51 protein-coding genes (2 of these 51 cut by a window edge) are annotated in these 57,671 nt (G+C 49.6%); 28 read left to right on the forward strand and 23 right to left on the reverse strand.

The window, feature by feature from the left end:
* On the reverse strand, positions 1-376 hold the start of the coding sequence (gene hemA / locus THEAE_RS0110895) for a glutamyl-tRNA reductase (protein WP_005581741.1). 995 nt of this gene lie to the left of the window's left edge; 376 of the gene's 1,371 nt are visible here — the first part of the coding sequence; it begins with the start codon at positions 374-376; its stop codon lies beyond the left edge, outside the window.
* 65 nt (positions 377-441) lie between these two features.
* Positions 442-1,050: a helix-turn-helix domain-containing protein gene (locus THEAE_RS22070; protein WP_005581742.1), complete on the reverse strand. Its 609-nt coding sequence runs from the start codon at positions 1,048-1,050 to the stop codon at positions 442-444.
* 137 nt (positions 1,051-1,187) lie between these two features.
* On the opposite strand from THEAE_RS22070, the gene THEAE_RS0110905 reads away from it, so the two are divergent.
* Together THEAE_RS0110905 and THEAE_RS0110910 are read left to right on the forward strand one after the other, a co-directional pair.
* Positions 1,188-2,123, forward strand: a complete 936-nt coding sequence (locus THEAE_RS0110905) for a DMT family transporter (RefSeq protein WP_005581744.1) — start codon at positions 1,188-1,190, stop codon at positions 2,121-2,123.
* Entirely contained in the window at positions 2,120-2,599 is a 480-nt protein-coding gene (locus tag THEAE_RS0110910) for a hypothetical protein (protein ID WP_005581746.1), read from the forward strand. Before THEAE_RS0110905 ends, THEAE_RS0110910 begins: the two co-directional genes overlap by 4 nt.
* On the opposite strand, the gene yihA is transcribed toward THEAE_RS0110910, so the two are convergent.
* The 6 genes from yihA to tig form a co-directional block, all read right to left on the reverse strand.
* A complete protein-coding gene (gene yihA, locus THEAE_RS22625) occupies positions 2,519-3,166 on the reverse strand; it encodes a ribosome biogenesis GTP-binding protein YihA/YsxC (RefSeq protein ID WP_005581748.1) in 648 nt (215 codons plus the stop codon). The two genes, THEAE_RS0110910 and yihA, sit on opposite strands and share 81 nt — an antisense overlap.
* A complete protein-coding gene (lon, locus tag THEAE_RS0110920) occupies positions 3,163-5,475 on the reverse strand; it encodes an endopeptidase La (protein WP_028987492.1) in 2,313 nt (770 codons plus the stop codon). Before lon ends, yihA begins: the two co-directional genes overlap by 4 nt.
* Before the next feature lie 60 nt (positions 5,476-5,535).
* Positions 5,536-7,203, reverse strand: a complete 1,668-nt coding sequence (gene lonB / locus THEAE_RS0110925; RefSeq protein ID WP_028987493.1) for an ATP-dependent protease LonB — start codon at positions 7,201-7,203, stop codon at positions 5,536-5,538.
* Positions 7,204-7,360: 157 nt separating this feature from the next.
* Complete coding sequence (gene clpX / locus THEAE_RS0110935; RefSeq protein ID WP_005581751.1) at positions 7,361-8,626, reverse strand: ATP-dependent protease ATP-binding subunit ClpX; 1,266 nt, start codon at positions 8,624-8,626, stop codon at positions 7,361-7,363.
* A 4-nt stretch (positions 8,627-8,630) separates the two neighbouring features.
* On the reverse strand, positions 8,631-9,224 hold the full coding sequence (gene clpP, locus THEAE_RS0110940) for an ATP-dependent Clp endopeptidase proteolytic subunit ClpP (RefSeq protein WP_005581752.1): 594 nt from the start codon (positions 9,222-9,224) through the stop codon (positions 8,631-8,633).
* A 124-nt stretch (positions 9,225-9,348) separates the two neighbouring features.
* Complete coding sequence (tig, locus tag THEAE_RS0110950; protein ID WP_028987494.1) at positions 9,349-10,707, reverse strand: trigger factor; 1,359 nt, start codon at positions 10,705-10,707, stop codon at positions 9,349-9,351.
* 251 nt (positions 10,708-10,958) lie between these two features.
* Between tig and THEAE_RS0110955 the strand changes: the two genes are divergently transcribed.
* From THEAE_RS0110955 to THEAE_RS0110970, 4 genes are all read left to right on the forward strand, one after another.
* On the forward strand, positions 10,959-11,948 hold the full coding sequence (locus THEAE_RS0110955; protein WP_028987495.1) for an S-layer homology domain-containing protein: 990 nt from the start codon (positions 10,959-10,961) through the stop codon (positions 11,946-11,948).
* A 126-nt stretch (positions 11,949-12,074) separates the two neighbouring features.
* Positions 12,075-12,707 (forward strand): GNAT family N-acetyltransferase, encoded by a 633-nt coding sequence (locus tag THEAE_RS0110960; protein WP_028987496.1) that lies wholly within the window; start codon positions 12,075-12,077, stop codon positions 12,705-12,707.
* 90 nt (positions 12,708-12,797) lie between these two features.
* Positions 12,798-13,448, forward strand: coding sequence for a CBS and ACT domain-containing protein (locus THEAE_RS0110965; RefSeq protein WP_028987497.1), 651 nt, complete (start codon positions 12,798-12,800; stop codon positions 13,446-13,448).
* Complete coding sequence (locus tag THEAE_RS0110970) at positions 13,441-14,577, forward strand: acetoin utilization protein AcuC (protein WP_028987498.1); 1,137 nt, start codon at positions 13,441-13,443, stop codon at positions 14,575-14,577. The genes THEAE_RS0110965 and THEAE_RS0110970 overlap by 8 nt, the downstream gene beginning before the upstream one ends.
* Before the next feature lie 71 nt (positions 14,578-14,648).
* On the opposite strand, the gene THEAE_RS0110975 is transcribed toward THEAE_RS0110970, so the two are convergent.
* Together THEAE_RS0110975 and ccpA are read right to left on the reverse strand one after the other, a co-directional pair.
* The gene (locus THEAE_RS0110975; RefSeq protein ID WP_028987499.1) at positions 14,649-15,344 is read right to left on the reverse strand and encodes a 5'-methylthioadenosine/adenosylhomocysteine nucleosidase; all 696 of its coding nucleotides are present in this window, start codon (positions 15,342-15,344) and stop codon (positions 14,649-14,651) included.
* 140 nt (positions 15,345-15,484) lie between these two features.
* Complete coding sequence (gene ccpA, locus THEAE_RS0110980) at positions 15,485-16,492, reverse strand: catabolite control protein A (protein WP_028987500.1); 1,008 nt, start codon at positions 16,490-16,492, stop codon at positions 15,485-15,487.
* Between the two features lie 206 nt (positions 16,493-16,698).
* Between ccpA and THEAE_RS22075 the strand changes: the two genes are divergently transcribed.
* A complete protein-coding gene (locus THEAE_RS22075) occupies positions 16,699-17,073 on the forward strand; it encodes a thioredoxin family protein (protein ID WP_052329928.1) in 375 nt (124 codons plus the stop codon).
* Between the two features lie 29 nt (positions 17,074-17,102).
* Here the strand turns inward: THEAE_RS22075 and THEAE_RS0110990 are convergent, their stop codons facing one another.
* The 5 genes from THEAE_RS0110990 to THEAE_RS0111010 form a co-directional block, all read right to left on the reverse strand.
* Complete coding sequence (locus THEAE_RS0110990) at positions 17,103-18,068, reverse strand: P1 family peptidase (RefSeq protein WP_028987501.1); 966 nt, start codon at positions 18,066-18,068, stop codon at positions 17,103-17,105.
* A gap of 79 nt (positions 18,069-18,147) precedes the next feature.
* Positions 18,148-18,693: an ECF transporter S component gene (locus THEAE_RS0110995; RefSeq protein WP_028987502.1), complete on the reverse strand. Its 546-nt coding sequence runs from the start codon at positions 18,691-18,693 to the stop codon at positions 18,148-18,150.
* Between the two features lie 149 nt (positions 18,694-18,842).
* The gene (locus tag THEAE_RS0111000; RefSeq protein WP_005581766.1) at positions 18,843-19,685 is read right to left on the reverse strand and encodes an energy-coupling factor transporter transmembrane component T family protein; all 843 of its coding nucleotides are present in this window, start codon (positions 19,683-19,685) and stop codon (positions 18,843-18,845) included.
* A 195-nt stretch (positions 19,686-19,880) separates the two neighbouring features.
* Positions 19,881-20,753, reverse strand: coding sequence for an energy-coupling factor transporter ATPase (locus THEAE_RS0111005; protein ID WP_028987503.1), 873 nt, complete (start codon positions 20,751-20,753; stop codon positions 19,881-19,883).
* A gap of 63 nt (positions 20,754-20,816) precedes the next feature.
* Positions 20,817-21,674: an energy-coupling factor transporter ATPase gene (locus THEAE_RS0111010; RefSeq protein ID WP_028987504.1), complete on the reverse strand. Its 858-nt coding sequence runs from the start codon at positions 21,672-21,674 to the stop codon at positions 20,817-20,819.
* Positions 21,675-22,075: 401 nt separating this feature from the next.
* Here THEAE_RS0111010 and THEAE_RS0111015 point away from each other — a divergent pair, with 401 nt between their 5' ends.
* From THEAE_RS0111015 to THEAE_RS0111035, 5 genes are all read left to right on the forward strand, one after another.
* Positions 22,076-22,546 carry a helix-hairpin-helix domain-containing protein gene (locus tag THEAE_RS0111015; protein ID WP_028987505.1) on the forward strand — a complete coding sequence of 157 codons (471 nt, stop codon included), beginning with the start codon at positions 22,076-22,078 and terminating at the stop codon, positions 22,544-22,546.
* A gap of 51 nt (positions 22,547-22,597) precedes the next feature.
* Positions 22,598-22,777, forward strand: coding sequence for a hypothetical protein (locus THEAE_RS23555; protein WP_028987506.1), 180 nt, complete (start codon positions 22,598-22,600; stop codon positions 22,775-22,777).
* A gap of 136 nt (positions 22,778-22,913) precedes the next feature.
* Positions 22,914-23,516: a TetR/AcrR family transcriptional regulator gene (locus tag THEAE_RS0111025; protein WP_028987507.1), complete on the forward strand. Its 603-nt coding sequence runs from the start codon at positions 22,914-22,916 to the stop codon at positions 23,514-23,516.
* Positions 23,517-23,521: 5 nt separating this feature from the next.
* A complete protein-coding gene (locus tag THEAE_RS0111030) occupies positions 23,522-23,926 on the forward strand; it encodes a DUF5367 family protein (RefSeq protein WP_028987508.1) in 405 nt (134 codons plus the stop codon).
* Between the two features lie 91 nt (positions 23,927-24,017).
* The gene (locus THEAE_RS0111035; protein ID WP_005581774.1) at positions 24,018-25,019 is read left to right on the forward strand and encodes an Rpn family recombination-promoting nuclease/putative transposase; all 1,002 of its coding nucleotides are present in this window, start codon (positions 24,018-24,020) and stop codon (positions 25,017-25,019) included.
* Positions 25,020-25,189: 170 nt separating this feature from the next.
* Here THEAE_RS0111035 and THEAE_RS0111040 read toward each other — a convergent pair whose 3' ends face one another.
* Positions 25,190-26,266 carry a bifunctional 3-deoxy-7-phosphoheptulonate synthase/chorismate mutase gene (locus THEAE_RS0111040; RefSeq protein WP_005581775.1) on the reverse strand — a complete coding sequence of 359 codons (1,077 nt, stop codon included), beginning with the start codon at positions 26,264-26,266 and terminating at the stop codon, positions 25,190-25,192.
* A 253-nt stretch (positions 26,267-26,519) separates the two neighbouring features.
* Between THEAE_RS0111040 and THEAE_RS0111045 the strand changes: the two genes are divergently transcribed.
* On the forward strand, positions 26,520-28,736 hold the full coding sequence (locus THEAE_RS0111045) for a cell division FtsA domain-containing protein (protein ID WP_028987509.1): 2,217 nt from the start codon (positions 26,520-26,522) through the stop codon (positions 28,734-28,736).
* A 141-nt stretch (positions 28,737-28,877) separates the two neighbouring features.
* Here THEAE_RS0111045 and ytxJ read toward each other — a convergent pair whose 3' ends face one another.
* Positions 28,878-29,201 (reverse strand): bacillithiol system redox-active protein YtxJ, encoded by a 324-nt coding sequence (gene ytxJ, locus THEAE_RS0111050; protein ID WP_052329932.1) that lies wholly within the window; start codon positions 29,199-29,201, stop codon positions 28,878-28,880.
* A 354-nt stretch (positions 29,202-29,555) separates the two neighbouring features.
* On the opposite strand from ytxJ, the gene THEAE_RS0111060 reads away from it, so the two are divergent.
* The gene (locus THEAE_RS0111060; RefSeq protein WP_028987511.1) at positions 29,556-31,301 is read left to right on the forward strand and encodes an ABC transporter ATP-binding protein; all 1,746 of its coding nucleotides are present in this window, start codon (positions 29,556-29,558) and stop codon (positions 31,299-31,301) included.
* A 35-nt stretch (positions 31,302-31,336) separates the two neighbouring features.
* Positions 31,337-33,442 carry an ABC transporter ATP-binding protein gene (locus tag THEAE_RS0111065; RefSeq protein ID WP_028987512.1) on the forward strand — a complete coding sequence of 702 codons (2,106 nt, stop codon included), beginning with the start codon at positions 31,337-31,339 and terminating at the stop codon, positions 33,440-33,442.
* Positions 33,443-33,493: 51 nt separating this feature from the next.
* Here THEAE_RS0111065 and THEAE_RS20725 read toward each other — a convergent pair whose 3' ends face one another.
* A complete protein-coding gene (locus THEAE_RS20725) occupies positions 33,494-34,594 on the reverse strand; it encodes an MGDG synthase family glycosyltransferase (protein ID WP_052329934.1) in 1,101 nt (366 codons plus the stop codon).
* 134 nt (positions 34,595-34,728) lie between these two features.
* Between THEAE_RS20725 and THEAE_RS0111080 the strand changes: the two genes are divergently transcribed.
* Positions 34,729-35,106: a YugN family protein gene (locus THEAE_RS0111080; protein ID WP_005581784.1), complete on the forward strand. Its 378-nt coding sequence runs from the start codon at positions 34,729-34,731 to the stop codon at positions 35,104-35,106.
* Positions 35,107-35,235: 129 nt separating this feature from the next.
* The gene (locus THEAE_RS0111085) at positions 35,236-35,979 is read left to right on the forward strand and encodes an IclR family transcriptional regulator (protein WP_005581785.1); all 744 of its coding nucleotides are present in this window, start codon (positions 35,236-35,238) and stop codon (positions 35,977-35,979) included.
* 13 nt (positions 35,980-35,992) lie between these two features.
* On the opposite strand, the gene THEAE_RS0111090 is transcribed toward THEAE_RS0111085, so the two are convergent.
* The 3 genes from THEAE_RS0111090 to THEAE_RS0111105 all read right to left on the reverse strand — a co-directional run bounded on the left by THEAE_RS0111090 (position 35,993) and on the right by THEAE_RS0111105 (position 38,474).
* A complete protein-coding gene (locus tag THEAE_RS0111090; protein ID WP_028987514.1) occupies positions 35,993-36,715 on the reverse strand; it encodes an amino acid ABC transporter ATP-binding protein in 723 nt (240 codons plus the stop codon).
* Between the two features lie 22 nt (positions 36,716-36,737).
* Entirely contained in the window at positions 36,738-37,409 is a 672-nt protein-coding gene (locus THEAE_RS0111095) for an amino acid ABC transporter permease (RefSeq protein ID WP_028987515.1), read from the reverse strand.
* Between the two features lie 228 nt (positions 37,410-37,637).
* Positions 37,638-38,474, reverse strand: a complete 837-nt coding sequence (locus tag THEAE_RS0111105; RefSeq protein WP_005581788.1) for a basic amino acid ABC transporter substrate-binding protein — start codon at positions 38,472-38,474, stop codon at positions 37,638-37,640.
* Positions 38,475-38,766: 292 nt separating this feature from the next.
* Between THEAE_RS0111105 and glgB the strand changes: the two genes are divergently transcribed.
* The 4 genes from glgB (at position 38,767) to THEAE_RS0111125 (ending at position 46,695) form a co-directional block, all read left to right on the forward strand.
* The gene (glgB, locus tag THEAE_RS0111110; protein WP_028987516.1) at positions 38,767-40,731 is read left to right on the forward strand and encodes a 1,4-alpha-glucan branching protein GlgB; all 1,965 of its coding nucleotides are present in this window, start codon (positions 38,767-38,769) and stop codon (positions 40,729-40,731) included.
* A 78-nt stretch (positions 40,732-40,809) separates the two neighbouring features.
* Positions 40,810-42,258 (forward strand): glycogen synthase GlgA, encoded by a 1,449-nt coding sequence (glgA, locus tag THEAE_RS0111115; protein ID WP_028987517.1) that lies wholly within the window; start codon positions 40,810-40,812, stop codon positions 42,256-42,258.
* Complete coding sequence (locus THEAE_RS0111120) at positions 42,258-44,720, forward strand: glycogen/starch/alpha-glucan phosphorylase (protein WP_028987518.1); 2,463 nt, start codon at positions 42,258-42,260, stop codon at positions 44,718-44,720. The genes glgA and THEAE_RS0111120 overlap by 1 nt, the downstream gene beginning before the upstream one ends.
* The gene (locus THEAE_RS0111125) at positions 44,692-46,695 is read left to right on the forward strand and encodes a glycoside hydrolase family 13 protein (protein ID WP_052329936.1); all 2,004 of its coding nucleotides are present in this window, start codon (positions 44,692-44,694) and stop codon (positions 46,693-46,695) included. The genes THEAE_RS0111120 and THEAE_RS0111125 overlap by 29 nt, the downstream gene beginning before the upstream one ends.
* 51 nt (positions 46,696-46,746) lie before the next feature.
* Here the strand turns inward: THEAE_RS0111125 and THEAE_RS0111130 are convergent, their stop codons facing one another.
* Positions 46,747-47,946, reverse strand: a complete 1,200-nt coding sequence (locus THEAE_RS0111130; protein WP_028987520.1) for an MFS transporter — start codon at positions 47,944-47,946, stop codon at positions 46,747-46,749.
* Positions 47,947-48,276: 330 nt separating this feature from the next.
* Between THEAE_RS0111130 and THEAE_RS0111135 the strand changes: the two genes are divergently transcribed.
* From THEAE_RS0111135 to THEAE_RS0111150, 3 genes are all read left to right on the forward strand, one after another.
* Positions 48,277-49,002: an ABC transporter ATP-binding protein gene (locus tag THEAE_RS0111135; RefSeq protein WP_028987521.1), complete on the forward strand. Its 726-nt coding sequence runs from the start codon at positions 48,277-48,279 to the stop codon at positions 49,000-49,002.
* Entirely contained in the window at positions 48,999-50,072 is a 1,074-nt protein-coding gene (locus tag THEAE_RS0111140) for an ABC transporter permease (protein WP_028987522.1), read from the forward strand. Before THEAE_RS0111135 ends, THEAE_RS0111140 begins: the two co-directional genes overlap by 4 nt.
* A 149-nt stretch (positions 50,073-50,221) precedes the next feature.
* Positions 50,222-50,890, forward strand: coding sequence for a TetR/AcrR family transcriptional regulator (locus tag THEAE_RS0111150; RefSeq protein WP_028987523.1), 669 nt, complete (start codon positions 50,222-50,224; stop codon positions 50,888-50,890).
* Between the two features lie 189 nt (positions 50,891-51,079).
* On the opposite strand, the gene THEAE_RS0111155 is transcribed toward THEAE_RS0111150, so the two are convergent.
* Positions 51,080-52,822, reverse strand: a complete 1,743-nt coding sequence (locus THEAE_RS0111155) for an SgrR family transcriptional regulator (protein ID WP_028987524.1) — start codon at positions 52,820-52,822, stop codon at positions 51,080-51,082.
* A gap of 95 nt (positions 52,823-52,917) precedes the next feature.
* Here THEAE_RS0111155 and THEAE_RS20730 point away from each other — a divergent pair, with 95 nt between their 5' ends.
* The 4 genes from THEAE_RS20730 to THEAE_RS0111185 all read left to right on the forward strand — a co-directional run.
* Complete coding sequence (locus THEAE_RS20730) at positions 52,918-54,189, forward strand: MDR family MFS transporter (protein WP_039944436.1); 1,272 nt, start codon at positions 52,918-52,920, stop codon at positions 54,187-54,189.
* A gap of 313 nt (positions 54,190-54,502) precedes the next feature.
* Positions 54,503-56,305, forward strand: a complete 1,803-nt coding sequence (locus tag THEAE_RS0111170) for a M28 family peptidase (protein WP_028987525.1) — start codon at positions 54,503-54,505, stop codon at positions 56,303-56,305.
* Between the two features lie 508 nt (positions 56,306-56,813).
* On the forward strand, positions 56,814-56,984 hold the full coding sequence (locus THEAE_RS23015) for a hypothetical protein (RefSeq protein WP_156920604.1): 171 nt from the start codon (positions 56,814-56,816) through the stop codon (positions 56,982-56,984).
* A gap of 54 nt (positions 56,985-57,038) precedes the next feature.
* Positions 57,039-57,671 carry the 5' portion of a zinc-dependent alcohol dehydrogenase gene (locus THEAE_RS0111185; RefSeq protein WP_028987526.1) on the forward strand. It continues 597 nt past the right edge of the window, so 633 of the gene's 1,230 nt are visible here — the first part of the coding sequence; it begins with the start codon at positions 57,039-57,041; the stop codon falls past the right edge of the window.

Consider the following 57,671-nt stretch of genomic DNA (forward strand, 5'->3'; position numbering starts at 1 on the left):
CGGCGGCTTCCCGGACTTGCCCCAGGATTTGGGTCTCCCCCAACACCATCGAATCAAGGCCCGCAGCGACGGAAAAGAGGTGACGGATCGCCTCGGAACCGGTATAAACATAAAGATGGGATTGAAAATCGGTAAGCGGGATCCTAAACCACTCGGAGAGGAAACGCTCGGTGGTCTCCTTGCCTGCTCTAAGATTGTCAACAACCGCATAGATTTCCGTGCGGTTGCAGGTAGAGAGGATTACGTTTTCCAGTATGCACTTCTTTTGTTTGAGGCTCTCCACGGCCTTCAACGTCTCTTCATCCCGGAAGGCGATGCACTCCCGAATTTCTACAGGTGCAGTTTTAAAATTGAGTCCAACGACAAGGATCTGCATCATGCATCACCCCGCTAGGTTAGATAGATGGTTTATCATTATTATAACAGAAAAAAAACCGATCCTCATGTCGATCCTGTGACATTTCTCAAATAGCAGGTAAGTTCGGCGCCGATCGCCTTCGAGGTTCTGCTCCGGATGGTCTGGATGAAAACCCGGTCCATCCCGTATTGGGATGCCTCCCCTTCACGAAATGAAATTTCTTCTATGTCCCGATCCTGCCGAAGAAGATTCTCTACCCAATCCTTCAACGGCGCTTGACTCTGAAGCATCTTCCCGAGAAGTCGCTCCCTCGTTTCCCCTAAGAGTCTTTCCCCTCCCCGGTTTACCGCCATGACCAAAAGATGCCGATTCACGATGATGCGCGCGATTTGATCCGGCCCTCCTTTTTCATAAATGGGACGAAGGATGGTAGCCGGATCGATGCGGAAAACCTCCGCCAGTTTCTCCAGTTTTTTGATCGAAATGTTATTCCTTCCGCTTTCAATCCGGGCGATGAAAGGCTGCTTGACTCCCATCGCCTCCGCCAAATCGATTTGTGTAATCTTTCTCTCTTTTCTCATCCGCTTCACATTATAAGCTACCCTTTTTTCGATGGACTGAAGTTCGGTGGGTTCTTGAAAGAGTGGATCTTCTTTTAGGAGATGTTTGATATAGGTGGTTAATTCGTTCAAATACGTTCCCTCCATCGTACAATCCAGGCAAAACTAGTATCCATTATAGCAGAAAGAGAGGAGAAAGAAATAGTATTTTCAACGGAACTCCCTTATAATAGGGGTTGTATTGCTTCGATCATGGAAGGGGAAACGCGATGAACAGACGTTTTTTAGCCGATGCCATTCTTCTTTTAATTGCATTTGTTTGGGGAACGACCTTCGTCTTGGTGCAGAATGCGATTCAAGTGCTTCCTCCTTTTTCCTTCCTGTTCGTCCGCTTCTCCATCGCTTTTCTTCTCCTCCTCCCCGTTCTTTTTATGCAGAGGAGGAAAAAACGGGAGAGGATCGCCCTCGAAACGGGCCGTGCGTGGAAAGGGGGATTGGTGCTTGGTTGGTGGCTTTTCGCAGGATATGCATTGCAGACCGTCGGCCTTCTCTATACCACATCTTCCAAAGCAGGTTTTATTACGGGATTAAGCGTTGTCCTTGTCCCCTTTTTTTCCTTCCTTATTTTAAAAACGGCGCCTCGACTCCCTGCCGTACTGGGATCCATCCTAGCAATGATCGGGTTATATTTCCTCACCCTAGGGGATGCCTTTCAGGTGAATCCGGGAGATTTGCTGGTTTTCCTCTGCGCCATCGCCTTTGCCCTGCAGATCGTCTATACGGGAAAATATGCCCATCATCATGATCCCTTGGAACTTACGACGATTCAACTGGGATTCGTTGGGCTCTTTAATTTTTTGTTCGTTTTGTTCTTTGAGGATGGGGGGATGCTCCTCCACCCTGGAGAGTGGCTTACGCCTCCGGTGGTGCTCGCCCTTATCATCACTTCCCTCTTTGCCACCTCCCTAGCCTTTTTGGCACAGACCGCCCTGCAGCGATATACCACCCCGACCCGGGTCGCCATCATTTTTTCCATGGAGCCGGTCTTCGCCGCCTTAACCGGAATCCTCATTGCCGGAGATCCCGTCACGGTAAAAACGGTGATTGGAAGTCTCCTCATCCTGGTCGGCATGATCCTGGCTGAAATTCCCCATAAATGGGGGGTAAAGGTGAGGAATCATCTGAAGGAGGAAATCGGAAAATGAAATCGAGTACATGGATCGGTTTATTTCTGGTGCTTTTCGGGATTTATACCGTCTTGGAACCTTATAAGATCCCTTACCTCTCTCCTCTTTTTACCTGGGAGAGCCTCTTTGTCCTCATCGGCCTTATATTAGTAGTCGGAAACGTAAGCCGTGGAAAAAAGGGAGGAAGCCTCTTCCCGGGCATCCTCCTCCTCGGCTTCGGGATTCACTTTTTAGCCGTTAAATGGGTTTACGGTTGGCCAAACGGCTGGTTTATGTTCGCCCTGATCTTTGGTCTCGCTTTCTTGGCGGATTACGTGACCAACCGCCTTCAAAACCATCTTTACCTCGCACTGCTTTTCCTCTTTATTGCGGCCTACCATTACTATCCCTTGAAAGAAAAACTTACCTTCCTCTTATCCAAATGGTGGCCTTTTCTCCTTATGGGAATCGGGGGATTTCTCTTGTTCCGAGGGTGGCGAGGGAAGCGACGCTAAAAGGAGATTCCATACCTCCTCCCGGCCCACTTTCGTCTCAGAAGAATAGGGAAAGAGAGGATCCTCCGGAGTTAAGGAAAGGATTTTTTTTATTTCGTTTAGATGTGCCTGCCATCTTCCCCGAGAGATCTTGTCTGCTTTTGTCGCCACCACGAGGGAAGGAATCCCTGAATGAACGATCCATTCCCTCATTTGTCGGTCCTGCCCACTGGGCGGATGCCGAATATCCACCAGCTGGATGAGGAAGAGAAGAGTCTTTCGCCCTTTGATGTAACGTTCAATCATCGCTCCCCATGCTTCCCTTTCCTTTTTGGAGACTTCCGCATAACCATATCCCGGCAAGTCGACGAAGTAAAATCGGCCACCAACGCGGTAAAAGTTGAGGGTTTGGGTTTTTCCCGGTTTGGAGCTGATTCTCGCCAGATTCTTCCGGTTCAGCATGGAGTTGATGAAAGAGGATTTCCCTACATTGGATCGTCCCGCCAGGGCAATCTCCGGTAAACCGTCCTGGGGATATTGGGAAGGGTGTACCGCACTTCCGATAAATTCTGCTTGGGGGAAGATCATGTTCTCACCAAGGCGTGGGCCAACACCTGATCCATATGTTCTACCAGGATGAATTTCAGGTCTTTCCGGACGCTTTCAGGGATCTCCTCCAGATCCTTCTCATTCTCCTTCGGGCAGATGATGGTTTTCAAACCGGCTCGGTGGGCGCTCAACGCTTTTTCTTTTAAACCTCCGATGGGAAGCACCCTTCCCCTTAATGTAATCTCCCCGGTCATGCCCACTTCCCTGGAGACCGGCGTATTGGTCAAGGCGGAAGCGAGTGCGGTGGCGATGGTGATTCCGGCCGATGGGCCGTCTTTTGGAATGGCCCCTTCCGGTACGTGGATGTGAATGTCATACTTCTCATAGAAAGTAGGATCGATCTTAAGCTGTTCTGTCCGGGAACGGATGTAGCTGAAAGCCGCTTGGGCGGATTCCTTCATCACATCGCCCAATTTCCCCGTTAGGGTAAGCTTCCCATTCCCTGGAAGAATGCTTACTTCGATGGTCAGGGTATCCCCTCCCGCCTCGGTCCATGCCAACCCCGTTACCGCCCCGATTTGATCCTCCCGTTCCGCCATACCATAGTGAAAAAGGGGTTTCCCCAGCATTTGTTCAATGGTTTTGGGTGTGATGACTACCCGTTTCTTTTCTCCGCTTACGATTTTTTTCGCTGCCTTGCGAGCGAGGGTCGCAATCTGCCGGTCCAGGTTTCGAACCCCTGCTTCCCGGGTATATTGACGAATCAATTTGAGCAACGCCCCATCCTGAATCTGCATCTTCTCTTTGTTTAACCCGTGCTCTTTTAACTCCCGTGGAACCAGGTATTTCTCGGCAATCTTTAATTTCTCCAATTCGGTATACCCTGATATGGGAATCACTTCCATCCGATCCAACAAAGGTCTCGGGATGGTGTATGTGGTATTGGCGGTACAGATGAATAAGACCCGGGATAAATCGTAGGGCTCCTCGATATAATGATCACTAAAGTTGGCATTCTGTTCCGGATCAAGCACCTCTAACAAGGCAGCCGCCGGGTCGCCCCGGAAATCGGAAGCCATCTTATCTACCTCATCGAGGAGGAAAACGGGATTGACCGTTCCGGCGGTCTTCATTCCCTGGATGATTCTCCCAGGCAGAGCGCCTACATACGTCCTCCGATGCCCCCTGATCTCCGCCTCATCCCGAACTCCCCCCAAAGAGATGCGAACAAAACGGCGTCCCAACGACCGGGCGATGGAACGGGCAAGGGAAGTTTTCCCAACTCCCGGAGGACCCACCAGGCAAAGAATAGGCCCTTTCATCTTCCCCACCATTTTTTGCACGGCCAGGTATTCCAGAATCCGCTCCTTTACCTTTTCCAAACCGTAATGGTCTTCGTTTAATACCTGCTCGGCATGCTGGATGTCCAGATTATCCTCCGTCTGCTTCGCCCAAGGTAAGGAGAGAAGCCATTCGATATAGGTTCGGATCACGCTGCCCTCGACGGCGGCGGAGGGCATTTTCTCCAGGCGCTCGATCTCCTTCTCCACTTTTGCCCGCACATGGTCGGGAAGTTCCGTCTTCTCCATGAGCTCCCGCAGTTCTTGGGCCTCTCCCATGCGCCCCTCTTTTTCCCCCAATTCTTTTTGGATCGCCTTCATCTGCTCCCGGAGATAATATTCCCGCTGGGTCTTTTCCATCTGCTTCTTGACCCGCTGACCGATGCGCCGCTCCAACTCCAGCACTTCCCGTTCATTGTTGAGGAGGCGTAGGAGGGTTTCCAACCGTTCCTGGACATTTGTTTTTTCCAAGATCTCCTGTTTCTCGTGCAAGCGAAAGGGAAGATGGGAGGCGATGATGTCGGCCAACCTCCCCGGATCATCCATATCCATCACGCTGCTAAGCGTTTCAGGTGTAATCTTCTTCGTCAGGCGAATATATTGCTCAAAGTGATTTAAGGCCGTCCGCATCAAGGCTTCGGTTTCCTGTCCTTCCGTACCGGTATCGTGAAGGATTTCCACCTCCGCCTCATAATACTCGTCTCTCTTTGTAAAAGAAAGAATGCGGGCTCGTTCTAACCCCTCGATCAGGATGCGAATCGTTCCATTCGGGAGCTTCAGCATCTGCTTAATCCTGGAGACGGTTCCTACCGCATAGATCTGATCCGGTTCCGGTTCCTCAATATGTACTTCTTTCTGCGTGGCAAGAAGGATCAGATTCTCTTCCACCATGGCCCTCTCTAACGCATGGACCGATTTGGGCCGTCCTACATCCAGGTGAAGAACCATCGCCGGATAGACGAGCAGCCCCCGAAGTGGAAGCAGCGGCAATCTTTTTTTCTCTACCATTTGTCACACCCCCGTCTATATTCTATGCTTGTCACTCGTAAGATGCAAATTGGGAGATCCTCAGAGTGACGCGGTGGTAGAGGATAGCATCGTTCCAGGAAGGAGGGCCACCTTTCCCGGCACGAGGGCATGATCGAATACTTCTTGCAGGTGGCTTACCGGAATCACCTCAATGTCGGCATAGGTATGGAAGAGGGCTTGGTCATTCTCTTTCGGAATCACCACTTTTCGGATCCCCGCTTCCCGGGCAGCTTCTACCTTCGCCACCACACCCCCTACAGGTTTAATCCTCCCATGGATGCTCACCTCCCCGGTCATGGCGGTCAGATGGTCCACGGGAATGGAGCGTATGGCAGAGTAGATGGCCGTCGCCATGGTTACCCCTGCGGAGGGTCCATCCACAGGCATCCCCCCCGGGAAGTTGATATGGAGGTCATAGTCGTAAGGGTTGATGCCGGTCTTTCGCAAAACGGTTAAAACATTTTCCACCGAACCCATGGCCATGCTCTTCCGGCGTAGGGTGCGCGCCCGTTCACCCATCTCCTCTTCTTCAACCACCCCGGTAATATTCACTTTTCCCATATTGGGCTGATGGGCGGTAAGGGCCGTTACCTCGATTTCCATGAGCATCCCCAGGCCAGGTCCGTATACCGCAAGGCCGTTTACCAAGCCGATTTGCGGTTCCGTGGGAAGGTGAGGCGCAGGACGGAGAGAGATCTTGCTGCTGGAGATTACCCATTCCACATCGGCTTGGGTAATCTTTTTCCTTCCTTCTGTTAGGGAAATCCCTGCAGCCAGTTGGATCACGTTCACGGCCTCCCGTCCATTGGTGGCATAGCGCTTCAGAACACCATAGATCTCTTCCTCCGCCTCAAATTGAATCTTTCCAACCGCCTTCCTAGCGATGGTCTCAATCTCGGAGGGAAGTAGGGGGCGAAAATAGATCTCCATGCAACGGGATCGGATGGCGGGAGGGAGCTCATCCGGTGTCCGTGTGGTTGCCCCTACCAGGCGAAAATCAGCCGGAAGGCCGTTTTGGAAGATATCATGGATGTAGCGGGGGATGTTGGGATTCTCTTCGGAATAATAAGCGCTTTCCAGAAATACTTTCCGGTCTTCCAACACTTTGAGGAGCTTGTTCATCTGAATGGGGTGGAGTTCTCCAATCTCGTCGATGAACAGGATCCCGCCATGGGCTTTTGTGACGGCTCCAGGTTTCGGCTGGGGAATTCCTGCGATGCCCATCGCTCCTGCTCCTTGGTAGATGGGATCATGGACGGAACCGATTAAGGGATCGGCGATGCCCCGCTCGTCAAAGCGGGCGGTGGTGGCATCCAACTCTACAAATTTCGCATCCTGCTTAAAGGGAGAAAAAGGGTTTTTCTTCGCCTCTTCTAAGATCACTCTGGCTGCAGCGGTCTTTCCCACTCCAGGAGGCCCGTAAATGATCACATGTTGGGGATTGGGACCTGTCAGAGCGGCCCGCAAAGCTCGGATTCCTTCCGCCTGGCCCACGATGTCACTCATGGTGGCCGGCCGAGTGCGTTCGGCCAGGGGTTCACTCAGGGAGATGGAGCGCATCTTCCTTAATTGTTCCATCTCTTTCCGAGATTCTCGATCCACAGCCACCTTGCTGATTCTCTGATTTTTTAACAGGTTCCAAAAATAGACTCCGATCACGATGCCAAAAAAAATTTGCAGGAACACTAAAATAATCTGAAGTTCCACGTGGACTCCTCCTCCTCAATTCGTCTCATCTCCGTACGGTATCTCTAGTATTGCCGGATTAACTTGACGATAAACGGAAAAAAGGGAGGAGAGGGAAGAGAGGGGCAAAAAATAAAAAAAAGGACCCTTTTCAGGTCCGGGAGAAAATCGAAACAAGCTACGCACTTTCCTCATTCTTTTGATTTAAGATCCGCCCATCTTTTCCTAACAGGAGAGGAGCCGATTTCTTGGTCACGGTTTCTTCGGTAATGATGCACTTTTGGACATCATTCCGCGAGGGGATTTCATACATCACGTCCAGCATGATGGATTCCAGGATGGAGCGAAGCCCGCGAGCCCCGGTCTCCCGCTTAATCGCTTCCTTGGCAATCTGTTTTACCGCCTCAGGGGTTACCTCCAGCTTGACATGGTCCATTTCCAACAACTTCTGGTATTGCTTCACCAAGGCGTTTTTCGGTTCCGTAAGGATGCGGACCAGCGCCTCTTCGTCGAGGGGCTCCAATGTAGCGATCACCGGAATCCGCCCGACAAATTCCGGGATCAGTCCATATTTCAAAAGATCTTCAGGGATCACCTGGGAGAGATACTCTCCTTTCTTCAGGTCTACCGAATTTAGGTCGGCCCCGAAGCCGATCACCTTTTTCCCCACACGCCGTTTAATAATCGTCTCCAGTCCGTCAAAAGCTCCGCCCACGATAAAGAGGATATTGGTGGTATCGATCTGGATAAACTCCTGATGGGGATGTTTTCTCCCCCCCTGTGGAGGTACGCTGGCCGTCGTTCCTTCCAATATCTTAAGCAGCGCCTGTTGTACCCCTTCCCCGGATACGTCCCGGGTGATGGAGGGATTCTCCGATTTGCGTGCGATCTTATCGATTTCATCAATGTAGATGATGCCTCGCTCCGCCTTTTCCACGTCATAATCGGCGGCCTGAATCAGCTTCAAGAGGATGTTTTCCACATCTTCCCCCACATAGCCCGCTTCGGTCAAGGAGGTGGCATCGGCGATGGCGAAGGGCACGTTTAAGATCCGGGCCAAGGTTTGCGCGAGAAGCGTCTTCCCGCTCCCGGTAGGTCCTAAAAGCAAGATATTGCTCTTGGAGAGCTCCACATCATCTTTCTGGGAGCCGCTGAAGATTCTCTTGTAGTGGTTATAGACGGCAACGGAAAGGGTTTTTTTCGCCATATCCTGGCCGATCACATAATCATCCAACACCTTGCGGATTTCGGAGGGTTTCGGCACTTCCTTTAGATCGACGTTTTCGCCGGGGCCCAATTCTTCTTCGATGATCTCATTGCAAAGCTCAATGCACTCATCACAGATGTAGACCCCCGGTCCGGCCACCAGCTTGCGGACCTGTTCCTGAGATTTGCCGCAAAAAGAGCATTTCAGATGCCCCTTGTCGTCCGGATATTTATACATGGATTCACCTCTTCTGGAATTCGTTGCGGGTGATTACAGCGTCAACGATTCCGTATTCTTTTGCCTCTTCGGCGCTCATAAAGAAGTCCCGGTCGGTATCCTTCGCGATCCGCTCCAGGGGTTGCCCCGTTCGTTCGGCCAAGATCTGGTTTATTTTTTCCCGCGTCCGTAAAATCCAGTCCGCATGGATTCGTATATCTTCCGCCTGTCCCCGTACGCCGCCTAAAGGCTGATGAATCATCACTTCACTGTTGGGAAGGGCATACCGTTTCCCTTTTTCCCCAGCCGCGAGGAGAAATGCCCCCATGCTGGCGGCAATTCCAATACAAATGGTGGATACGGGAGGTTTGATAAACTGCATGGTGTCGTAGATCGCCATCCCGGCCGTAATCGAACCACCGGGAGAATTGATGTAAAGATAAATATCCTTATCGGGATCTTCGGCTGCCAGGAAGAGTAGCTGTGCCACAACCAGATTGGCGTTCGCGTCATCAATCTCCGATCCCAACACGATGATTCGGTCTTTTAACAATCGGGAGTAAATGTCGTAAGCCCGCTCTCCTCGATTGGTTTGATCAATAACCATGGGTACCAGCATTTTCTTTCCCCCTTCGCTCCTATTTTACACCATCTCATCTTTTTTGTGAAATAGGATGGTTTTTAAAGAAGGCACGATTCCATTCGTGCCTTCTATCTGCTTCATGTTTGATTTGCTTACATTCTCATCGGATGTTTTCTTCCGCTTCATTTTCTCCCGAGGATTCTTTTTCTTCGCTCTTCTCCTTTTCCACCACGTGGGCCTTTTCCAAGAGCCAATCCACGGTTTTACGGATGCGGAGGCGGTTTCGGATCACGGGAAGGGAACCGAACTTTTCAAGCTGGGGCATCAATTCCTCCCGGGTCGTCCGGTAGAGTTTGGCCAGTTCATCGATTTCCCGGTTCATCTCCTCTTCCGTCGGCTCAATTCCTTCTTTTTCGGCGATGGCTTCCAGGACAAGGCTCGATCGGACCCGTTTTTCCGCGCTTTCCATGTATTGATCCATCATTGCTTCTTCATTTAGACCTGTATATTGGAAATAGAGATCAAGGGTAAGCCCTTGGGCGCGAAGGGTATCTTCAAACTCGTGAACCATATGGTGCGCTTCCTCCCGGATCATCACCTCCGGCAAGTCAATCTTCGCTTGGGCCGTAACCTTCTCCACCACTTGATCTTTAAGAGCATCTTCTTCCGATTCTTTGGCCCTTTTTAACAGCTTTTCCCGAATGTCCGCTTTAAATTCTTCCAAGGTCTCAAATTCGCTCACATCTTTTGCAAATTCATCATCCAATTCCGGCAGGTTTTTGCGCCGGATCTCCCGGATCTTTACTTTAAAGACGGCTTCCTTGCCCGCCAGTTCTTCCGAGTGGTAACTTTCAGGAAAAGTGACCGTAATCTCTTTTTCCTCTCCCGGCTTCATGCCGATCAACTTTTCTTCAAATCCGGGAATAAAGGCGCCGGAACCGATGGTAAGTTCATGATTCTCTCCCTTTCCCCCTTCGAAGGGTTCTCCATTTAGGAACCCCTCGAAGTCGATGCGGGTGATATCCCCATTTTCCACGGAGGCGTCGGGCCCCTCCAGGGTCTCGATGGTGGCCACCCGTTCACGGCGGGCCAACAATTCATTCTCCACGTCCTTATCGGTAACCGGGAATTCCTTTTTCTCCACCGTTACTCCCACATATTCGCCCAATTCCACATCGGGTTTTACGGTGACCGTCGCTTTAAAGATGAAAGGTTTTCCCTTTTCCAACTGTTCCACATCGATTTCCGGCCGATCTACCGGAACGATTCCCGTGCTCTTCACCGCTTCATCGTATGCCTCCGGCAAGAGGAGGTCAACCGCCTCTTGATAGAGCGACTCCACGCCGAAACGGGATTCAAAGATGATACGGGGAACCTTCCCCTTCCTAAATCCAGGGACGGTTACCTTCTTTACCACTTTATGAAAGGCTTGGTCCAGCGCCCGATTCAATCTCTCTTCATCCACTTCTACCGTAAGTATGCCGTGGTTGCTGCTTTTCTTTTCCCATTCAGCTTTCATCTATGTACCCCTCCAACCCTTGGTTCCTCTTTCATAACCATTTCATTATAGCATAAAGTCCCCTCATTTCAAGAGCCATCCGGCCTTGGGCGATACAGGACTGAAGTGGTGTTCAATTTTCCGGAAATGATGCAACCTAGAGGTAGGTTCCTTCGTCTATAAAAATGGAATTCAGCTGAATTCTTTTCGAATCCCCGGACCAAGAATAGACGTGGCGGAAACTAAAGATGGCAGAAGAGGAGGGTATATCCATGAGGAAAAGAAAAGGAATCCTGGTCGCCCTGGTAGGATTTCTCTTTCTGCTCAGTATCCAGGCGTTTGCATTTGAAGACGTAAGCAATCCCGACGATGCGAAGATTCTCTCCCAACTCCAAAGCAAGGGAATCATTTCCGGGACCGGCACAAAGAATTTCGCCCCTAATCGACCCCTTACGTATGCAGAGGCCGCAGCGCTTTATGTGAAAGCATTTTCCCTGACGCTCCCCGATTATCGCTGGATTAAGGAACCAAAAGCATCCGATATGTACTCAAAGGTCGCAGCCCAAGCATGGTACGCCAAACCTTTTATGATCCTTTTTTACCATCAGATTCCCTTTCCAAGGGATGTGAACCCCCAGGATCAAATCACCCGGGAAGAATTCGCCTACTACCTGCACCAAGTGATCGTGAAGACGAAGAATCCCGCCGTGATTGAAATGTGGGTGGATTACGCCGATGTGGATCAGGTAAAGAAAGAATACCAGGGGGCGATTAACGACCTGATCCATTTAAAAGTGGTAGCCCTGAACGACCAAAATAAATTCCGTCCGAAAGAACCCATCACCCGGATGGAAGCGGCCCTCATGATTTATCAAGCGATGGGAATCCCAGGTGAGGAAAATGGAGGAGAGCCGATGCCGCCTGTCGATCAAAAACCGGAACCTGTTCAAGTGATTAGGGAGAAAGTGACCGATGAAGTGTATCGGGTTACCCTCTCATGGGGAGAAAAACCGAATCCCGGTTATCGCATCACCATTGACAACATTCAGTTTATGGATCATACGGCGGTCATCTACTACAGCCTCCATTATCCCGATCCCAAACTGTTCTATCCTCAGGTGATCACCGAAGCGAAGGTTTCCACCTACATCGGCACGGGGTATGAGGTAAAAACGGTGCAAAAAGGAATCGGAAGGGGTTCGCCGATCCAAACCCCCCCCATCTTTCAACATCCGACCGATCCTTCGAAGAAAATGAAATAAACTCATCTCCCATGACCAACCTCTCCGCTACACAAAGTGTTCAAAAAGTAGCGGAGTTTTTCTTTTTCATAGGGAACCGGAATCAGGTATAATGGGAAAAAAGACGGCGGCAAAGGAGTTCATGGGATGGAGCACCGAAAAGTTTATCATAAGAAAGAATATGAAACCCCCACGGGAAAACTTATCGTTGAAGGTCCTGTTTCTCCGGAAACCATCATCGCCCACCCCTTTCACGAAGGGCTGAAAGCGTTCCGCACCCCCCCGGAACAGCAAGAAGCTCTGTACGGAATCGCTCAATTGCCGGAGGGACGCATCATCCTTGCCAGGGATGGGGAGACGATCGTGGGGTATGTAACCTTTCTCTATCCTGATCCGCTCGAGCGATGGTCGGAAGAAAAAATTGAGAATGTTCTTGAACTGGGTGCGATTGAAGTAGCTCCTCCCTATCGAGGACAAGGAGTGGGCAAAAAGCTCCTGGAAGTCTCCTTCATGGATGATCACATGGAAGATTACCTCATCTTTACCACGGAATATTATTGGCACTGGGATCTGAAGGGAACCGGCTTATCCGTTTGGGAGTACCGAAATTTAATGGAGAAAATGATGGGAAGCGTCGGTTTGGAATGGTTTGCCACCGACGATCCGGAGATCTGCTCCCATCCCGCCAATTGTCTTATGGTTCGCATCGGAAAGCGTGTCCCCTTGGAAACGATACAAGCCTTTGACCGCCTCCGGTTCCGGTATCGATACATGTACTAAAACGGTTTAACCTGGAAAACCACCTCGCGTAAAGATAGAAACAAAACGGATTTAGCCGTAAAGAACCTATCGGGAAAAAGGGGGAGAAAAATGCTCGTCTCTGAAATTATGAAGCGAAATGTGATCACGATACGACCGGAGGAGACGATCCGGGAAGCGATCCGGAAGATTTTCGCTCATCGCATCCGCCATCTCCTCGTCACCTCTACAGATGGAGACCTCCTTGGCGTTCTATCCGACCGGGATTTGCGGGAAGCGGCTCCTTCCAGGCTAAGCCTTAACGAAGAGGAGTTCCGGGTTTTGGATCATCCTGTCTCCACCATCATGACCGAAGAGGTGATCACCTGCCATCCCAGCGACTTTGTGGAGGAGGCCGCCCATCTTTTATATGAAAATAAGATCGGCTGTCTGCCTGTCCTCTCCCATGGGAAGGTGGTCGGCATCATCACGGAATCGGATCTCCTCCACACATTGGTGGAATTGATGGGCGTTCATCAACCCAGTTCCCATGTGGAGGTGGAGGTGGAGGATCAAATCGGGAGCCTGGCCGACGTGGCCCAGATCTTCAAAAAAGCAGGGGTTAATGTATACAGCGTCCTGATCCAGCCCGCTGAGACGATCCATCGGAAACGGCTCGTCTTTCGCGTGCAAACCATTGATCCCCGCAGGTTGGTAAAACGATTGGAAGAGGAAGGGGTTAAGGTCCTCTGGCCAAAGAAATGGGTAGACGCGGATGAATAAGGATTCCCTCTTTATTTATAGCCCCGCTCTCTTAAACTATCACTTTCATGATGAACATCCCTTTAATCAGAAAAGATTGGAATTAACCCTCTCCCTGATTCGGGAACTTGGACTGATCGATGAATCTCAGATTCAGCCTCCCAGAATGGCCACCGATGAGGAATTAACCTTAATCCATGAACCCTACTATATCGAAGCGGTGAAAAAGGCAGGAGAAATGAGTGGCTCATTTCTTGGCCTTCCCTATGGCCTCGGAACGGAAGATGTTCCGATCTTTCCCGGAATGCATGAAGCTTCCGCCCTTTCTGTCGGAGGAGCTTTGGTTGCGGCCGATTACGTCATGGAGAAGCCGGGCCGTCATGCCCTTCATTTGGGCGGAGGGTTACACCATGCCTTCCGGGGGCGAGCGTCCGGATTCTGCGTTTATAATGATTGCTCCGTAGCGATCGCTTATGTGAGGAAGAAGTACCGGGCAAGGGTTCTCTATGTGGATACGGACGCCCATCACGGAGATGGGGTGCAGTGGGCTTTTTATCAAGATTCCGATGTGATGACCCTTTCCTTTCATGAGACGGGAAAATATCTCTTTCCAGGGACGGGAAATATTTATGAACGAGGGGAAGGGGATGGATACGGCCTAAGCCTAAATGTCCCCTTGGAACCTTTTACGGAGGACGATTCCTATCTGGAAGCGTATGAAAGGGTGATCGAAAAGGCGATCCGCTTCTTTAAGCCGGATCTCCTCTTTACCCAAAACGGCGCCGATGCCCACCGCTATGACCCCCTCACCCACCTCTCCGTCTCCACCCGCATCTACCGAGAGATTCCCAAAATCGCCCACCGTCTCGCCCACGAATACACCAACGGGAGGTGGATCGCCGTTGGGGGAGGGGGATATGACATCTGGCGAGTCGTACCCAGGGCATGGACCTATCTCTGGGCTGAAATGAACCATCACCCCCTCCTCGATGAAAAACTGCCCGAAGCTTGGATCCATCGTTGGCAAAAAGAAGCACCCGTTCCCTTACCGAATCGGATGCTCGATCCCTCTTTTCCTCCCATTCCCCGCCGAAAGGAGATCATGGAGAAGAACCGTCTTACGGTAGAGCGGGTGCTTTCCTATTTATGAACTTATGATTTATCATCTTTAAGTAAACCGGAGAGGAATTGAAGGGGTATGCAGTCGCAAGGGGGATCAACCTAGAGATTTTCCAGCATCTTAACAATCACCTTATAGGAGCGTTCCGCCGCCAGGCGGGTAAACGCCTGAAAATCGATATGGGAGCTGCCGTCCGCCTTATCGGACATGGAACGGATGATCACATAGGGGATGCGGTTCATATAGGCCACTTGGGCCACGGCCGCCCCCTCCATCTCCGTGCATACTCCATGAAATCTCTCATGCAGTTCCTTCACTTTATCGTGGTTGGCAAAAAATTGATCTCCAGATAAAACCCGCCCCCGCATCACCTTTCCTTCCCCAATGGCCTCCGCAGCAGCCGCAGCCATGTCTACGAGCCGCTGATCGGCGGGAAAAATCGATTCAGGAAAGAAAGGTATCACTCCCCGGGGAAAACCTAAGGGAGAGGCATCCATATCATGCTGCATGGCATCGGTGGAGATGACGATATCCCCAATTTCCAACTCAGGATGAAGGGCACCTGCCACTCCGGTAAAGAGAATGCTGGAGACCGAAAAGCGGTCAATGAGAATTTGCGTACATACCGCTGCATTTACTTTGCCCACGCCCGATTTTACCAGGACGATGGGTTTCCCGTTCATCTTCCCGGATATATAGCGGATTCCTGCAATGACGTGGCTTTCTTCCTCCGTCAGATGAGGGAGAAAGCGCTCGATCTCTTCCTCCATCGCACCGATAATCCCGACCGGCTCCATCTTCTTTCCACACGCTCCTGTTTAAAGCATTCTACTTTAACGAGTTCTAGCGTTCAAATTCCAAACCTCTATCTCATTCAACGGAAAAGGAGATTCCCGCTGCGTTTGGTCTGCTCCTCCCACGATTCACTCGCCACCCTTCAGACGGTAGGCTGGCTGGTCGATTGGCGAAACTCGATGCGGTGCGGGAGAACGACCTCCATATTCTGGATCTCTTCCTGGTTGATCAGTTTGGTCAGAAGTCGCATGGAGACGGCGCCGATATCGTACATGGGTTGAACCACAGAGGTAAGCATGGGACGAACCATTTCAGCGATGCGGGTATTGTCAAAACCTACAACTTCAATATCTTGGGGAACTTTAAGACCTTGATCCTGAATCGAATGGATCGCCCCAACGGCGATCTCATCGTTGGCCGCAAAGATGGCTGTCGGTGGGACGGAAAGGGATAGCAGAGTTTTCGTGCCCTTTAAAGCCATCTCATAAGTGGGGTAGATCTCCATAATGAGATTTTCATTCACAGGGACTTGATATTCCTTTAATGCTTCTACATATCCTTCATAACGGGCACGCCCCATGGCGTTCTGGAAGGACTCCGAGAGAAAAGCGATGCGGGTATGTCCCTTTCCCAATAGGAAGGAGACAGCGTCGTAGGAGGCCTTCTTTAGGTCGATGCGAACCGAAGGGAGCTCATGTTTTGGATCAGCCGTAGCTACCAACACGATGGGAATTGGAGAAGTGGTAAAGATGCGGCGATGATCTTCCGTTACATTTCCTCCCAGGAAGAGGAGGCCGTCCACCTGCTTCTCCAGAAGGTTATTAATCAGCTTTAATTCTTTGTCCAGGTTTTGATCGGAGTTGCTCAAGATGATATTATAGTGGTACATATTGGCGATATCTTCGATTCCCCGGGCCAGTTCGGCGAAGAAAGCGCTTGAAATATCAGGAAGAATAACGCCAATGGTCGTGGTCTTTTTGCTTGCCAGCCCACGCGCCACCGCATTGGGCCGATAGCCCAGCTCTTCGATAACTCTTAAAACCTTTTTTCTGGTACTTGGTTTCACGTTGGCACTCCCGTTAATGACACGTGAAACCGTTGCCATGGAAACACCTGCTTCTCGTGCTACATCGTAAATGGTTACCGACATCGCCATGCCTCCTAACCGTACCGCTTTTCCCTTATCATACGATAAGGGAGAAAAGAGTTCAACATTTTTCCCTTATTTTCTCCTGATTTTTCGTAAAGATTCATGAAAACTACCCAAAACTACGAAAAGGGAGTATAATATACTCTGCCCCCTATTTGATACAGAAAGGAGTAAAGCGTACAAATCCCCTTATTACGGGGAGTAATGTGCGCCATGAAGTCATGAAAGAAAGCTCGGAAAAAGAGATATTAAAGCTCCTCGATGAAAAACCACCTTTTATGGTCCTTTTTTTCTCCACTCCCTTTTGTGGAAAATGTGTGATCGCAGAGCGGAATCTGGAATCCGTCTTGACCCAATTGCCTGATTTTCCCATATATAAATGCGTCGTAGATTATGCTCCGAAAGTGGTAGAACGTCTTCAGGTAACCTCGGCACCCTCCCTCAAGTTTTTGGTGAATGGGGAAGTGGTCCACACCTCCTTCGGGATTCGCACCACCGATGACCTCTATTATAACCTGAGCCCTTATGTGAAAAAGAACGAAAACCCTTATGAGGACTTCGATTGGGGAATAGGGGAATAGCGTTACCCCCCGATCTGATCCCTCATCGCTTATCGGTTCAAATCCCTCCAGGCAGGAATGCCCGGAATGCTTGAAGCTTCTTTGATGGCCCGGATCACCGCCAACTCCACCGCCTTGGCAGCGAGGGTTCCCACCACATCTACGGGAACGTGGGGCCCTCCGGTGCCCAGGGCAAAGAGAGTATCTCCGTCATGCATGGTATGGACCGGGTAAATGGTACGGGCCAGGCCGTCATGGGCCATCTGGGCGATTTTATTCGCCTCAGGCTTGGTGAGGCTGGCTCCGATCGCCACCACTCCAATCGTCGTATTGGTGCCTGGAAAAAAGGAATGATAGTTTTTTCCCAGTACTTCGATGCTATCCAATAGTTTCCCGTTCTCCACATCCCTCACTCCTGCCAGGAGCTCACCGTTTTCGGGATTCCTCACCTCCCCCAACGCGTTGACGGCGACCAACGCTCCTACCACCACCCCATTTTCCATGGCAATGGAGGCAGAACCGAGCCCCCCTTTCATGCAATGGGGAAGTCCTGCGACTTTCCCCACCGTCGCTCCGCATCCTGCTCCCACGTTCCCCTGGGGAAAATCCCCCCTTGTTGCCCTCTTGGCCGCTTCATACCCCATCTCCGCACCGGGGTGGACGTGGGGATTTCCCACGGCGAGATCGAAGAGGACGGCCGCCGGAACGATGGGAACTTTGGCGATGCCCACATCAAGCCCGATGCCCCGTTCTTCCAGATAACGCATCACCCCGGAAGCGGCGTCGAGCCCAAAGGCGCTCCCCCCCGAGAGGGTGATCGCATGAACCTGCTGCACAAGATGAAGGGGGTTTAGAAGATCGGTCTCCCGGGTTCCGGGGGCTGAACCTCGTACATCCACACCGGCGACGGCACCCTCCTCACAAAGAATCACCGTGCATCCCGTTAATGCTTCATGATCTTCCCAGTTGCCCACTTTAATACCGGGAACATCCGTAATATTCCCATATCTCTCCATGATGAATGCTCATCTCCCTATCACGGCTGCCGGACCGCCGACGGCCATCCACTTTAGGCTTTCCTAGCGACTATAGGCCCTATGAAAGCCGCGATTTTTTCCTCCGGCCCCCCACCCGCATCCAAACCAAGACCACCGCCATGGTGATGATGACGGCGACGATCGCCTCCGGCAACCCGTTGGCCACCGCAACGGTTAAGGCAACCCCGGGAGCCATATATCCCCTAATGGTCGCCATGCCCAAGACGAAGATGGTATTGGTCATGCTCCCCAGAAAGGCGGCTGCCCCTACGGCGAAAGGAATGTTTACCCTGCGGAGAGCCACGAAGACAACCCAAGCCACCACGCCGATGAAGAGACGGGGAAGAATGGAGACGAGGGGATCCTTAAAGAGGGGAAGCGTGGCGTTTAAGAAAGAAGAAATGCCAAAGATGGCGCCGATAATGGCCCCTACAACCCATCCTTCCATGATCCCGCCGATGATGACAGGTAGATGCATAATGGTCGCATTTCCGGCGGCAGTAGGGACAGGAATGTACCCCAGGCGAGTTACTCCGAGCAAGATGGCGATCGCTCCGAGAACCCCGGCGATCACGATGCGGCGAACCGTTAATCCTCTATCCAACACGATACCCTCCAATTCATTTTAAATCCCATCTTAAAAATCGCAATTCATCGAAAACTTTTTTGGTTTATCTTCCCTCCCCCGATCCCCCATCTTTTTTCACCTTGATCACACCCAGAGAAAAGAAATTGGATGACTACGGTTACATTTTAAAGGATAACTTGAAGAAACACAATGAAAGCTGCGAAAAGAATCGAACAAAGGAGAGCCAAATAATCGGATCCCTTGGCCGTATACGCGGTATAGGTCGTTCTCTTGGCTCCCGGCATATACCCCCGGGCTTCCATCGCAGAGATCAGGTCTTCCGCCCGGGATAATGCCGAATGAAAAAGGGGGATGATGAGGGGGAACATCTCTTTCGTCCGCCTTACGATATTCCACCAAGCCCCTGTGCCAAATTCCGCGCCCCTTGAAGCTTGCGCCTTCATCAACTTCTCCATCTCCATGGCAAAGGTGGGAACGAAACGAAGGGCGATGGTGAAGATGAGGGAGATTTCATGAGCAGGAAATTTAACGATTTTCAAAGGACGCAACAGGCGTTCCACGGCATGAGCCAATTGGGTGGTCGAAGTGGTTAAGGTTAACAGGCTGGTCAGGAGTATGATTTCCACAAAACGAAGGGCGGAAACAATAATGAGCCGAAGGCTGTCGCTCGTCACCAAAATAAATCCATACTGAAAGTAGACCTCTCCTCCCGAAAAAAGGGAGCCCTGAAAGAAGAATTGTAATATCGCCAATAGGATCATGAAGGGAATGGCGGGAATCACCCCGGAAAGGCCGTAGCGGATGGGGATCTTCCCCAGCAGGAAGAGGAGGATGGAAAAAAGCAGGCCGATTCCATTCCCCACATAGGTGGTGTTAAAGGATAGGGCAATAATAACAATCATGAAAGAGAGCAGCTTCATCCGCGGATCGAGGCGGTGCAACGGAGAAGGAACCGGAAGATATTGTCCGATGGTGATGTGTCGAGAAAGTTCCAAAGGCGCTGCCATCGTATCACCTCTGTAGAAAGAAGTTAAACGAACATGCAAAGGATATCATCTGTCAGAGGGTGCCCATCCCTTATGAGATCGTGATCGTATTGAAACGGAGTGGTCATTACCCGAAGTAGATTCTCCCTTTTGGAGTTAGAGGGCGTTCACTCATGTGACAACATCCGCCGAACGTGAACCTTCACCGAAAGAAGCTCACCGTCTCGGAGGAACCACCCGGATGATTTCCCGGGCCGCCTCTTCCACCGTTAAGGCGTCTCTGCGGACGGGAAATCCCCGTTCCGCGAGGCGGTGCATAATCTCCACGGTGGTCGGCATTCCGATCCGGGTTTTTTCGAGGTCGGCCGGGCGGCTAAAGATTTCCCGAGGCGTCCCTTCCAGCGCCACTCTCCCCTCGGACAGGACGTATACCCGATCAGCCAGAAGGGCCACTTCCTCCAGGTTATGGGAGACAAAAAGGAGTGTCATCCCCTCCTCCCGGTTTAAATGGCGAATTCGCTGCAAGATTTCCTTGCGGGATTGGGGATCCAGGCCCGAGGTGGGCTCGTCCAAAATGAGGATTTTCGGTCGAATGGCCAAAATGCCTGCGAGGGCAACCTTTCTCTTCTGTCCCCCGCTCAGGGCGTAGGTGGGGCGATCCACCATCTCATCATAGGAGAGGCCCACCATCTCCATCGCCCACCGGGCCCTTTCCCTCACTTCCTCGAGGGGAATCCCCATCTTAAAAGGGCCGCAGGCAATCTCATCGCCGATGAGGGGTTCAAAGATCTGGTCTTCCGGATTCTGGAAGACCAACCCCACCTTGCGGCGCAAGGCACGGACATCCAACTTCGGATCGGACAGGTCCTGTCCATCCACGATCACTTTTCCGGATTGGACGGGAAGAAGCGCATTCAGATGCTGGATTAAGGTGGACTTCCCTGAACCGGTATGGCCGATGATGGCCACACATTCCCCCTCATCCACCCTCATGGAAACACCCTGTAGCCCCTGATGCTCAAAAGGAGTTCCTTTCATGTAGGTATAGAACAGACTTTCAACTTGGATGACGGGGCCTGTTTCCCCCACGGAGATCCACCGGCTTTCTAGTGTGAGATGGTTGTGAAGTGATGGCTTAGGAAGCGATAAATGCTATTGTGGGATTTTATGGGTGGAGCGAAGCCGCTCTACTTCCGCGATCAACTCGTTTTGGGTGAGCAAATCCGGAGAGAAGTCTTCCCTCTCCCCGTGAATCCGTTCGGCAAGGCGGAGCACCTCCGGAATATCCACGCCGAGAGGGTAAATTTTCTCCTTTTGGCGAAAAACTTCCCGAGGAGAACCGTCCAAGAGGATTTGTCCCTCATGCAAAAGGAGGATCCGATTTGCCTCCGCCGCTTCCTCCATGTGATGGGTGACGGTGAGGATGGTCATTTTTTCACGATGCAGGCGGCGCATCACCTCCAGCACCTCTTGCTGCCCGATGCGGTCCAGCATGCTGGTCGCCTCATCGAAAATGATACATTCCGGCGCCATCGCCAAAACCCCGGCAATGGCCACCCGCTGTTTCTGCCCTCCGGAGAGATGGTGAGGGGGGCGGAAACGATACTCCGTCAAGCCCACCGCTTCCAGCGCCTCATCCACCCGGCGCTTCATCTCCTCCCGGGGGACGGACAGATTTTCCAGGCCGAAGGCCACATCCTCCTCCACGATGGTGGCGACGATCTGGTTATCCGGATGTTGAAAAACCATGCCCACACGCTTCCGGATCTCCTGCAAATGTGTCCGCTCCTTCGTATTGAATCCCTTGATCCATACGTCGCCCGATGTGGGAAGGAGAAGCCCGTTCAAGAGTTTGGCGAGCGTCGATTTGCCCGAACCGTTCCGGCCGATGATGGCCACATATTCCCCAGGGTAAACGGAGAAGGAAATCCCCTTCAAAACCTCGATCGTTTGCTTTTGATTTAATGGATAGGAAAAATGAAGATCCTCCACGCGAATCATGGGCTCCATCGTTTATCCCCCAGCCAAACCCCTATATGTACGTAGCTATTCTACCATACCATCCCGTTAGCGACAATTCGCCCTGGCCCAAAAACCCCCACCCCCCCTTGAATAGGGAACGTATGAATGGTATAATCCATTAAGAAGCAAAAAGCACTGAATATTTCGAAACGTTGAACCGATATATCATGAATGCTCGCCATGATATCACTTTCATGGAGGTTTATGATATAACGAAAACGATCTCCGCAGATACGATGAGGAATAGGCGTTGCGAATGAGTCACCATATCAAACAATATTTTCACAAGATGGAACGTATATACCGGTTTCTGCTGGAACGGTTCGGCTTGCGACCCCAAGGATGAATCTCTTTGACAGACTGATTAACTGATTATAGGAGGAGATTCCGTGACAAAAAATGTGCCTCCCAAGCTGCCGCTTACGATGGATGAACGGAACCGTTTGCGGCGGGAGAAAATGAAGTTGAGCGACATTGCCGACATGGAGCCCGTATTTTTGGCCGGCATTTTGGACACGTCGACCCAAAGGGCCAGAATTTTGATCGCGCTTGCAACGTTTCAGCGGATTCCCTCCGTTGGACCGCGATTTGCGCAGGATCTGGTGGATCTCGGATATTTTTCGCTTGACGAGTTAAAAGAGGCGGACGGGGCCAAGCTGTTCGACGATTTGGAACGGCTGCACGGGAGAGGAATAGATCCCTGTGTGGAGGATCAGTTTCGCTTGGTTGTCGATTACGCCAACAACCCCGAACGGGGCAAGTTCTGGTGGGACTTTACGGAAGAGAGAAAAGCCTATCGCGCGCAATTCGGGTACCCCAAGTCCCGCACAAATGCCGAGAAGGTTCAAGACGGCGAATAAGCGATACATTCGAACCATTAAAACCCCCCAATTCAAAGGAATGAATGGGTGATGACCATCGCCGAGCAACTTTTTAAAGAAGGCATGGAAAAAGGAATTGAACAAGGTATCAAAAAAGGAATTGAAAAAGGAAAATTGGATATAGCTCGAAAAATGCTCTTGAAACATCCCAATTCTTCAATGGTTTGCTTTCTAAGATTCTCGTCAACCGAAGACCGGGATATATCCTGAATGTTCAGAATAAAGGAATCATATAATCATATCGTGGTAAGATCACACTTGACGTAAAGGAAACGATGCTATAAAAGTTTTACTTAGTTAGTTAAATAACTTATATCAGACATCCCACAAAGTTAGGAGAGTTCATATGGCAAAACCGAACATCGTTTCAAAACAAGACCTGATCGAATCGGCCAAGAGATGCATCGTGGAGCAGGGGATTCAAAATCTAACCCTCAATTCCGTGGCTAAGGGCGCCAACGTGACCCAAGGAACGGTATTTTATCACTTTCGTACCAAGGAACAATTGATGTTTGAAGTGGTTAAGGATTTGTGTCGATCTTCCTGGGAATCTCTCAAGCGGATTCCCGAAACCGGGCATGAAAAAATCAGGTCTGCTTTGGATTCCGCGCGAAGCCGATGCACCCCCGACTCCTTTTATCACCAGTTGTTTCTATCGCTCGTGATCTCGGGATTTCAAAACGAAAAGATCAAAGAACAGTTGGGAAATCTTCTGGAATACGAAAATCGGTTCCTCACGGAGCAGCTTGCTACGGTCTGGCCGCAGTCGCCGATTGAGGGGGTCTCATTGAAAACCTGGGGCATTCTTCTAAAGGCGATCATTGACGGTCTCGCGCTTCAAGCCCTTCTATCGAAGGACTTCCCGGTGGATGAGATTTTTAAGGAACTTGAACTGATGGTTCACCACCTGACGCAGGCTTCCCAAGCAAACTTGAATGAAGAGGAGTGAAACCTATGTTCTTCCAAAAAATCGGATTAACCCTTTTGTTTGCCCTGTTCGTCTGGGGCTTCGCCACCGCCTTCTTTGTGTTGTTCGGTCCGATCTTTCTTGTCGATCCGGACCATGAAAGATTTCTCCCTTTGTTTCTACTGCTGGAAATGAGCACCGCTCTTCTTTTGTACCTTGTGATTCTGTGTTACACCCGTATCGATCGTACCCCCAACGCCGCTACCAAGTTTGGGGTGTGGGGCGCGGCGGCCGGCCTGTTTTTGGATACTTTTTCCCTTTGGCAGCACACCCTCTTCTTCCCGACCTTAAGCTCCGGTCAATTGCTTTCGTTTGCCATCTGGATGGTATGCGCCTATGCAATTTATTTGATCCTTCCATTATTTGTCGACCATAAGAAACAGACGACATGAGAAATTGGGGTAGGTATCCTCAAAACCCCTTGAATAGGGAACGTATGAATGGTATAATCCATCTCAGAAAATAAGCAAAAGAGAGAAGAGAATGGATCTCATAAAGAATCCCCATGACCGTTTTTTCAAGGAAACCTTAAGTGATCTGGAGACGGCCAGAGATTTTCTCGTTCATTATCTCCCACAAGATCTCCTCAAATATGTGGATCTCGGCAGGATCCACCCGGAAAAGGAAAGTTTCATCGAAAAGGATTTAGAAGAACTTTTTTCCGATCTCCTGGTGAAAACCAAGATCAACGGCAAGGACGGATATTTCTATTTCCTCTTTGAGCACAAAAGCTATTTTTCCAAAAATATTTCCCTCCAACTGCTGAAGTATATGGTCCGAATCTGGGAGCATAAGATAAATAAAGAGAAAATGACCGATTTACCGGTCATCATCCCCCTCGTGGTTTATCATGGGGAGGAGAGTTGGAAGGTCGGATCTACATTGGGGGATCGAATATCGGGTTTTTCGGCCTTTCCTGAAAGCGTGAGAAAGTATATTCCCAATTACCAATATCTCTTGTATGATCTTTCACCTATGGGGAAGGAAGAAATCAAAGGAACGGTTAAACTGAGGATTTTCTTGGAGATTTTACGAACGATTTTTAGTAAAGATCGAGAAACTTTTTTGCAAACGCTAAGGAGGTCGCTGATAGCCCTCGAAGAGATCGAAGGACAAACAAAAGGGACAGAGTATTTCGAAACGTTGATCCGATATATCATGAATGCTCGCCATGATATCACGTTCACGGAGGTTTATGATATAACGAAAACAATCTCTACGGAAAGGAGTGAATGGGTGATGACCATCGCCGAGCAACTTTTTAAAGAAGGCATGGAAAAAGGAATTGAACAAGGAATTGAAAAGGGAATTGAAAAAGGGATTGAAAAAGGAATTGAAAAAGGGATTGAAAAGGGAATTGAAAAAGGAAAACTGGAAGTAGCTCGAAAAATGCTCTTGAACGGGATGAGCATCGATTTGGTGCAACGGGTGACGGATCTCCCCTTGGAGGCGATCCGACGATTGCAGCAGGGGAATGAAAACTGAAACTCTCTCGTCCAAGGGAGGTGTACTCTGAGAGGTAGTTCATAAAGCGTAATAAAGGATAGGGAGAAATTCCCTATCCTTTTCCTTTTTTATGACGATTCCCGCACGCCAGAACGTACCAGGTATTGGGCGAATGGAATGATACGATTTTCTCTATGGTCATCCAACCATCAAACCAGTTCTGCGGCCACTTGGCGCAAACCCTCCAAAAATTCCTTAAACTGAGGGATGTTCATCTGTTGGCTGGCATCGGAGAGAGCCACCGCCGGATCGGGATGCACCTCCACCATGATGCCGTCTGCGCCGGCGGCGAGGCCTGCCTTGGCTAAAGGCAAGAGGATATCCTTTCTCCCTGCGGCATGGGTTACGTCGACCAGAACGGGGAGATGAGTCTCCTGCTTCAGGATGGGTACAGCGGAAATATCCAGGGTATTCCGGGTTGCTTTCTCGTAGGTGCGGATCCCCCGTTCGCAAAGAATCACATTCTTATTCCCCCGGGACAGGATATATTCGGCGGCCAGCTTAAACTCGTCAATGGTGGCCGACATGCCCCGCTTCAGAAAGATGGGGGTGTCCAGGGTGCCCGCTTCCTTCAGCAGGTCGAAATTCTGCATGTTGCGGGCCCCGATCTGGATAATATCCACATACTCGATCGCCATCTCCAGATCGGAAGGTTTCATGATCTCGCTCACCACTTTTAGGCCAAGAGTATCCGCCACTTCCCTCAAAATCTTTAACCCTTCCACGCCTAAACCCTGGAAGTCATAGGGAGAGGTGCGGGGCTTAAAAGCACCCCCACGAAGGAGGGTAAGACCCTGTTCCTTGATCACTTCGGCCACCTTCATGGTCTGATCCCGGGATTCAACCGAACAAGGACCGGAGACGACAACCGGCTTTCCACCACCGATCTGCACATCCCCTACCTTCACCACCGTATCTTCCGGTTTCCGGGTTCGGCTGACCAGAAGGGCCTGTTCATGTTGTTTCTGCTGCAATTGCAAGGAGGCGGAGAAAATCTGCTTAAAGAGATGGCGAATGGTGTTGTCATCAAAGGGACCTTGGTTAATCGAGACCAATTGGTCCAACATGGTCCGTTCCCGGACCGGATCAAAGCGGTTAATCCCTTGTTTCAGTTTCAGCTTACCAATCTCCTGTACCACTTCCGCCCGTTTGTTTAACCACTTGAGAAGCTCCAGGTTAATCTCATCTAATTGCCTCCGTAAGCTCTCCAGTTGTTCGTTGCTCATCTCTTTCTCCACTCCTTTAGGGCTTTTAACTGTTAAAGCATGAGGTTTATGTGATATTATACATGAATACGGCGAAGATGTCACCCTATTTTTGCCCTTTTTCTCATTCTGCTTTTTACATAAGAAAATCGACGCATTTATGCCCTCCTTTCGTTTTAAAAACCGGAACATAAAAGCCGGTACTTCCCCAGGCAGGATTTTTGCTTCCTTTGTCGAAATAATTATCGATAGATTAGAACGGAAGGGATTCCTTATGAACAATAAAACGAACTCTGTACACGATGAAACAAAACATATCTACGCCCTGGACATCGGCACCCGCAGCGTGGTAGGCGTGGTGCTGGAAGTGACCCCAACCCCCGACGGGCCCCATTACCGCCTCATCGGGACGGAGATGGAGGAGCATCAGGAACGTTCCATGTTGGATGGACAGATCCATCACGTGGGGGCGGTGGCCAAGGTGATCGCCAACGTCAAGGAGAAGCTGGAGAAGCGATTCGGCCCCATCAAAGAGGTGGCCGTGGCGGCGGCGGGACGATCCCTAAAGACGAAGCGGGTCACCTTCCAACAGGAGATTAAGGAGACGCCCCCCCTAGATGAAGATCGAATCCTCGCCATGGAGCTAAGTGCGGTCCAACAAGCCCAATACCTTTTGGCGATGGAGAATAAGGAAACCGAAGGAGAAGGGATTCAGTACTACTGCGTGGGCTACAGCCTTCTTAGTTCCCGCATCGACGGCATGCAGATCGGCCACCTTCTGGATCAGCGGGGAGAAATGGCCGAGGTGGAGATCCTGGCCACTTTCCTCCCCCGCATCGTCGTCGATAACCTGCTGGCCGCCTTAAACCGGGCCGGTCTAACCATGTCGGCCCTCACGCTGGAACCCATCGCCGCCATTCATGTCCTCATTCCTCCCTCCATGCGCCGCCTAAATCTGGCCTTGGTCGATATCGGAGCGGGAACCTCAGATATCGCCATCACCGATGAAGGAACCGTAATCGCCTATGGGATGGTACCGGTTGCCGGAGATGAGATTACCGACGGGCTGGCCCGCCGTTTTCTCCTCGATTTTCCGGAGGCGGAGAGGGTAAAGCGAACCCTCAGAGAACAAGAGGAGGTCGCCTTTACCGATGTATTGGGCGTTTCATATCAGATGAAGAGCGCCGACATTCTGAAAGAGCTGGAAGAGGAGAGGGAGCGCCTCATTCAAGCCATCGGTGAAAAAATAATGGAGCTGAATGGAAAACCACCCCAGGCGGTGATCCTGATCGGCGGAGGGAGCCTCCTGCCCACCCTCGGCGAACGTTTGGCCCATTTTCTCCGGATTCCCTCCCAGAGGGTGGCCGTCCGGGGCGCCGATGCGATTCCAAATATCCATCTTCGGAACAGAAAAAAGGCAGGACCGGAAATGGTAACGCCCATCGGCATCGCCGTGGCCGCTTTGGAGCATCCGGTCCGCTATTTGAACGTAACCGTAAACGGGGAGAGCCTGCGTCTCTTCGATCTCAGACGCCTCACCGTCGGGGATGCGGCGATGGCAGCCGGCATCGAACTAAAACGGCTTCACGGAAAACCGGGACTGGCCGTCTCCCTCCTCTTGAATGGCCGTCTCCGTCTCTTCCCGGGAAGCCACGGCAAGCCTCCCTCCATCCTTCAAAATGGGGAAAAAGCCGGGTTAAACAGTACGATTAAAGATGGCGACCGAATCGAGATCATCCCCGGAGAGGATGGAACGGTTCCGAAACTCCTCGTAAAAGATGTGATTCAAGAGATTGCTACCCTTGACCTCACCCTGAATGGAAAGCCCATCTCTTTCCCGCCCGACATCAAGGTGAATGGAAAAGAGGGGGATCTCCTTAGCCCCCTGAAAGATCGGGATGAGGTAGAGGTGCATCTCCCGACCCATATCGGGGATCTCCTCCCCTTCCTCGTCTCCTCCCGTTATCTAACCATGCCCTTATGGAAGGAGATTTCCTATACGGTAAATGGGGAGACAAAGAAAAAGGGGATTAAGAAAACCGCCTGGCGGCTCAATGGAAGTCCGGCCGACCTTCAAACCCCCATCCATAGCGGGGCGGTTCTGGAAGTCACCCAAGAAGAGGTAAAATTTACCTTGCAGGATCTTCTCTCCGGCGAAGAGGAGAGGCGCTTATCCCTCCATGTCCATTTTAACGGCGAGCAGGTAGAAATTCCTCTCGTCCGGAGGGAAATCCGAATCAATGGCATAAAGAGCGAAAATCTTGAGCAGGAGATCACAGACGGGGATCGCATTACCATTGAGGAAAAACCCCTCCCTGCCCCCCGTTTCCATGATCTCTTCCGTTATGTGGACTATACTCTGCCCTCCTCCTATTCCCGCCAGCGGGTGGAGTTATTAAAGAATGGGGAGGAAACGACGCTGGATCAGTCCTTGCACGATGGAGACGTCCTCGAGATCCGCTTCACTCCCGTTGCGGATCGAGCCCACTGATCCTTCTCCCCATTTTCCAATCCCCCTTCTTAGAAACGTTCATGGCCGCAGCTACCCCGGCATGCAGGAACGTTCACCGTTCACACCTTCCACTCTTTCATCCAGCCTGTTGGATGAATGTTCCTTTGGCCAAAGGATGCGTCATAACAAAGGGGAGAGTTTCTCTCTCCTCACCTCATAATGGGAAACGTGTGCCACTAACCTTTTCCCATCCAAGAGGATCACTTGGGGAGATTGGTGCATCACCCCGAGTCTCTTCTCGATTTCTTGGGAGATGGGGCGGGATTCGATCACTTTAACGAGTCCCATAGGAACCTCAGGATGTTCTTCGGAGAGCAGCTCCATCTCCCGGTAGGCCCGGGCACTGATGGGACAACGGGTGCTGTGTTTAAAGAGGATGCGTTTCCCCATCCCCTGTAGAAATTCCTCCAATTTGGCAAAATCATCAATCTCACTCATGCTCATTCGTACCCTTCACTCCTTTTTTCTATCTTGAATCAAATCCATTGAACATTTTCACCCCCTGGTGGCGCCGCACGAGGGGGCATGGGGGTATCAAGAAGAATTTTAGGAGACCCTTGCGATCGACCCCCTGGTAGTATACCAAACCGTGGAGAGATTCGTCACGAAGGAAAGTTTCATCTTCCGCTCTTTTTCTCTAAAATCGCTCTTTTTTAAACATCTCATACCGGAGAAACATACCCCTCGTGCTTCCAAACGGGGAACCACACTCTTACTTCTCTTTACATTTGTGAAGATGGTGATAGAATATTATTCGATATACGAAATAGTTGAAAGATGCACCCCGGGGGTAAGAGAATGAAAGAGTTCAGAACCATCCTCCCCTTCGTATGGAAGAACCGGTGGAAATATGTATGGGGAATCCTCTGGATTATCCTGGTTGATGCATTGCAGATGGTGATCCCCAAGGTGATGGGAAGATTTATTGACGGACTGAAGGAGGGCACCATGACCAGCAAGGAGATGCTCCTCTTTTCCCTCGCCATCCTCCTATTGGCAGTGCTCATCTTCATTTTTCGGTATTTATGGCGTATTTTCATCTTCGGTACCGCAAGATCATTGGAATATGAACTGAGGAATCAGCTTTTCGCCCATTTTCAGAAGATGTCCACCCATTGGTTCTCCCACCACAAGGTGGGAGACTTAATGGCCCATGCCACCAATGATATTGGGGCTGTACGCCTCTCCTTCGGCAGCGGCATCGTTATGTCCTTGGATACCTTGGTGATGACCCTTCTCACCCTCACCATGATGGCTTCCACCATCAACTGGACCTTAACCCTTATCGCCCTGATCCCCCTTCCGGTTCTGGCCCTCACCACCCAAAGATTTGGAAAGGTGATCCATCGCCGCTTTCGCCAGGCCCAGGAGGCCTTCTCCCATTTGAGCGAACTGGCTCAGGAGAACTTCGCCGGCGCACGGGTGGTAAAGGCTTTCGTCCAGGAGGAGGCGGAAGTGGAGCGCTTTACCCAAGCCAACCGCAATTATTTGCAAAAAAACCTGTCCCTTATTCAGATCCAGTCCATCTACCAGCCGCTTCTCACCTTCTTTTCCGGTTTAAGCCTTTTTATCGTGTTAGGCTTCGGCGGAAAATTGGTGCTTGAAGGTGCCATCTCCCTTGGGGACTTTGTGGCTTTCACCTCGTATCTGGGGCTCCTTACCGGCCCCATGATGGCCATCGGCTGGGTGGTCAATATCCTGCAGAGGGGAGCCGCTTCCATGGAACGTCTGAACCGAATCTTCCGAACCCCTCCCGAGATTACCGACACTCCCGAAAAGGATGATTCGATCCGCGCTTTGCGCGGGGATATCGAGATTCAACGCCTTACCTTTCGCTATCCCGGCACCAAAAAAGAGGTGCTGAAGGAGATCTCCCTCCATATTCCGGCGGGAACAAGCCTCGCCATCGTCGGCAGGACAGGAAGCGGAAAGAGCACCCTCGTACACCTGTTGGCGCGCCTTTACGATGTGGAAGAGGGAGAAATACGGATCGACGGCCATCCCCTTCGCACCATCCCCCTGGATGTCCTTCGCCGGGATATTGGATTTGTTCCCCAGGATCACTTTCTTTTCTCCACCACGATTCGGGATAACATCGCTTTCGGGGTCGACCGGGCCGGGGAGGAAGAAGTGAGGAAAGCGGCGGAGGATGCTCAAATTTTGGAGAACATCCTGAACTTTCCCGAAAAGTTTCAGACCATGGTTGGAGAGCGGGGGGTTACATTGTCGGGAGGGCAGAAACAGCGGGTCGCCATCGCCCGAGCTCTCATCAAGAATCCGAAGATCCTGATTTTAGATGACAGCCTTTCGGCGGTGGATACCCAGACGGAAGAGCGGATTCTGGAACGGCTCAGGGAGATCATGAAGGAGAGGACCAGCATCCTCATCTCCCACCGCATCTCTACCGTTAAGGAAGCGGATCAGATCATCGTCCTGGAGGAAGGGAAGATCGTCGAGCGGGGGGATCATGCCTCCCTTCTCCGCCAAGGAGGAATCTATGCGGAGATGTACCGAAGGCAACTCTTGGAAGAGATGATCGGTTGACATATCTTTTTACCCGTTAAAGGAGAGAAATCCTCATGAGTCGTGATTCATTCCATGAAGAGGAAAAGTTGGGAAAGGTGTACGACTCGGCGCTGATGCGACGACTCCTCCGCTACGCCATTCCCTATCGGATCGGTATCTTTCTTTCCATCCTTCTCCTTTTTTTTATCACCATCACCGATTTGGCAGGACCCTACCTGATCAAGATCGCCATCGATGATCATCTCAATGCCTTAGGAAAACCGATGGCCGTATTTGAATCGGGTACGGAGCCTCGCCCAGGCATCTCTTTTCAAGGAAAAGTATATGTCCGGGAAAAAGATCCCGGTGAATGGGGCAAAAACAAGGAGATGGCGGAAATCATAAGCACCAAGGAGGGGACCTACCTTCTTTACGGTCTTTTGCCCGACCAAAATATGCCATATACCATCGAAAAAGGAGAGGATGGGAACCTCCACGCAAAACTTTCCGATGGGAGATTGATTCCGGCGAAGCCGTTAACCCCTGAAGAACTCTCCCTTTTCCGGAAAGGGGACCTGATAGCCGTTTATGGGATCGCCCTTCTTTTTCTGGGGATCCTCCTTCTCGGCATTCTCCTAAACTATATGCAAACCCGTCTTCTCCTCTCCACCGGACAAAAAATCATTTATGACATCCGGCAGGAACTCTTCGCCCATGTAGAGCGCCTCTCTCTCTCCTTCTTCGATAAAAATCCGGTCGGCCGTTTGGTCACCCGGGTGACAAACGATGTAGAGGCTTTAAACGACATGTTTACCTCGGTTCTCGTAAATCTTTTTAAAGATCTCTTTATCCTGTTGGGCATCATGGGGATCATGCTAAATCTAAACTGGAAGTTGGCCCTGATCAGTTTTCTCACCCTACCTCTCATCATCGCCGTCTCTTACCTCTATAAGAAGCTGGCCCGGGAGGTATTCCGCCAGGTGCGGGTGAAGATCGCCCGCATTAACGCCACCTTGGCCGAGAATCTTTCGGGCATGTTGATCGTCCATCTCTTCAAGAGAGAAAAGGAGCAATATCGCCAGTTTCACGAGATCAGCACGGACCATTTCCGCTCCAGTTGGCGGGAACTGCAAACCAATGCCCTCTTTCGGCCAATGATGGATCTCATCTATTCCGTCGGACTTGCCCTCCTCATCTGGTTCGGTGGGCAGGATGCCCTGAAAGGGGTGGTCCAGGTGGGGGTTCTCTATGCCTTTGTGGATTATTTAGGACGTTTTTTCCAACCCATCAATGACCTGACCGAAAAATATACCATCATGCAGTCGGCCATGGCCTCCTCCGAACGCATCTTTCAGTTGATGGACCAAAAGCCGGAAATCGAAAGTCCCTCCGCCCCTGTCCCCGTGGGACGTTTTAAAGGTGAAGTGAGATTCGACCATGTCTGGTTTCGGTACCGCCCTGAGGAATGGATCTTAAAAGATATCACTTTTCACGTAAATCCGGGAGAGGTGGTCGCCATTGTCGGAGCGACCGGCGCCGGCAAAAGTTCCATCATCCAGCTTTTAAGCCGCTTCTACGATATCCAAAAGGGTTCCATCACCATCGATGGAATCGATATCCGTTCGATGAAGGTAGAGGATCTCCGACGGAACATCGGCGTTGTCCTCCAGGATGTCTTCCTCTTCGCGGGCGATATCCGCTTCAACATCCGCCTTAACAATGAGAAGATTACGGATTCCGACATCGTTACGGCGGCAAAAATGGTAAATGCCCATTCATTTATCGAAAAACTGCCCAACCGGTATGATGAAGAGGTGCAGGAACGGGGGGTTACCCTCTCCAGCGGAGAACGACAGCTTCTCTCCTTTGCCCGTACCCTCGCTTTTCAGCCTTCCATCCTCGTTCTGGATGAGGCCACCTCCCATATCGATACGGAGACGGAACTTCTGATTCAAGATGCCCTTCAAAAACTTACAAAAGGACGAACCACCATCCTCATCGCCCACCGCCTCTCCACCATCCAGCATGCGGATCGGATTATCGTTCTTCATAAAGGGGAAATCAAGGAGATGGGAACACACCAGGAGTTGCTGCTGAAAAAAGGGCTCTATTACACCCTCTACCAACTTCAATATAAGGAAGAACTTCTCCCGAAAAAAAGGCCTGCGGCAGGCACTTGAGACACGCCCCTCCGCAGTCCTTCAAAAAATACTTGTTTTAAACGTTTCCTATCACACCTCCTGGATCCATTGAAGTAGAAAAGCGCGGCCTTTTTCCCATTCCAGGGAATGAACATAACGATTCCTCGACCTCTCCCAGGCCGTAAGACGCCTTTCGTCCTTTAAAAATGCCAAGATTTGCGGGAGAAACGGCTTGTTCTTCATCAAGGGAATGGCTAGCCCTTTACGTACCAAGATCTGAAAGTTCCTCTCCTCCTGGGCCGGAAGGGACGTATGTAGGAAGAGGGGAAGCCCTTTTTGGAGGGCTTCACTCACCGTCGCTCCTCCCGGTTTCGTGATGATTGCGTCCGCCCGGTCATAAAGGGCATTCATCTCCTCCCGGGAATCGATATACCGATGGGGAATGATTTGCGGATGGCCAAGGCGGGATAATTCTCTCCATACCTGCTCATTCTGTCCGCACAGCACATGAATTTCGGCCCCCAGCTCCTCTCCCTTCCCTCCCGGCAATTCATTGATTCCCAACCCCACACTTCCCCCTGCGAGAAGAATAACCGGACATTTCTTCCCTCCTATTCTCCTCTCAGAGGGGCGCAGGAAGATGGGATCGACAGGAATCCCGGTCACGAACAGTTTTCCCGGATCGATCCCTTCCCGGATCAATTTCTTCCTCTCTTCTTCCGTTGGAAGAAAATGAAGATCGATCCCCTCCCTCCCCCAAACATGATTGACATAATAATCGGTGTACACGTTAACCGCCGGAACCGATATTCTTCCGTTTCTTTTCAGGTGGCTCAGGAGCAACGATGGAAAAGCATGGGTGGCGATCACCAGATCCGGCTTTTCTTGAAGAAAGATCTCGTACAATTTCTCCCGAAAAAGCCGTTCGTAGGGCAAAAAGCTTTTCATCCTTTTAGGGCGCTCCGCCATCCGCCGGTAGAGCCAACCATACGTTTTGGGAGAGAGGGAGATCCAGCGCAAGTAGGCGGAAGTTACCCATTCTCCGATCTTCGGATGCGTGTGGCTTAACAGTTCAACTTTCTTCCCCTGAACCCCCGGCAGGGCGGCGGTGATCCACCGTTCCATTACATCTGCTACCCTCTCATGGCCGGACGGGATGGTGAGTAGAGGGAGATATAAAACCTTCGCCATGCTAACCCCCCTCCGTGAAAAGGATAAACCTGTTTCCAGTTTAGCCAAAGGAAGAAAAAAGTTTTCCCTTTTCACCATCTGAGGTATAATAATTGAGAAAAGAAGAAGAAATTGTGAAGAAGGAGAGAAATGGAATGATCGAGGTACATAGCCCCCTCATCGGGAAGGTTTTCGACTTTGAATCCTTTCAGGATGCCTTGGAGGAATTGGGTTTCTCTAAAAACGAAACGTACACCTATACCTATGCCGCCTTTGACCTTCCCCTGTTTAAGAGCAAGATCGAGGAAGATTATTATCTTCGCATCTTCGTCGATGCTGTGGAAGGGATGATTGAGAAACCGGACTGTAAGGTGCAGGTGAATGAGATACAGATCTTTAAAGCGAAATATCATAGGGGGATCTTCCATGAGGATGAGGTGCCTAAACCTTATGTGAAGAAAGCGGAAGAGATTCTGCAAAAAGTGCATGAGCGCTTGAATGTCCCGGCTGAGCTGACCATGACTGAAAAATAATTCGGACATCCACCCCTTCACGGGAGCGGTTTTTTCGTAATTTTTCCTTTACGTCCTGCTTAAAATCAAGTAGAATAATTGAGTGAAACATAATTTCGAAGCATAAAACGGGAGATCAGAGGGGTATATATGGAAGATGAGAAAAACTCCGTCCGCTCCGTGGAGCGAGCCCTAGATATTCTCCTCGGTTTTGCGAACGAACCTGAGATGGGGCTTACAGATATTGCGAAAAAGGTAAATCTCCATAAAAGCACGGTGTTTCGACTTTTGGGAACCTTGGAATTGAAAGGCTTCATTATTCGGGATCCCAAGACAGATAAATATCGGCTTGGGTATCGTATCTTGGAACTCGCTTCTAATCTCCATCGCCCGGACGATCCTTTTGCCATTCTCCTGCCGGAAATGGAGCAACTCAGGGATACTTTGGGAGAAACGGTTAGTCTATACATTCGGGAGGGCCTGGAGCGTATACGCATCCTGGCTGTGCAAAGCAATCAAACCATCCGCCGTTATGCCCCGATTGGGCAAAGAATGCCCCTTACGGTTGGGGCGTCCAGCAAAGTGCTGGTTGCCTTCGCCGACCCTTCCCTGTTCCAGATGATGAAGGACGAAATGATCTGGCCCAAAAACATCGATCCTGCCAAATATTTGTCCCAAATTGAAGAGATTCGCCGCCTGGGCTATGCCACCAGCATGGAGGAACGCGAACCGGGGGTTTCCGCGGTCAGTGCGCCCATCCTGAAACGAAACGGGGAAATCTTCGCCGCCTTAGCCGTATCAGGCCCGGTTCAACGTCTCATGCCTGCCCGAATGAAGGAGATTGCGCCCATCGTGGTTGAAGCGGCCAACCGCATGAGCAGGATGATTAGCTAAAATCTTTCATTTCTTAAAGAACTTTGTTTAAGAAGGCTCTTGTCCTTTCATTCTTGGGAGAACCAAAGATCTCTTCGGGACTCCCTTCCTCTACCAAAGCTCCTTGATCCATAAAAATGACTCGATCCCCAACCTCCCTGGCGAAACCCATCTCATGGGTAACCACCACCATGGTCATCCCCTCTTTCGCCAGATCCTTCATAACATCCAAAACCTCTTTTACCATCTCCGGATCTAACGCGGAGGTGGGCTCATCGAAGAGCATGATCTTGGGTTGCATGGCTAACGCCCTGGCGATGGCCACCCTCTGCTGCTGGCCGCCCGAGAGCTCCTCCGGGAAACTGGCCGCTTTTTCCTCCAACCCTACCTTTTTTAACAGTTGATAGGCTCGCGACTCCGCTTCTTGGCGGGAGATCTTTCTCACCTTCATGGGAGCTAAGGTGATGTTCTCCAGCACCGTTTTATGAGGGAAAAGGTTAAATTGTTGAAAAACCATCCCCACCTCCCTGCGGATCAGGTTAATATCCGTCTTCTTGTGATTTAGCCGTACCCCCTCGATATAGATCTCCCCGCTGTTTACGTCCTCCAAGTAGTTAAGGCAGCGCAAGAGCGTACTCTTTCCCGATCCGGAAGGGCCGATGATGACAACCACCTCCTGGGGATAAATCTCCATGCTTACTTCCTTTAAAACCTGATGATTCCCGAAAAACTTCGAGATCTTTCGGACGGAGATAATGGCCTCTCCCTTTTCCTCTCTCTTAAGAAGTGCGTCCTTCATTGGAAAATCTCCTTTCTAATCCATGAACGATGCGGGATAGAATCAGTGTGAGAATCAAATAGAGGACGGCAGCAGGAAAATACGCCTCCCAGGGACGCAAGGTGGAGCCTTGAATAATCCGGCTCGCATTGGCCAACTCCGGCGCAGAGATGGCAGCCAGGAGAGAGGAATCCTTTAGAAGCGCAATAAATTCATTCCCCAAGGGAGGGATCATCCGTTTAAAGGCTTGCGGAAGGATGATATGCGCCATCGCCTGCCCATGGGTTAAACCTAGAGAGCGCGCTGCCTCCATCTGTCCCTTTCCGATCGATTGAATACCCGCCCGAAAGATCTCTGCGATATAGGCTCCACTGTTCAAAGAAAGAGCCACCATCCCGGAGAAAACGGGCCCTTTCGATTCACCAAAAATGGAGGGAATCACGGCAAAATGAATTAAAAGGATTTGCACGTATAAAGGAGTCCCTCGAAAAAAGGTAATATAAAGGATAGAGGGCATGGAAAGCAGCTTGTACTTCGAAATTTTTCCCAACCCAAAGAGGAGTCCCAGGATCAGGCCGAAGGCTACCCCGACTACCGTAAGTAAAATGGTAAGCCAAATGCCGTTTAAGAATAGGGCCCGGTAAGCCCATACAATATCCCAACGAAAATCAATCAGCGGAAGTCCCTCCGTCTCTTTTTGTTTATTTTTATCTCTATCATGCGGCAAACTTCATGATAAAGCAAGGAATTTTTCTGCAAGAAAGGAATATTCACAAAGAAAGATCCCCTCATTCGATCGAAAAGGGGATCCCATTTTTCCGACATCTTTTCCTTAAACAACCATCAACGATGAACTTTCACGTGAAAAGAGCATTGTTTTGACTGAACGGCCATGAACAGATTATTTCAGATCCTGGCCGAAGATCTCCTTCAACCCACCGTTTTCTTTCAATTTCTTTATCGCAGCATTTAACGTGTCAAGGAGTTCTTGATTCCCCTTCTTTACCAATAATCCATAATACTCCTTTTCAAATGTGGGGTCTTCGATGATCTTCAATTTCTTGTCCGGGTTCTGCTTTACGAATTCCATCACGACGGCATTATCGGCCACCACCGCATCGGATCCATTAATCAGCATATCCTGAATCGCCAGGGGCGTGCTTTCAAAAGGTTTAATCTGTGGGCTGGTGGCTCCCAACAATTTCTTTACCGCCTCATGCCCCGTGGTGCTGTTTTGCACGGCCACCCTCTTTGTCTTTAAGTCTTCAAACTTGGTCACGTCGGACCCTTCCGGCACCAAAATGAGCTGATTGGCCACGAAATAAGGATCGGTAAAATCGTACGTTTGTTTCCTCTCATCGGTGATCGTAATGGCGGAGGCGGCAAAATCTACTTCTCCGTTCTTAACCGCTTCAAAGAGAGGATCCCACGCAATATTCTTCACCTCAACCTCAAAGCCACCCACTTCCGCCAATTTTTTCACGAAATCAATGTCCAGTCCTACGATCTCCCCATTTGGCGCTACCGACTCAAAAGGAGCGTAAGCGGCATCGCTTCCCACGATATATTTCTTCTTCGCCGTTCCCTGATCGGAAGTGGTCCCGTTCGCGTCGGTTTGACCGGCAGAGGGAGAGCCGCCTTCGTTTGGCGCAGCTGTCTTAGATCCGCATGCGGAAAGGATCAATCCCATTGCTAAAAAGAGAATAAGTAAAGGAAATAATGCTCTCGTTCCTCTCATGCTAAAATACCCCCGTTTTTTTGTAAGATTGTAAACTAATACACTACCTCATTAAAAAAATCATGAATTAATTATACATGTCGTTTCATAATTATTCAATGAAATGATTTTCTATAGAAGTAATATTTTTTGCGCTATGTATCATCGAATGAAAGAAGTAAAAAAATATACAAAACCTTAACTTGAAATGATAGGAAATGTTAGGTAGACTAAAAATATTAAAATGTTAAAAGACGATCTATTCCGACCACTCGATTCTCTCAGGTGATATCCCGATATGAGATCAAGGAGGATGAAACCCATGAAACCGAGTCAAGAGGACATCTATCTTTTTCATGAAGGCACCCTTTACTTCGCCTATCTAACTTTCGGTTCACATCCCGACAATGAAAACGGGATGGATGGCGTCCGCTTTACCGTATGGGCTCCTCATGCACGTTCCGTGCGGGTGGTTGGTGATTTTAACCGGTGGTGCGGCGATCATCATGAGATGGAACATCTCGAGTCAGGGATCTGGCACCTCTTTATCCCCTCCCTAAGGGAAGGAGAGCTCTATAAGTATGAGGTGATCACCGCCCAAGGAGAACGAATTTTTAAGGCGGATCCCTTTGCCTTTTCCTCCGAGTTAAAACCAAAAACAGCTTCCGTGATCGTCGATTTGCAAAAATTAAGGAAGTACCCATGGGGCGACCAGGCATGGCAGGAATGGAAGCGGGAACATCCTCCCTATGAAAGCCCGATGAACATCTATGAAGTACACTTTGGAACGTGGAAAAGGAAAGAAGACGGCACCTCCCTCACCTATCGGGAAATGGCCGATTCCCTTATCGATTACGTCTCCGAGATGGGATATACTCACATCGAGCTTCTCCCCCTGATGGAACATCCATATGACCGGTCCTGGGGTTACCAAATCACCGGATATTATGCGATAACCAGCCGCTATGGGTCACCGGAAGACTTTCAATATTTCGTAGATCGTTGCCATCAAAAAGGGATTGGAGTGATCCTCGACTGGGTTCCCAGCCATTTCGTCAAGGACGAACATGGGCTTGGCCTTTGGGACGGAACTCCCCTTTATGAATATGCGGAAACTTGGAGAGCCGAAAATGAAGGGTGGGGAACGCTCAATTTCGATTTGGGCAAGGGAGAAGTACATAGCTTTCTCATCTCGAACGCCATATTCTACCTCGATATTTATCATGTGGACGGGATTCGGGTGGATGCGGTGGCCTCCATGCTCTACCGGGATTATGGAAAGAAAGAGGGAGATTGGGTTCCCAATCAAAAGGGAGGAAAAGAGAACCTGGAAGGGATTGAATTCCTTCGCAAGCTGAATAAGGCGGTCTTTCATTATTTCCCCCACACCTTGATGGTGGCCGAAGACTCCACGGCCTGGCCTCTGGTTACCGCTCCCACCTATGCGGGAGGATTAGGATTTAACTTTAAATGGAACATGGGTTGGATGAATGATATGCTCCGTTATATGGGAATGGATCCCATCTATCGTAAACATCACCATAATCTGGTTACGTTCTCTTTCTTCTACGCTTTCTCCGAAAATTTCATCCTTCCCATCTCCCACGACGAGGTGGTATACGGCAAGCGCTCCCTTCTCAATAAGATGCCGGGCGATTATTGGCAAAAATTTGCCTCTTTCCGGGCTTTCTTGGGCTATATGATGACACATCCGGGGAAGAAGCTCTTGATGATGGGAACCGAATTCGCTCAATGGGACGAGTGGAAAGATGAAAGTTCCCTCGATTGGTTCCTCTTGGATCAATATGAAACCCACCGGAAAGCCCACCGATATATGAAGGAGCTAAATCATTTCTATCTTACCCACCCCGCCCTTTGGGAATGGGATCACAAGCAGGAAGGCTTCCAGTGGATTGATGCCAACAATCGGGATCAGAGCATCCTCGTCTTTACCCGCCGGGGAGTAGAGGAACGTTGTTTCCTTCTTATCGTCGTTAATTTTACGCCTGTGTACTACGAGTCATTTCGTATTGGTGTTCCAATTCCTGGAGAATATAAAGAAGTGTTTAACAGCGATCGTTCCATATATGGTGGGTCCAAAAAATTGAATTCCGGAAAGCTCCTCTCGGAAGGGACCGCATGGCACGGACAAAAGCACAGTCTAGAGATAAAGGTTCCTCCTCTTTCCTGCATCATTTTCGAACACATCGAAGAAGTGAAAGATCCATGCAAGAGGAGCATACCCCGTTTTATCCCTACCCGCCGGCGAAAAAAGTGAGAAAAGTGAAAAGGGAAGTTTAAGAAAGGATCTCGCATAGATTGGGAAGGGATCATGCAATCCGGAGGGAGGTTAACCATGAAAGTTCTCTTTGCTGCCGCGGAATGTACGCCATTCGTTAAAACAGGGGGATTGGGAGAGGTCATCGGCTCGCTGCCAAAGGAACTAAAGAAAAATGGTGTGGATGCCCGGGTGATTCTCCCCAAATATGGCGCGATCGGGGAAGATTTCCGAAAACAAATGCGCCTCCTGCGGGAGTTTACGGTTCCCCTCAGCTGGCGCCAGCAATATGGGGGAATCTACGAACTGGTTTGGAACGGCATTCCTTACTATTTCATCGATAACGAATACTATTTCAAGAGGGATGCCATTTACGGCTTCGGTGGTGCTATGGATGAAGGAGAACGGTTTGCTTACTTCTCCAAAGCGGTGTTGGAATCGATTCTCCACCTGGATTGGACCCCTGACCTTCTTCATCTCCACGATTGGCAAACGGCCCTCATTCCCGTCTTTTATCATGCATTTTACCGTTATTCACCCCTCTATGAAGGAATGAAAATGATTCTTACCATTCATAATTTGAAGTACCAAGGGGTGTTCTCCTCCAACCTCCTGACCGATGTTTTAGGCATAGGATGGGAATATTTTACTCCGGATAGACTGGAATACTATGGGAATCTTAACTTCTTGAAGGGTGGAATCGCCTTTGCCGATGCCATCACCACCGTAAGCAAATCTTACGCGGAAGAGATCCAAAATCCTTATTTTGGCGAAGGACTGGATGGCTTGCTCCGGGCACGCACCTCTCGCCTCTTCGGTATCGTAAACGGCATCGACTACGATTCATACAATCCCGAAAAAGACCTTTCCCTTCCCTACCCTTACCGCGACAATCCGGAGGAGAAACAGAAAAATAAAGCGCCTGTACAAGAGAGGTTTCATCTGCCCGTGGGAAAAGAGCACATGATGGTGATCATGGTCACCCGCCTCGTGGAACAAAAAGGGATCGACTTGATCATGCGGGTTTTGCCGGAAATGATGGAAGAGGATGTACAGCTTATTATCTTCGGTTCCGGAGAAGCAAGATATGAAGGATTCTTCCGTCATGCGGAGCACTTGTATCCAGACCAGCTCCGCATACATACAAAATATGAGGATGAATTGGCCCGCCAATTATACGGTGCAGGCGATCTTCTCCTAATGCCCTCCCGCTTTGAACCCTGCGGAATCAGCCAGATGATCGCCATGCGCTACCTCACCGTACCTCTGGTGCGGGAGACGGGAGGACTAAAAGATACGGTTCAAGCTTATAATCCGGCGACCGGCGAGGGAGATGGATTTACCTTCCACGACTATAATGCCCATGAACTGTTGTACGCTTTCCGTCGAGCAACGCAATTATACAAAGACCAAGAGGCATGGGGGAAATTGTTGAAAAATCTATTAAAAAAGGATTGCAGCTGGTCTACATCCGCTCGCTCGTATAGAGAACTGTATGAGAAAGTTTTACATGGAGGTGGTTCGTAATGTTCAGAGATAAGGAGAGTTTTAAACAGGCTTTCCAGGAAAGGTTGGAAAGTTTCTATGGGAAGAGCCTGACAGAAACCACACAGTTGGAACGCTACTCTACTCTGGCCAATATGGTCAGGGAACATGTGAGCACGGATTGGATCCAAACGAACCGCCTTTATAAGAAGACAGGGGCAAAAAAGGTTTATTATATTTCCATGGAATTTCTGATGGGACGTTTGCTCCGCTCTTACCTGATCCATTTGGGCATTTATGACCTTTGCGCCGAAGGCCTGGAGGATTTGGGGATTTCCCTCAGGGCGTTGGAAGAAGAGGAGCGGGACCCCGGACTTGGAAGCGGTGGTCTAGGAAGACTGGCCGCCGATTTCCTTGATTCCATGGCCGCACTCAAACTCCCCGGTCATGCCTATGGGATCCGCTACCGAAACGGCCTTTTTGAACAAAAGATCGTGGACGGGTATCAGGTGGAGGTTCCCGACTATTGGCTGCAAGAGGGATATGATTGGGAGGTTCGCCGTTTCGATCGCTCTGTCGAGGTTCATTTCGGCGGAAAGGTATGGATGGAGAAAGTGAGGGGGCGGCTTTTCTTTCATCACGAAGGATATGAATCGGTTCTCGCCGTCCCGTACTATGTGCCGATCGTCGGATATCGAAACAAAATCGTCAATACGCTCCGTCTCTGGAGCGCAGAATCGATCTTCAAAGAGTTTAACATTAATGCGTTAAGCGAGCGGGATTATACCCGAATGATGGACTATAAACGGTCTACGGAAGCCATCTCCGGTTTCCTCTATCCTGCGGATTCCACTCTCTCAGGCAAAATTCTTCGGATCAAACAGCAATATTTCCTCGTCTCCGCCTCCCTTCAGGATTTGATCAAGCGATATAAACGAATGGGGGGGGACCTTCGCCGCCTTCCTGAGAAGATTGCCATTCACATTAATGACACACATCCCTCCCTGGCGATCCCCGAGATGATGCGCATTCTGATGGATGAAGAAGGTTTTGGCTGGGAGGAAGCCTGGAATCTGACGGTACAAACTTTTTCCTACACGAACCACACCATTCTCGCTGAAGCCTTGGAAAAATGGCCCATCGATATGATTCAAAAACTCTTGCCCCGCATCTATATGATTATCCATGAAATTAACGAACGCTTCTGCCAAGATTTATGGAAAAAACATCCGGGCGACTGGGATCGGATTCATCAGATGGCCGTGGAGGCGGACGGTCAGGTAAAGATGGCCCATCTAGCCATCGTAGGCAGTCACAGCGTAAACGGGGTTTCGGAAATTCATACCGATATTTTGAAGGAAAAGGTGATGAACCTCTTCTACCAGGAGACGCCCCAAAAGTTTAATAATAAGACCAACGGAATCTCCCATCGCCGGTGGCTCCTTACCGCCAATCCCCGATTGAGCCGACTCATCAGCGAGCAAATCGGTGGAGGCTGGATTGAGAATCCTCTAGGTTTAAATCGGCTGCTTGATGTCCTAGACAACTGCTCTTTTCTCGATGAACTGCAAAAGGTAAAACGAAAGAATAAGGAAGAATTGTCCAGCTATGTTAAGAGGAAATATGGGATCCCAATCGACCCTGCTTCCATCTTCGATGCCCATATTAAACGAATCCACGCCTATAAACGGCAGCTTCTAAATATCCTGCACGTCTTTTATCTCTATCTCCGCTTAAAAGAGGAACCGAACCGGGAAATGGTTCCCCACACCTTCCTCTTCGCAGGGAAGGCGGCTCCCAATTATTATTACGCCAAAGCGATCATTAAACTGATCCATAGCGTGGCCGACTTGGTCAATCGGGACCCGACGGTGAAAGACCGCCTGAAAGTGATTTTCCTAGAGAATTATGGAGTTACCTTGGCAGAGCGGATTATCCCTGCGGCCGATGTGAGCGAGCAAATCTCCACCGCCAGCCAAGAAGCCTCCGGGACAGGAAATATGAAGTTCATGATGAATGGAGCCATTACCATCGGCACATTGGACGGGGCCAATGTGGAGATTCTGGAAGCGGTGGGGGAAGAGAATCTCTTCCTCTTCGGCTTGAAAGCGGAAGAGGTTCTGGAGTATTACGCGAGGGGAGGGTATCAAGCCAGGGAACTTTACCGGAAAGATGACCGGATTCCCATGGTTCTCGAACCCCTCGTCAGTGGGTTTTTCCACAGCGGCTATGAGGAATTTCACGCCCTTTACCACTCCCTCATCACCGATAACGATCCCTTCTTCGTCTTAAAGGATTTTGACTCTTATGTGTCGGCCCATGAACGGCTGGAAAAAGCCTACCTTGACAGAGACCGATGGAACCGAATGAGTCTAATCCAAATCGCCCAATCCGGCAGGTTCTCAAGCGACGGAACCATCCGGAAATATGCCGATGAGATTTGGGAAATTAGATCCATAGAGGAGAGCGGACAGATTGATCAACCAACACGAAGTGATTCATGATTCACACGATCCATTATTTCGCCGTCCCTTCGGGGCTCTCCCTACCTGCGGGAAGTTAACCCTATCCATTTGGGTGAGCGTTGCCTTCCCTGCGGAACAAATACGAGTACGGATTTTTCAGGATGGAGAAAAGGAGGGGGAGGAATATCCCCTCCTTCTTGTTGAAGAAGGACTTCCCCGAGAAACGCTCCGGTGGGGGAAAAACCCCATTCCAATCGGCCCATTTTTCATCGCTTCCCGGCATGTGGAGGGGGGAAACGAGGGAAACGTTCTCGGCCGCCTTTACCAGACGGAGATCCCCCTTCCTTCCGAACCGGGGCTTCTCTGGTATTATTTTCTACTCCAGGATGGGGATCGCTGTTATTATTATGGGAACAACACCCGCGGTCAGGGAGGCATCGGAGAACTAACCGCCATGGAACCCCTGCCTTATCAGATAACGCTGTATGAGCAAGGATTTAAAACCCCCTCCTGGTTTAAGCAGGGGATTGTTTATCAGATTTTCGTCGATCGTTTTTTTAATGGGAACGAGGATGGCAGGATCCTCCATCCCAAGAGGAATGCCCTCCTCCATGCCCATTGGGAGGATGATCCCCTGTATATCCGGGATGAGCGGGGACATGTGATCCGATGGAATTTTTTCGGAGGGAATCTCCTGGGCGTTTTAAAGAAACTCCCTTACCTTAAGCAATTAGGAATTACCGCAATATACTTTAATCCCATCTTTGAATCTTCCAGCAATCATAAGTATGATACAGGGGATTATCATAAAATCGATCCCATGTATGGGGATGAGTCCCTCTTCCAAACGTTATGTCAAGCGGCGGAAAAAGAAGGGATCCGCATCATTCTGGACGGGGTCTTTAACCATACGGGAAGCGATAGCAAATATTTTAATAAAGAGGGGAATTATCCCACCTTAGGAGCATACCAATCCCCCCGGTCCCCCTACTATTCCTGGTATCGGTTTTCCCAATACCCCGATCATTACGATTCCTGGTGGGGAATTGAGAACATGCCCAGTGTAAATGAGTTGGAGCCCAGTTACCTTCATTTTATCATTGACGGCGAGGATAGTGTGCTCAGACATTGGAGCCGCGCCGGGATTAAAGGATGGCGCTTTGATGTGGCCGACGAGCTCCCGGACCTGTTCATCGAACATTTCCGTGAGGTACAAAAAGAGGTGGATCCGGAAGCCGTCCTGATTGGGGAGGTTTGGGAAGATGCCTCCAACAAAGTGAGTTACGGAAAGAGGAGAAAGTATCTTTCAGGGAGGCAGTTTGATTCCATCATGAATTACCCCCTGCGGGAAATCATGATACATTTCATGTTGGGCAAGAAGAGTGGGGAAGATACCCATCGGGCGATCATGAGCCTCTATGAAAATTATCCCCGGGAGCATTTCTTCTCCCTCCTCAATATGCTAAGTACCCATGACACGCCAAGGATTCTTACGGTGATGAAGGAAGAGATCCCTAGCCAGTATGAGGAGGACATAAGGTATGAGATCGCCTCGAGACGCCTTCGCCTCCTCATTATGTGGCAGATGACCTTTCCGGGTGTTCCTCATATTTTTTACGGGGATGAGGCGGGGCTTGAAGGAAAGCAGGATCCGGACAACCGGCGCACTTACCCTTGGGGACGGGAGAATCAAGAGATGATGGAATGGTATAAGAAAATGATTCGGTTAAGGCAAAGTCTTCCCCCTCTTTTTGAAGGAGATTGGCATTCCCTCTCGTTGGGGGAGGATCTCTACGGCTATAACTGGAATTTCAAGGGGTATCCCCAGTCTCTCCTTGTAGTTCTCAACCGAAGTCTTTCCCAAGAAGAGCAGATTTCTATCCTTCCTTCTCATCCCCGTCCGCTTATGGTCATCAACTTGCTTACGGGAGAGAGATTTACGTTAGAGGAAGGGGATCTGACCCTCACCCTTTCTCCCTTAGAAGGGAAGCTCCTTTTATTCCAATGGAAATAATTGAATGTCCACAATCTACCTTTGGTGAGGAACAATAGCACTTCCGAATGATCAAGATTCGGCATATTTTCTCTTTTCAACAAAGTAGAGATATCCGTTCAAAAGTAAAGCCGAAATTTGTGCCGCGGATATAAAGAGGATAATTCCCACCCAATGAAATAGGCTGAACAGGATCCCTCCCGTGGAGCCCATCAAACCGGATCCCACATAATAGAAAAGAAGGTAAAGAGAGGAGGCTTGGGCTTTATCGACGACGGCTATTTTACCCACCCAGCCGCTGGCCACCGCGTGGCCGGCAAAGAATCCAAAGGTAAAGAGGGCTAACCCGAAGAGAATCACCCAAAGTACCGGCAGGAGGGTAAGCAATGCCCCCACCAACATCAAGAGAAGGCTTAAGGCTAGCGTTATCCCCCTTCCATGACGATCGGCCAGCCTTCCCATCCAGACGGCGCTAAATGTACCGACCAAGTAAACGATGAAGATCCATCCCATCGCCGTTTGGCTTAAGTTGTAGGGCGGCTTCATCAAGAGAAAACCGATATAGTTATACAAGGTGACGAAACTCCCCATGAGAAAAAAGGAAATGATAAACAGGCTGAGCAGGGTTGGAGTGCGCAGATGATGAAGGAAAGAAAAACCCATCTGCCGCAAGGACATGGGATGGGGTTTAAAATGAAGCGAATTGGGCAGTCCATAGAGAAAATAGAGACTGCACAAGATGCTTATCATGCCTATCGTTACAACCGCTGCTTGCCAGGAAAAATAGTCGGTCACCATCCCCGTAATGATGCGCCCCGACATCCCTCCGATGGAGGTGCCACTTACATAAAGACCCATGGCCGCGCCCAAGCTGTAAGGATGGAACTCCTCCCCCACATACGCCATCGCAATGGCGGGAAGGCCTGCCAATACAATCCCTTGCAACACCCGAAGAACCAAAAGAGAGGTGAAGTTCGGGGTAAAAGCGCTAAGAAGCGCAACCAGTGAGGAGGCGAAGAGGGCAAAGGCCATGACCGGTTTTCTGCCCACCCGTTCGGAAAGGGGGGCGATCCCTAACATAGCGAAGGCCAAAGCCGTGGTGGAGAGGGATAAACTTAGACTGGCCACCGCCGGTGAAACATGAAACCGTTCGGCAAAGACGGGAAGAAGGGGCTGCGTGTAGTACAAGGTGGAGAAGGTGACAAACCCTCCGGCAAAAAGGGCGGTGCTCGCTTTCCAAAAATCGGGGGTTCCTTTTTCAATATAGGACATCGATCTCTCTCCTTAAATACACCTATCTTTTTCTACTTTTTTCTATCATGATACCACTTCTCCCTTGGGTAAGAAACCTTCTTGCATCAAAAAGAAAGGAAAAAGAGTCCTTTCAAACCGAACCGAAAACTTCATGGTCCATTAAGATAAAACCCGGCATAAAAGGGAGGTTCAAAAAAATATCCCTTCCTAAGAAATTCCTCCGCATTGCCAAATTCTTATTGTTCTCCGTAAATGAGTGAGTACTCACTTTACTCATTGATTCGATGAAAGTATAATGGAGTTAAAGAGTGGAAGAGTACTCACATGCTGACAAAGGAGGATGGACCGATGAGTGAGGCGGCGATTACCGTGGAAGAGGTGACGCGACAGTTCGGAAAGAAGAAGATCCTTCAGGATATTACCCTGTCCGTAAATCATGGGGAAATCTTCGGGTTCTTGGGCCCTTCCGGTGCAGGAAAAACATCCTTGGTGAAGCTGATTGCCGGGATCGACATCCCTACCCGGGGGGAAGTTCTGGTTTTGGGCAAAAAAATGCCTTCCCTGGAGATGATGAAACGAATCGGGTACATGGCCCAGTCCGATGCCCTGTATGGAGAACTAACCGCATTCGAAAACCTTGATTTTTTCGCCTCTCTGTATCGATTAAAGGGGAGCAGAAAGAAAAAGCGCATTCATGAGGTGATGGAGATCGTAAACTTAGAGGACCATATGAAGAAATTGGTGTCCGCCTACTCCGGCGGAATGAAACGACGCCTCTCCCTGGCCATCGCCCTTCTTCACTCTCCGGAGATTTTACTCCTGGATGAACCAACCGTTGGAATCGATCCGATCCTGAGGCAATCGATCTGGGAGGAACTAAAACGGTTGAGCCAGGAAGGGACCACCATATTCATGACTACCCACGTCATGGATGAAGCGGAGAAATGCACCCGTCTAGGGATGATCCGGGATGGACGCTTGATTGCGACCGGTTCGCCCAAAGAACTAAAAGAAGAGACGGAAAGTAAAAGCCTGGAAGAGGCCTTTCTCCAATACGGAGGTGCTCTGAGATGAGAATCTACGCCATTGTCGTGCGCATACTACGTCAATTTTGGCATGATAAACGTTCCCTCGCCCTGATGTTTCTCGCTCCTATGTTGATCCTATGGATGCTCTATCTCGTCTTTAATGGAGATACCTATGTCCCTAAAATCGGCGTGGTGGATCTTCCGGATCAAATCTTGGATCCATTCGTAAAAGAAGAAGCCAACATCACCTCATACACCTTCGATGAAGGAGAAAAAGCCCTTGAGAACCAAAAGATCGATGCCCTCTTTTTCATGGAAGGGAGCACCCTTCATGTAAAATTGGAGGGGAGTAACCCCTCGAAAAATCAGGCCGTTCTTCTCCTCGTGCAAAAAGGGATGGAGGATCTAAAAACGACACTTGCTGAGAAACTGCCAAAAGGGAACCCGCTATCCTCTCAGCCGTCTTTAAACTTAACTCCTCCCGTCATCTCCTACCTTTATGGTTCCGAGGACATGAAATCGTTCGATAATTTTGGCCCTGTCCTTCTCGGGTTTTTCTCTTTCTTCTTCGTCTTCCTGCTTTCCGGTATCGCATTCTTGAAGGAGAGAACCAGCGGAACGTTGGAACGTCTTCTCGCCACCCCCATAAAACGCTGGGAGATCGTGGTGGGCTACGTGCTTGGGTTCGGGATCTTTACCACCCTGCAGGCAACCTTAATCACCTGGTTTGCGGTGATTGTTTTAAAGATGATGATGGTGGGCTCTTTCTGGTATCTGCTGTTAACCGTCCTTCTCCTGGCCATGACCGCCCTCACGCTGGGGACCTTTCTTTCCGCTTTCGCCAATACGGAGTTTCAAATGATTCAGTTTATCCCCCTTGTCATCGTGCCGCAGGTCTTCTTTTCCGGTTTATTTGATCTGGATAATATGGTGGAATGGATGCGGAAATTAAGTGTGGTCATGCCTCTCACCTATGGAGCGGATGCTCTCCGGGACGTGATGATCCGGGGAAAGGGTTGGGAGGCCATCTCCGTCGATCTCCTGATCCTCTTTACCCTTTCCCTCTTCTTCATCCTGGCCAACATCTTCGCATTGAGAAAACACAGAAAGATTTAGGGTTATGCGCATGAATAAAAAAAGGAAAGGAGAGAAGGGCGTTTTTCTCCTCCCATCCGAACACCTCCTATGACCGTAAGCCGTTCAGGAGCAAATGAACGAGATTCCGGAACCGAACCGGATGGGAGGGAGATTCACGCCTGCCTGGGATGAAAGAGGAAATTGCTGATTGGCTAAACATGATGGATCAAGAATACCAAAAAGAAGAGAAGATGACGGAAAAACAGCTCAAAATTCTCCATGCGGCGATCGAGATCTTCTCGGAGAAAGGGTACGCCTCTACCTCTACCAGCGAAATTGCAAAGAAAGCCGGTGTGGCGGAGGGTACGATCTTTCGGCATTATAAGACGAAGGCGGATCTACTCAATGCGATCGTTATTCCTACATTGGTGAAATTGTTGACTCCGTTTGTTTTGCTTGGAGTAAGGAAGATCTTCCAGGATCCCTACGAACGTTTCGAGGATTTTATCAAGGCTTTTATTACCGACCGTATAAAGTTTGCCAAAAAAAATGAAAAACTCCTCCGCATTTTAATTCAAGAGCTTCCTTTTCAATCGGAATTAAAAAAAGCGATCAAAGAGAATGTCGGAAAAGAAGTGATCAATTTGTTGGGAAAAATGATCGATCATTTTAAAAAAGAAGGCCAGATTCGCGATCTTCCTACTTATGCCATCATCCGCCACAATGCTTCGGTGGGCATCGGATATATACTTACGCATCTCTATATTATTCCAGAAAACGAGTGGGATGAGGAGAAGGAAACGGAAATCGTCATCGATCTCCTCATGCACGGATTGGCACCCAGGAAGGAAGAATAGCTTATCGCCCATCATCTCTTTGACCGGGACGCCCATTCCTCTACGATCTGCCTATGATTTGCCGCATCGGGGAGGGGACACCCCCCTCCTTCACCAAAAATGTGAAGATACCCTCTTAGGAATGAACCCCGACCACCTTTTCTTTTCTCTAAGATAGGCTGGAATTTTGGCCCTCCGGAAATGGAAAAATCACTCGATCCACAATCTGCGGAAATCCACCAACCCGAAAGACTCAAAACAGATATCCTGGAACAGGGGATGGAAAGTCCAGCTTTTCATGGGATGGTGCAGGAACAGGATGAGGTGATTCTCCCGCATATAATTTTCCACCTTGTCCATCCATAATTCCCGCCTCTTGCGGTCGGTTTCCCGCTTCATTTCCTCCAGCCATTCCCCAATGCGGGCCAAATGCTCCGGAGCCAGAAATCTACGAAATAATAAGGCATTATTATAAAACGCGGTCAAGAAAGAGAGATGGAGATCGGTGGAAGCTACTTCTCCCAACGTGGCCAGATCGGCTTCCCGGTCCAGATCCGACGCGTAGAGTTGATCCATCGTAAAAGGGATGAGCCGCATATGAATCCCTTCCGACTTCGCTTCGGACCGGATCCACTCCGCTTCTTCCTTCGCATTGGGGTGATTTAAGAAGTACAGGGTGAGGGTTTCCCCTTGATAGCCGGAGGCCGAAAGCAAAGGTTTTACATACTTCCGGTCTTTGACCGGCGGTTTCGATTTCCAGGGAAAGAAGCTTGAGGCCTCCACCAGATCCTTTCTCCCCAGATCCTTCCACATCTTCTTCATATCGATGAGATGAAAGAGCGCCTCGCGGAACAGCCGGTTTCGGACAATGGTGGGCCTGTTAAAGTTAAAGGCAAGAAAGCGGAATCCGTTTTCCACATGTTTTTTTTGTATCGGTTCGCTCTCTGCCGGAGACAGGTTCCGTTTTTTCCCCTCTGCCTGATACGTAACCCCCCTGACGGTTTCTTCCGGGACACGCCAGATTTCGATTTCATCCAGATAAGGCCTCCCCAAAAAATAATAATCAAAGGCCTCCAGAACCAGTTTCTGATCATCCCATTCCTTTAACTTGTATGGCCCCGTGCCGATCCAATGATGCGGGTCAAAAGGAGAATCTGCAGGCAAGATGGCGAGGTTGATCGAGCTTACGACGCGAAGAAAGAAAGGATTCGGCTCACGAAGATGAAAGCGGACGATAAACGGTGAAGGGCATTCGATATGGGAGAGATCCTGGACGAACCAATGGTACGGGGAAAAAGCGGTCTTAAACCTCTCAAACGTAAATTTCACATCTTCGCTCGTCAAGGTGCGGTGATGATGGAATAAAACCCCCTTTCTCAGATAAAAGGTCCAGACCCTGTACGTATCATCCGCTTTCCAGTGGTGGGCGATATGTGGAACAACGGCATCTTCCTCCGGTTTGTACATCACCAGAGAATCGCCCAACTGGTGAATGATATGGCTCTCAAAAGTGACGGAGCAGTACAGCGGGTCAAGGGTGGTAATCTCCCTCGAAATCATGGTCCTCAAGACATCCTTTGTTTCACTGGGGGAATGGAACCCAAAGAGTAATTGGAGATCTTTCGAAGCCTTGGCCACCCACAATTTAGGAATCGGAAGTTGCAACAAATGCATAATATTTTCCAATTGATCGTCCTGAATAGATCGATGAACCTCCCGTTCCACTTCCTGTTGAAAAGAATTTTTGAATATCGCCACCGACGGGTTTCCCCTGCCTGATCCGGGCCGGTAGATCAACTGTCCTTCCTCTTCAAATTTTTTGAGCTTTCTCTTCACGTTTTTTGCCGTACAATGCCATACATTTTCAAGCTCACTTATTTTAAATGTGGCGGTTAGGCGCCGTTCTCTCGGATAGAGAAAAGCTCGCAGTTGAAAATAAGAGAGGTCTTTCATGGAATCCCTCCTAAAAGGGGACATGATTCTTTTCATTATACCCTTTTTATCCCCTTTTTTCTATTGTAAAAATAGATGGAGGAGGAATTCACCCCATGTTTAGAGAACTGCACCCCAATATTCGCATTCGTATCATCATTTCGTTTTTAAGCCGCGTGGTGGGCTCCATGATCTTCCCTTTTATGGCCATCTATTTTACCCGGGAGATGAACGCCGGTCTTGCGGGAATATTACTGATGGCGAACGTCTTAATTCAATTTGCGGCCAGTTTGTATGGGGGGTATCTGGCCGATACCCTGGGGCGGAAACGCATGATGGTGCTGGGGGAATGGATGAAAATTTTCGGCTTTTTAGGAATGGTCGCAGCCAACTCTCCGTGGTGGATATCCCCTTGGACCACCTTCTTCATGTTGGCGATCGTCGGAGTCTCCTCCGGTTTGGAGAACCCGGCCGCCGAAGCGATGCTGATTGATGTCAGCACGAAAGAGACGCGGGCTTTCATGTATTCGATCAACTATTGGGCGGTCAACTTATCCATCATGCTCGGATTAATGATCGGCGGATGGTTGTTTAAAAGCCATTTCTTTGAATTGCTTCTGGCTTTGTTCCTCATCTCCCTGATCACCTTGTGGATGACGATCGCCCTGATTCAGGAAACCTATACCCCCGATCCCGCCGCTTCCCGTTCAAAACCGTTGGGCGTGATACCGCTCCTCCAAAGTTATAAAACGGTGATCGGTGATTTGCCTTTTGTCTGGTTTACGTTGGGAGGCATCGCCGTATTGTCGATTGAGTTCCAACGAAACAATTTTATTTCGGTAAGGCTTGCCCAGGAATTTATCCCCAGGACCATTGGCTTATGGGGCAATCTTCAATTTGAGGTGGACGGGGTTAAGCTATTAAGCCTGTTAACCGTGGAAAACACGATCATGATCGTTCTGTTCACCGCCGTAGTGGCCAAATGGATCCGCAACAAAAAGGAGCAGCCGATCATGTATCTTGGCTATTTGTTATTTGGAGCGGGGTATGCCTTTTTGGCCTTTTCCAATCATGTGCTCGGCTTGTTTATTGCCGTATTCGTCTTATCTGTGGGAGAACTCCTTTATGTGCCGACCCGGCAGTCCATCCTGGCGGAGATTGTGGACGATTCCCGCCGTGGAGCCTATATGGCCTTTAACGGTTTTGTCTACCAAATCGGCAAGATCATAGGAGCCCTGGGGATTATTCTCGGTGAGGCGATCGGTGGATATGGGATGGGCTTGCTCTATCTCTGTTTCGCCATCTTAGGGATCCTCTTTTCCCGATGGGGGATCCGGCAGCGGGTAAAAAAGGAAGCGATCAATGCACCGGCAAAATCTGAAATATAAAATCTTTTGTCACCCGCCTCTTACTGAAAGAAAAAACCCTCGTTAATTCCAGGAAATCCTGGGAATCATCAATTAGGTTCTGGGACGCCGGCTTTTAAGGGGAGCATTCGTTATTGGTGATATGGTTGAGATAAATACCCAAATGGTTAACGTTAAAGCCAAGTGCTCATCTCGTAAATATGGAAATCAAAATTTGCGCAAATTATATTGACAATTTCATTTCATGCAAATATTATTATCTTTGAACTAAATTGGGGCTCACAATCACCTACATGTTGAGCCCCCCTTTATTTGAAACTGAGGAGTGAAATGAATGACATTCCGGTTTCTTAATCCCAAAGGAAAAAGAAAACGGTTTTATCTGCTGGTCGTTGGATTTTTTTTACTTTCTTCGTTCATTTCCTCCTGTGATTTTGGTCAAACAGAGACGATCAAACGGGTGGTTGATGAACTTTCATCGGATACATACCAGGGAAGGCTGGTGGGGACACCGGGAAATGAAAAAGCCCAAGAATGGATCATCTCCCGGATGAAAACTACCCAATTCCTTCCTCTGAACGGAAACTATCTCCACGAATATACGCAATTTGTCCCTAATCTAAATGCCAAACCGGAGTTATGGTTTTCAGGAATCAAATCGGAGATTTCCCTTCAGCCCCTCTATTTCACCAATCAAGAAGAATTTACCGGTACGCTCTCCTCGGAGATTCAACATCCCTCTTCGCCAATTATTCTTCTTGCTGAGAATCCCCTTTCCATTGACTGGTCGAATGACCGCATCATCGCGGTGATCGAAAAATCGAATCTCTCTCGTCGGGAAGCATTTGACGTCTCTATTCATGAAAAGCCCAGGTTTCAGGTGAGCGAAGAAGATTATCAAAGTCTTCTTTCCCATCAGGGTTCAGAAGTTCAGATTCAGTGGAATCATTCCGTACGGCAAGAGCGTACCGCAAATCTGGTCATGCATAATCCCTTCGACGGGAAAAAGATAAAACGGATTTTTGTTCTGGGCGCCCACTTTGATCATATTGGGAAAAGGGGGAATCTGACTTATCCGGGAGCCGTCGATAACGCATCCGGGATCGCCGCTTTGCTGGATGTGAGCCAAAAAATCGATCCGGCGAAGATCCCGGATGATGCGGCGCTCTTTATCGTAGGATTTAACGGGGAGGAGACAGGCCTAGACGGCTCGCGTGCCTTTGCAGCATGGCTAAAGGAGAAATATCATCTGCCGGTCTTTGCGATCGTCTTTGATATCCTTGGCATAAAAGGCGAGAGCAAATTAAGCCTTACGGGGAGCGAGTCGTTCAAATCGATCATTTCTAACTCTTTGGAGAAGAAGGGGTTTAAGATCAATCAAGAATTGGATGTATCGAGCGATCATGACTCATTTATCCAATTGGGGGAAGAGGGCGTGTTACTGACGGACTGGAATGAGGAATATATGAATCAATATTATCAGACGCCGTCGGATCGACCCGACCTCATCGATTCGACGCGTTTGCAATCGATTTCTACGGCAATGGCAGCAACTCTGGAAGAATTATTTCAGCAGGATCACATCGCTTCCCCACAAATGGTAAAACCTTCCCAAGCATCGGAACCCGGCTTGCCGGAAGAGGACGTAGTGAAAACCGCAATTGATCTCCTAAAGGAAAAAGATCGCTGGAAATATCCTCTCATTTCCCATCCGGAATATAAAGTAAAAGATATTCGAGGCTATACGGATGAGAAAGGGGAACTGAACAGGATTGAATACAGCTTTCTCCTTGCCGCGCTTCAAAAGAAAGATGCGGATTCGTCTTTAGCGAAAGAGATTTCCGTCACCGTCTTTCCTGTGCCTGAAGAGATAGAACCGGAGCAATTTCTCCAAATGGTAAAGGGGGAAAATTTGAAAGAGAAAGGAGCTGTCGAGCTGTTTAAAAAGAAAACTCCCTATTATACCTTGGAAGCGGAGGGATATACTTTCTATCGAATTTACGCATTGATCCATTTTGACGGAAAAAACGATCTATGCGAAATCGATACCCCATTAACGAAGGTGGGTGACCAGGTGACGGTCGTAGGAGAGGAAGATTTCTTAAAATTTGTTGCAGGGCTAGATATGACCGAATGAATTGTAATAGCATTTCCACATAAACCGTATAAATCACAATAACAAATAGGATAGCGGCTAGGATAGCGGCGAAAAAAGCGAAGAAATCCAAAGATCAACCCGATTCATGATAATATAGTAAAGAAATGGTGCCAAACACGGTCATGGTACGAAACACAACTGAATGCTTTTGCTTTATTCATATTCAATTAATTAACGAGGTGATTTCTTACTATTACCTTTATCGTTCCGCAGCACAAAATCCGCAGCATGTGCCGAACAGGGGCGGCCATGCTTGCCGGAACGAAAGCCGTGTAAGACCTTTTTCGTTCAATGACAAAGTAAACCATACCAAAACAGAGACGGATTAAATGTATAAATGTTCCAACAAGGGCATATATTATACTCGTACCCGGAAAATGAAACTTTATTGCCGCTTGTGGGAACCTGCACATCCTCTGGGAATGCTGCTCTTCATCCATGCTGCAGGGGAACATTCAGGAAAATATTTTCATATAGGGATGGAAAGTTGACATCGGAATATTGCGTTCATTTAGTCAATTCCGATGTGATCGAGCAATTTACCGGAAGCATTATCTCTGCAGATAAAGAACGCTCCGTATTTCCCAAAGGAAAACATCAGCTTCTGCATGAAAGCGAAGTGCTCCGGCATATTTTTCATTGGTTAGATGCCCGCTGATGAGGACAAGATGCACAATCGTCAAACCTTACAACTTTTTCAAGGGTGGTTCCGTTGCATTCCTTGCGGTTTCATTTTACCATTCCCCGGTATATATTTGGCAAGACGATGGGCAGGTTATTTCCCTCGCTCCTTTGGAATTCCGGTTTATCCTGTTTAAAGTATCAGCAAATGCCTGATCCTGTGCTTCCAAATGACCATTGGGTTAAGATTAAAGTGACCTACGGCGGCATTTGCGGCAGTGATTTGCATCTAATTCATTTGCATGACAGCCCGTCCACCTCTCCCTTCGCTTCCTTTCCGTTTACCATCGGGCACGAAACTGTTGGGAGGATCAGTGAGGTCGGACTGGCTGTAAAGAATCTTCAAGTGGGCGACCGCGTGACGGTTGATCCGGTTTTGTCCTGCATGGTTAGAGGACTTCCCAATCCATGCGAAGCATGTCGGCGCGGTGATTACAGTCTTTGCAGCCACATGACTGACGGTGATATCGCACCAGGTCTAATGATCGGCGCCTGTCGGGATACGGGAGGAAGCTGGAGCACTTATCTTGTTGCACACCAAAGCCAAGTCTTAAAGTTGCCTGATGAGATCAACGATTTGAACGGCGTCTTGATCGAACCCTTTAGTTGTGCGCTACATGGTGTCATGCGCAACCCGCCAAGAGATGACGATACCGTTCTTGTT

Origin of the sequence: Thermicanus aegyptius DSM 12793 (genome assembly GCF_000510645.1) — a bacterium.
Taxonomy (GTDB): domain Bacteria; phylum Bacillota; class Bacilli; order Thermicanales; family Thermicanaceae; genus Thermicanus; species Thermicanus aegyptius.

Bases quoted from the DNA above. Each gene is read 5' to 3' on its own strand.
- yihA (WP_005581748.1), bottom strand. From the start codon at position 3,166: ATGATCTTCCCCCAAGCAGAATTTATCGGAAGTGCGGTACACCCTTCC.
- THEAE_RS0111120 (WP_028987518.1), top strand. From the start codon at position 42,258: ATGTTCAGAGATAAGGAGAGTTTTAAACAGGCTTTCCAGGAAAGGTTG.
- THEAE_RS0110905 (WP_005581744.1), top strand. From the start codon at position 1,188: ATGAACAGACGTTTTTTAGCCGATGCCATTCTTCTTTTAATTGCATTT.
- THEAE_RS0110970 (WP_028987498.1), top strand. From the start codon at position 13,441: ATGAATAAGGATTCCCTCTTTATTTATAGCCCCGCTCTCTTAAACTAT.
- THEAE_RS0111065 (WP_028987512.1), top strand. From the start codon at position 31,337: ATGAGTCGTGATTCATTCCATGAAGAGGAAAAGTTGGGAAAGGTGTAC.
- THEAE_RS20730 (WP_039944436.1), top strand. From the start codon at position 52,918: ATGTTTAGAGAACTGCACCCCAATATTCGCATTCGTATCATCATTTCG.
- THEAE_RS0110955 (WP_028987495.1), top strand. From the start codon at position 10,959: ATGAGGAAAAGAAAAGGAATCCTGGTCGCCCTGGTAGGATTTCTCTTT.
- glgA (WP_028987517.1), top strand. From the start codon at position 40,810: ATGAAAGTTCTCTTTGCTGCCGCGGAATGTACGCCATTCGTTAAAACA.
- glgB (WP_028987516.1), top strand. From the start codon at position 38,767: ATGAAACCCATGAAACCGAGTCAAGAGGACATCTATCTTTTTCATGAA.
- THEAE_RS0111025 (WP_028987507.1), top strand. From the start codon at position 22,914: ATGGCAAAACCGAACATCGTTTCAAAACAAGACCTGATCGAATCGGCC.
- THEAE_RS0111155 (WP_028987524.1), bottom strand. From the start codon at position 52,822: ATGAAAGACCTCTCTTATTTTCAACTGCGAGCTTTTCTCTATCCGAGA.
- THEAE_RS0110975 (WP_028987499.1), bottom strand. From the start codon at position 15,344: ATGGAGCCGGTCGGGATTATCGGTGCGATGGAGGAAGAGATCGAGCGC.
- THEAE_RS0111010 (WP_028987504.1), bottom strand. From the start codon at position 21,674: ATGGAGCCCATGATTCGCGTGGAGGATCTTCATTTTTCCTATCCATTA.
- THEAE_RS0111105 (WP_005581788.1), bottom strand. From the start codon at position 38,474: ATGAGAGGAACGAGAGCATTATTTCCTTTACTTATTCTCTTTTTAGCA.
- ccpA (WP_028987500.1), bottom strand. From the start codon at position 16,492: ATGTCGGTAACCATTTACGATGTAGCACGAGAAGCAGGTGTTTCCATG.
- THEAE_RS20725 (WP_052329934.1), bottom strand. From the start codon at position 34,594: ATGGCGAAGGTTTTATATCTCCCTCTACTCACCATCCCGTCCGGCCAT.
- THEAE_RS0111060 (WP_028987511.1), top strand. From the start codon at position 29,556: ATGAAAGAGTTCAGAACCATCCTCCCCTTCGTATGGAAGAACCGGTGG.
- THEAE_RS0110960 (WP_028987496.1), top strand. From the start codon at position 12,075: ATGGAGCACCGAAAAGTTTATCATAAGAAAGAATATGAAACCCCCACG.
- THEAE_RS0111030 (WP_028987508.1), top strand. From the start codon at position 23,522: ATGTTCTTCCAAAAAATCGGATTAACCCTTTTGTTTGCCCTGTTCGTC.
- THEAE_RS0110910 (WP_005581746.1), top strand. From the start codon at position 2,120: ATGAAATCGAGTACATGGATCGGTTTATTTCTGGTGCTTTTCGGGATT.
- clpP (WP_005581752.1), bottom strand. From the start codon at position 9,224: ATGCTGGTACCCATGGTTATTGATCAAACCAATCGAGGAGAGCGGGCT.
- THEAE_RS0111085 (WP_005581785.1), top strand. From the start codon at position 35,236: ATGGAAGATGAGAAAAACTCCGTCCGCTCCGTGGAGCGAGCCCTAGAT.
- clpX (WP_005581751.1), bottom strand. From the start codon at position 8,626: ATGTATAAATATCCGGACGACAAGGGGCATCTGAAATGCTCTTTTTGC.
- THEAE_RS0111000 (WP_005581766.1), bottom strand. From the start codon at position 19,685: ATGGCAGCGCCTTTGGAACTTTCTCGACACATCACCATCGGACAATAT.
- THEAE_RS0110965 (WP_028987497.1), top strand. From the start codon at position 12,798: ATGCTCGTCTCTGAAATTATGAAGCGAAATGTGATCACGATACGACCG.
- THEAE_RS0111035 (WP_005581774.1), top strand. From the start codon at position 24,018: ATGGATCTCATAAAGAATCCCCATGACCGTTTTTTCAAGGAAACCTTA.
- ytxJ (WP_052329932.1), bottom strand. From the start codon at position 29,201: ATGAGCATGAGTGAGATTGATGATTTTGCCAAATTGGAGGAATTTCTA.
- THEAE_RS23555 (WP_028987506.1), top strand. From the start codon at position 22,598: ATGACCATCGCCGAGCAACTTTTTAAAGAAGGCATGGAAAAAGGAATT.
- THEAE_RS0110990 (WP_028987501.1), bottom strand. From the start codon at position 18,068: ATGGAGAGATATGGGAATATTACGGATGTTCCCGGTATTAAAGTGGGC.
- THEAE_RS0111135 (WP_028987521.1), top strand. From the start codon at position 48,277: ATGAGTGAGGCGGCGATTACCGTGGAAGAGGTGACGCGACAGTTCGGA.
- THEAE_RS0111140 (WP_028987522.1), top strand. From the start codon at position 48,999: ATGAGAATCTACGCCATTGTCGTGCGCATACTACGTCAATTTTGGCAT.
- THEAE_RS0111080 (WP_005581784.1), top strand. From the start codon at position 34,729: ATGATCGAGGTACATAGCCCCCTCATCGGGAAGGTTTTCGACTTTGAA.
- THEAE_RS0111045 (WP_028987509.1), top strand. From the start codon at position 26,520: ATGAACAATAAAACGAACTCTGTACACGATGAAACAAAACATATCTAC.
- lon (WP_028987492.1), bottom strand. From the start codon at position 5,475: ATGGTAGAGAAAAAAAGATTGCCGCTGCTTCCACTTCGGGGGCTGCTC.
- THEAE_RS0111170 (WP_028987525.1), top strand. From the start codon at position 54,503: ATGACATTCCGGTTTCTTAATCCCAAAGGAAAAAGAAAACGGTTTTAT.
- THEAE_RS0111150 (WP_028987523.1), top strand. From the start codon at position 50,222: ATGAAAGAGGAAATTGCTGATTGGCTAAACATGATGGATCAAGAATAC.
- THEAE_RS0111130 (WP_028987520.1), bottom strand. From the start codon at position 47,946: ATGTCCTATATTGAAAAAGGAACCCCCGATTTTTGGAAAGCGAGCACC.
- THEAE_RS0111040 (WP_005581775.1), bottom strand. From the start codon at position 26,266: ATGAGCAACGAACAACTGGAGAGCTTACGGAGGCAATTAGATGAGATT.
- tig (WP_028987494.1), bottom strand. From the start codon at position 10,707: ATGAAAGCTGAATGGGAAAAGAAAAGCAGCAACCACGGCATACTTACG.